Origin of the sequence: Protofrankia sp. Cj5 (assembly GCF_917627405.1) — a bacterium.
Lineage (GTDB): Bacteria > Actinomycetota > Actinomycetes > Frankiales > Frankiaceae > Protofrankia.
The window spans coordinates 1-46,223 of sequence record NZ_CAKJTO010000032.1 but is presented as its reverse complement, the minus strand read 5'-3'; the positions used below and the strand labels follow the sequence as shown (position 1 = coordinate 46,223).

The window sequence follows — 46,223 nt, the reverse complement described above, 5'->3', positions numbered from 1 at the left end:
GGCCGTTGGTGGACACGCACAGTTTGATGTCCGGGCAGTCGCGGGCCACCAGCTCCATCGTGGCGAAGGTGCGGCGCGCGTTCGCCAGCGGCTCGCCCGGCCCGGCGACGCCGAGCACGCTCATCTGCTTGATTTCGCTGGCGACCCGTTTGACCTTGGCGAGCGCCTCCTGCGGGGACAGCAGCCGGCTGGTGACGCCGGGCCGGCTCTCGTTCGCGCAGTCGAACTTGCGGTTGCAGTAGTTGCACTGGATGTTGCAGCCGGGCGCGACCGGCACGTGCATCCGGGCGTAGTACTGGTGGGCTTCCTGGCTGTAACAGGGATGGTTCGCGATCTTGTCGGCGATCTCCGGGTCAAGGCCGGTAGCGCCGCTGCCGCAGCCCCTGGTCGACGCGCACCCGCCGCCGGGTGGCGCCTGCTGGCCAGCCGCCTCCTTCCGCGCGGGCACCGGCCGCTCGCCGGCCCGCGGGGAGGGCAGCACCGTGAGCGGGATGGACCCCTCGGTCATGCCGGCTCACCTCCTTCGTGACGGGCCTCGTGGCTTGCCACGACGACGGCCGGTTGCAGTTCCTTCTCCAGGCATCCGACGACTCGGCCGTTGGTGAACGCGACCGCGTAGACGATGTGCTCCTGCAGGTAGAGCCCGACACCGCGGACATGTCCCACAGACCCTGCGTCCACCAGGACGTCACCGACAGCAATGCCGGGCTCCGGGTAGGTCCCGTCGTTACGCAGTACCTTGACGGTCACGACCTCGTCGCCGACATCGAACGCAGCCCTCATCGCGCACTCTCCTGTGATTCGACGGTGACGGCGTCCAGCGCGACGAACGCCCGCGGGGCACGGTCGGCCAGGACCTTGAACAGGCGGTGGTCCAGTGCGGTGCCGGTGGTGAACGCCTCATGGGCGTCGGCGAGCGCCGCCCGATATGCCGCCATGCGGGCATCCGGCGCTGCCACCGCGGCGTCGATCCGGGCAACCGCGGCGGAGAAGTGCCGAAGGATGTGCAGCCGGTTGACGGCGACCACCCGCGGATCGTAGGGGACATCGAGGACCTCGAAATACTCCTCGGCGGTCCCGGCACGGCCGAAGGCCGCCAGCAGGCCGCTCATCGAGCGTCCACCTTTGCCAGTTCTCGTTCCAACCGGTGGATCTCGACGTAGGCGTTGTAGGTCGCGGTGGCCGTCTCAATGATCTGCTCCCAGCCGACCGGCAGGTCCTCGGCCAGGTCATGCAGGTCGAGCTTCAACCTGGTAGCGAGGCTGTTGAGCTTCTTCAGCTTCGTCTGCAGCTGGGGGATCTCGTCAGAAGTCGTCACGAGCCACCTCCGGGTAGGTGCCGACGAGTGCGGCGGCGGCGTTTACCAGTGCCGCACCACGCTCGGCGAGATGATCGATGGAGTCGAAGCCGAACCGGTGGGCGTCGCGCAGCACGTCGCAGATGACCACAAGCCGGCCGACGAACACCACGACTCGGCCGAACCCCTCCTGGCTGAGGTCCAGCACATAGCTGGTGACCTGGCCGGTGGCCTTCTCGATGCCGGCGGCGACCGCCTGGTAATAGGTGCGCAGCCGGCCCTCGGTCGCCGGATCGACGTCACAGGTGATTCCGAGCTCGCGGCGGCGTGCCGCGGTGAGCACGAACGGACCGAGCAGCTTCTCGGCGCCGAGCCGGTCGAACTGCCCGTAGGTGTCGCCAGCCCGCAGCTGGTCGACCAGGTCACGCACGAAGCCGTTGCCGATGGCTGCGCTTACGTCATGCCCGGGGCCGGCCATGCCGCTCATCGGGGGTTCCAGGTGGGCGCGAGATCCGGCGAGTGCTGGCGCAGGACCTTGCGCAACCACGGCGGCGGGTTACCAGCGAGCACGCCTTGCAGCCGCTCGATCAGATCGGTCACCCGGGTGTCCTCAGCCGTCTTCACCGGATGGACCTTGGCCTTCACCACCCGGGCCGCGGCGGACCCGCCGATCGCGCAGACATGGAGGATCGAGCAGTCGGCCACCGCCGCCAGCCTGCTTTCAATCTTGTTGTCCTCGTCATCGCCGGCTGGAGCGAGCGTGCGCGTCTCCATCAGCTCGGCCGTGGTCGCCGAGACCTCGTACACGTCGAACCGGCAACACAGCCCAAAATGCTGGTCGACGGCGCTGCCGTCACTCGTGGCAAATGCGACTTTCAGCACGTCAACTCCTCATAACGCTTGTTCGACCGGGTCGGGGAATGCTCACGTCCCGATCCGGCACACCGGCCGGAGCGATAATCAAGAAGGCAGTTGGCCGCGTCGACAAGCAGGTGGAGGCTGCCGCGGTAACCCGCGGTGGCCCGCAGCTGCGCGCCGAGACGGTCATAAACCGGGAAGCCCACGGCCAGGTGGGCCGCGCCGATCCGGTTGGCCACCTCACGACCACGGCTGGACGCGACGACGAGCTCGGCCCCGGCGGCGGCGGCCCGTTCAGCGAGATCGACGAAGTCACCGACGACCACCTCGTCCCAGGGCGCCCGCTCCAGAACCGCGGCCTCGGTCGGAGACACCGCCGCGACGATCTCCGCGCCCGCGTCGTAGAGGAGCGAACCCACCGCGACGAGCTGTTCCGGCTCACCCGCCAGCGCGACCCGCGCGCCACCGAGGACGAAGTGGCTGTCCATCAGGCCGTCCGCGAGGCGACGCCGCCACCGGCGGACCTCCTCGGGTGCGGGCACACCGCCGAAATCCATCAACGCGTGCACCAGCCGGTCGACCGCCGCCAATCCACTCAAATGATCATGAGCCGTGAGAGGTGCGGCCGCGCGGGCGGCCAACACCGCTCCCGCGCCAGCGGCAGTCGCGCCGATCGCCGCCACCGCGCCCGAAGCTCCGAGACCGAGCAGGTCCGCCACGCTCGTGCCACCGGTGGTCAGCGGCGACCAGGCTTCGTCGAGATGACCGTCGAGTGATCCGGACAGGTCCGGGACGAGTACCGGGGCAAGCCCGAACGCCCGCACCAGCCCGGCCACCTCGTCGAGGTCGACAGCGGACAGCGACGGGCCTACCAGCACCGCCAGCTGCTCCGCACGTGTCGTACCGGCAGCTGGGACCGCTCCGACCAGGGCCTCCAACGCGGCCGCCCAGCCGTCCGACAAACCACCGCGGAAGTCCGGTGTGGACACCGGGACAACCAGCGGGTGCCCCTGCGCCGGAAAACAGGAGGTCCGCGGCGCGTATCGGGACGTCCGCAGGACACCGAGCAGGTCCTCACCGTTGACCTCCGTCATGCCGGTGGTGAGTACCCCGATCACATCCGGATTATTACGTTCAGTAATAGTATCCAGCGCGGCAATAACCGAATCGGAGGCGCCGAGTACCGCTGTGACCTCGGTGACCGCGGTGGTCTGCAAAGGAATCGGTTCGCGGAAGTGACGTGTCAGCAGGGCCTTGGCAAACGCCGTGCAGCCCTGAGCACCGTGCAGCAGCGGGATCGAGCGCGCCAGCCCCAAGAAGACCAGAGCACCGCCGAGAGGTTGGCTGTGCTTGAGCGGATCGAACGCCGCGCCGGTCGCGCCGGGCACCACACGCGCCATCAGCTCGCCCCGTCCGTTCCCGCGGCGGCTGGCCGCTCCCACGGGGCTGGCGCGCGGACCTGCTCCCAGACGGGGCTGGACAGCGCCAGGTCAAGACGGCGGGCGAACTCCACCATCCCGGCGTAGCCAGCGAAAGCGTGCTGCCGTTCCTGGTTGACGTCCAGGAACGGCAGCCTGCCCTTGAGCGCGGTGTACTGGTTACGCCCACCGGCGATGAGTATGTCGGCCTGGGTCTCGCGGACGAGCCGCAGCAGCTCCGCCGGATTCCCGTCCCTGATCACCCGGCCGTCCGGGCCGAGCAACGAAACAATCTTGTCGACGTCGTCGTCGGTGCTCTTCGTCGCTCCGGAGGCAACGACCTCCACCCCGAGGTCCTGCAGTGCCGAGACCAACGACCAGCTCTTGACGCCGCCGGTGTAGAGCACGGCACGGGCCCCGGCGAGCCGTTCCCGGTACGGGGCGAGCGCCGCCGCGACGTCGGCCTCCTCGGCGGTAATGAGCTCGTTCGCGCGCCAGGCGAGCTCGTCACCGCCGAGAAGACCCGCAAATCCACGCAGCGTCGCGGCCATCGCCCGCAGGCCGTAGAAGCTGCCCTCGAACCACGGGATGCCGTAGCGATCCTCCAGCCCGCGGGCGAGCGAGAGCAGCGCCCGCGAGCAGACGACCATCGTCGCCCGGGCACGGTGGGCGGCGGCGACGTCGGCGTACCTGGCGTCGCCGCTGATGCTCGCCAGCACTCGGATGCCGAGCTTGGCAAGCACCGGGGCGACGTCCCACAACTCGCCGGCGATGTTGTACTCGCCGACCAGATTCACGTCATACGGGGTGCTGAACGCCGGCTCGACCGTACCGATCACATGTTCCAGCAACGCCTGACCGGCGAGACGGTTGCCGAAGTTCTTACTGCCGGCGAAGCCCGGCGCGTGCACCGGGACGACCGGTATCCCGGTCACGGTCGCCGCCGCCGCGCACACCGCGTCGATATCGTCGCCGATCATCGCGGTGACGCAGGTGGAATAGACAAAGACGGCGGGTGGATGGTGGCGCCGGGCGGCCTCGACGATGGTGTCGTAGAGACGCTGCTCACCGCCGAAGACCACCTCCTGCTCGCCGATGTCGGTGGCGAATCCGCGCCGGTAGAGCGTCGGACCGGAGGAGAGGCTGCCCCGACCGTCCCACGAGTTGCCGGCACAGGCGATCGGGCCGTGCACCACATGGGCGACGTCGGTGATGGGCACCAACGTGATCATCGAACCGTCGAACGCGCAGCCACCGGCGGTGCCGCCCGGCTTGGGTTTCGGGCATCCCGCCTTCCGCGCCGCGGGCTCCTTGGTACGGTTGTGATCGCATGCCGGCTCGTCGAACAACTTGCCTGGTTCGACCGTGCCGCGGGTCAGGGCAGCCATGTTCACCTCAGCGAATGACGTCGAAGCTGTGGTCCGGGGCGTTGCGGTCGAGCTCGTCGAGCACGGTGTTCACGAACTGGGCGAGCAGGTTGATCCCGCCCTCGTAGCCGACGATGGGGAACCGGTGCAGATGGTGCCGGTCCGGGATGGGGAAGCCGACCCGGATCAGCGGCAGGTTCGCCTCCCGCGACAGGAACTTCAGGTACGAGTTCCCGACCAGCAGATCGACCGGCTCGGTGAACAGCAGTGACCGCAGGTGCCACTGGTCCTTGCCCGTCCAGACCGTGGCGTGGCCGCCGTAGGGGCTCGCGGCGAGGACGGCTTCGGCGCGCTGCTTGAATTCCTCGTCACCGTTGGTGGACACCACGTGTACCGGCACGATACCGAGCTCCAGCAGGAAGCCGAGCAGCGCCACGACAAGGTCGGGGTCACCCATGACCGCCGCGCGCTTACCGTGCAGGTAGGCGTGTGAGTCGGTCATCGCGTCGACCAGCCGGCCGCGCTCGGCGGTGACGGCGGCGGGGACCTTGACCCCGGTGAGGGCCGCCACCTCGGTGACGAACCGGTCGGTGTTGCCCACGCCGATCGGCAGCGGCACCGTGGCGGTCTGCTGCCCCCACTCGGTGCGCACCAGCTCAGCGGTCTTACGCGTGGCGCTCTCCTGCAGGAACAGGGTCGCCTTGGCGTTGATCGCATCGGCGGCCACCGGCAACGGCGTGCCGCCCGGGTACAGTTCGTAGTCTCCGGTGGCCGGCGAGTCCAGAGCGTCGGTGTGGTCGCCGAGCAGGACGTGCTTGACGCCCAGCAGGGTGAGCAGCCGCTTGATCTCGCGCAGGTTGCCGGTGTAGGTCTCGAAGCCCGGCACCACGTTCAGCGTGCCGTTGGACTTCTTCGCTTTCTTTCCCGCGTTCAGGTAGGAAAGAATACCCTTCATCATGTTGTCGTAGCCCGTGAGGTGCGAGCCGACAAAACTCGGGGTGTGCGCGTAGGGTACCGGGTAGTCCGCGGAGATGGCACCCTTCTCCCGGGCTATACCGATAAAGTTCTGCAGGTCGTCACCGATGACCTCGGCCATGCAGGTGGTGGAGACCGCGACCATGTCCGGCTTGTAGAGCGCGGTGGCGTTCTCCAGCGCCTCGATGAGGTTGTTGAGGCCACCGAAGACGGCGGCGTCCTCGGTCATCGACGACGACGCCGCCGGGAACGGCTCCTTGAAATGCCGGGCGAAGTAGCTGCGGAAGTACGCTACGCAGCCCTGGGAACCGTGAACGAGCGGGAGCGTGCCGGCGAACCCAATAGCCGCGAGCAGCGCGCCGAGTGGCTGGCAGGCCTTGCCCGGGTCGATGGTGAGTGCCTCCCGGGCGAAGTTCTTCTCCCGGTACTCCCAGGAACGGGTCCAGTCCGCGACCCGAGCGATCTCGGCGGGGTCGGCGGGGTCCTCGAACTCACGCTTGCGGTCGAACTGCTCCTGGAAGTGCGGAGCCTTGAACAGCTCGTTGTGGTCGAGCACGCGAAGAGGTACGGGATTGTCTGTCATGCGAACGCCCTCTTATGTAATCGATGGGGAGGAAGGAGCGGCTTCCCCCGGACAGCTGCTTGCGCCGCGATCCGGGAGAGACCGATTCGCTACGGCGGACTGGCGTACGGGGCCGCCCGGCCTGCTTCCGGCGATCGCGCTTCCAACGGAACGCGACCAGCCCTCGGCCGGCGCCTTTCACAACCTGGCGGGGCCACTCCCCCGGCGGCTCGGGAGCCGATCAGAAAACGGTTCCCGAGCCGCCGGATCACCAGGTCGGTCACCCCGGCCCGCCGTCGGCGCGCTCACTGCCGCGCTCGCGCCGACGGCTAGGGCGTGTTTCGAAAGCCAGCTGTCCGGCTCGCCACGCCCAGGCGGCCCCTGGCCGCGTTCTCGGCCACACCGATACCACTCATCCGGTAACGGTGTGGCCCGCGGCCTTGCCAGGAACCGCCTGAACGCGGCTCCCTGATCGAACGACAACTTTCGAAACACACCGTAGGGGCCTACGCGGCGGCCGTGGACCAGGGCGCCTGGAACAGGTTCCAGGTCGGGCTGTTGATCGCGATGTCCATGTCGCGGGCGAACACGGCGAAGCCGTCGACACCGTGGTATGGGCCGGAGTAATCCCAGGAGTGCATCTGGCGGAAGGGAAGCCCCATCTTGTGGAAGACGTACTTCTCCTTCACGCCGGCACCCATCAGGTCGGGCCGCAGCCGGCGGGCGAACTCCTCCAGCTCGTAGGCGCTCGGGTCGTCGTAGATCACGACGCCCTCGCCGAGCTCGGGGTTGGTGCGGCTGTAGTCATCCTTGTGGGCGAACTCGTAGCCGGTACCGATGATCTCCATGCCGAGATCCTCGTAGGCGCCGATGGTGTGCCGCGGGCGCAGGCCACCGACGAGCAGCATCACCCGCTTGCCCTCCAGCCGCGGCCGGTACTCGTTGCGCACCAGGTCGAACAGGGGCTGGTAGCTGGCGATCGCGGCCTCGGTCTTCTCCTTGATCGTGTCATCGAAGAACGACGCGATCTTCCGCATCGACTCAACAATCTTGGTCGGGCCGAAGAAGTTGAACTCGGTCCACGGGGTGCCGAAACGCTCCTCCATCGTGGTGCAGATGTAGTTCATGGAGCGGTAGCAGTGAATCAGGTTCAGCTTGGTCATGTGGCTGGTGGACAGCTCGTTGAGCGTGCCGTCGCCGGACCACTGGGCCACCACCCGCAGGCCCATGTCCTCCAGAATGCGCCGGGATGCCCACGCGTCGCCGCCGATGTTGTAGTCACCGATCAGGGCGACGTCATATGCGGTCTGCTTGGTGGTGTCCCGGGTGCCGAGCACGATGTCCCGGATGGCGTCGTTGGCGATGTGGTGGCCCAGCGACTGGCTGACGCCACGGAAACCCTCGCACTTCACCGGGACGACCGGCATGTCCAGCGCTTCGGACGTCTCGCGCGCGACCGCGTCGATGTCGTCACCGATCAGGCCGATCGGGCACTCGGACTGGATGGAGATACCTTTGGCCAGCGGGAACAGCTCGGAGATCTCCTTGCAGATCGCGGCGAGCTTCTTGTCACCACCGAACACGATGTCGCGTTCCTGGAAGTCGCTGGTGAACTGGAACGTGACGAAGTTGTCGACGCCGCGGGTACCGTGCGAGTAGTTGCGCCGGGAGGCCCAGGAGTACTGGCCGCAGCCCACCGGGCCATGGCTGATATGGACCATGTCCTTGATCGGGCCCCACACCACGCCCTTGGAACCGGCGTAGGCGCAGCCGCGGATCGTCATCACGCCAGGGCGCGACTTGATGTTGGACTTGACCTCGCACTCCTTCGACCCGTCAGGGTCGTTGGGCTTGATGTGCTTGGCCCGGAACTTCGCGGCCTTGGCCGGATACCCGGCGAGAACATCGTCGATCATTGCCTGGGTGTCGGCGACCGGCGTCACGGGAGGAGTCACGGGAGGAGTCACGACAGACCTTTCTGATGAGAAGTTCGCCTGGTCACGCGACCGCGGTGGCCTTCTGGCCGACGATTGACTCGTCCTCCTGCTCCATGATCCCGAAGTCGATCAGGAGCTCCTCGAGCTCGTCCATGGTGATCGGCGTGGGGATGGTCTTCATGTCGTTCTCTTCGATCTTGCGTGCCAGTTCCTTGTACTCATTCGCCTGGTTGGACTCGGGCGCGTACTCCAGAACCGTCATCCGGCGCAGCTCGGCGTGCTGAACGATGTTGTCGCGGGGCACGAAGTGGATCATCTGGGTGTTCAGCCGCCGCGCGAGCTCGGTGATGAGCTCGTCCTCACGGTCGGTCTTGCGGCTGTTGCAGATAAGCCCACCGAGGCGGACACCACCGGAATGCGCGTACTTCAGGATGCCTCGGGCGATGTTGTTCGCCGCGTACATGGCCATCATCTCACCGGAGGTGACGATGTAGATCTCCTGGGCCTTGCCCTGGCGGATCGGCATGGCGAAGCCGCCACACACGACGTCACCGAGGACGTCGTAGCAGACGAAGTCGAGGTCCTCGTAGGCGCCGTTCTCCTCGAGGAAGGTGATCGCGGTGATCACACCACGGCCCGCGCAGCCCACGCCCGGCTCGGGACCACCGGACTCGACGCAACGGATGTCGAACTCACCGGACAGCAGCACCTCCTCCAGCTCGAGATCCTCGACCGAGCCCTTCTCCGCGGCCAGGGCCAGAACCGAGGTCTGCGCCTTCGAGTGCAGGATCAGACGGGTCGAGTCCGCCTTCGGGTCGCAGCCAACGATCATGATACGGTTGCCGCGAGTAGCAAGCGCCGCCATCGTGTTCTGCTGAGTGGTGGACTTACCGATACCACCCTTGCCGTAAAAGGCGATCTGCCTCATCGCTGTGTGCTCCTCACCGCACGCCCGAGCGTGCGTCCATGTCGGAAAACCAGAGTTCGTTCAGGTAGCCGTGCTGGTACAGACAGCCGTGCTGGTACAGGTGACGGAAACCTGGAACCGCTCGTAGAGATCGCGGATCTCGTCCGAGCGCAACGGGCGCTTGAGCATGCAGACCTGCGAGCGCAGACCCTCCAGGACCGGTCCGAGAACGCGCTCGTCCGCATCGATCCCGTGCTTGCGCAGGGCGTGGCGCACCGACGCCCGCCCCGCGTGCTTGCCCACGACCAGGCGGCGCCGGGCGCCGACCTCAGCGGGGTCGAAGGGCTCGTAGAGGCTGGGCGCCTTGAGCACCCCGTCCACGTGGATACCGGACTCGTGCATGAACGCCGCCCCACCGACGATGGCCTTCCCGCACGGCATCGGACGGCGTGCCGCGCGCGAGACCAGGGCCGCGAGCGCCCGGAAGGACGTGGTGTCCAGGCCGGCCCTGAGGCCGAACAGGTGGCGCAGCGCCATCGCCACCTCCTCCATGGGCGCGTTGCCGGCCCGTTCACCCAGCCCCGCGACCGTGGTGCTGACGAACCCGAAGCCCGCCCGGACCGCCGCGAGCGTGTTGGCGGTGGCGAGACCGAAGTCGTCATGGGCGTGGATCTCCCAGTTGGCGGGCACCGCGCCCACCAGCTGGGACGCGCGGGCCCAGGCGCCGAAAGGCTCGAGGACCCCGACGGTGTCGGCCCAGCGCAGGCGGTCGACACCATCGCGGGACAGTTCGCCCGCGAGCTCGATGACGAAGCCGTCGTCCGCCCGCGAAGCATCCTCAAACCCGACCCCGACCAGCAGGCCCAGGTCGAGGGCGGCGGCGGCGCACTCGCGGATCCGGGTACGCGCCCACGCCCGGTCACGACCGAACTTGTGCGCAAGGTGCAGGTCGGAGACGGGGATACTGATGTGAACGCGACGGACGCCAGCGGTGACCGCCGCGTCGATGTCGGACCGCATCGCCCGGCACCAAGCGACGATCTCCGCCCGCAGCCCGGCGGACGCGATACGACGCAGTACTTCGCGCTCGGCCGAGCCCATGGCCGGCACGCCCGCCTCGATCTGCTGTACCCCCGCCTGGTCGAGCGCGACGGCGATGGCGAGCTTCTCCTCGGCCGTGAAGGCAACTCCCGGGGCCTGCTCACCATCACGCAGGGTGGTGTCACAGAACCCGATCACGCTGTCGTGCCTCACAGTTGCCCTCCGTCGGTCGAAAAGGAAGGTGGCGAGATGCGCGGGCCCGCGGTCAGCTGTCCGCGACCGGTGGCGACCTCCGCGGGCCTCGCCGTTGAAGCGCCGCGATTAGGAATGTCGTCCACCGTTGTTTCACGCTCTTTAAGCGCCGTATCTTCGCAGTAACGTTTCGGCCGCATCCGCGATTCTGGGACGAATAGCTGAGGAGCCCCGGGCCGGGTGTCGAAAAGCCCTGGGACCAACGGTGCGAGCGCCTGGCGCCACATGGTTCACCGCCGGTCGTCACCGGACCCGCCGGCACAATACGACAGCTTGTCTTCGCACTATTGTTTTACGCTCGGAAGCCGTGACCAAATATCGTGGACAGCCAACTTGGGACGAATGAACCAGCGTCCGCGGGCCAATGACCCGAACAGTTTTTCAAACGCCCCGGAGAAGTCTGCCCCGGGACCCGGGCATGACAAACAGTGGCGAGCACAACAAAGGCGTTCCCCGGTCGCGGGCGTTGTGACGACGCCGACGACCGGGGAACGCCAGGGATCAGTGCACCACGGGTCTGGGAAAGCGAAGAATCACGTCATACCGATGAATCGGTGGATCGGTGGATCGGTGGATCGGTGGATCAGGCGAGCGTCCAGGTGTTGCCCGCGTGCAGCAGCTCGGAAAGCAGCTCATCGGGCGTCGATGCCGCGCTGCCCGCCCGCGCGGAGGTGTTCTGCTCCGCCACCATGGCCTCGTACGAGGGCCGGTGCACCCGGCGGAACACCCCGATCGGGGTGTTGCTCAGATCGGAGTCGGACAGCCGAGACAGGGTGAAGGCGTAGGCCGGGCCCGCAACCGTCTCGTCGTGAACGATGATCTCGCTGCGGGGGACGTTGGCGGTGTCCGCGACCTCGAGCCCGAAACCACGCGGCTCGCGCACGACGCACTTCTCCCCCGACCCGCCGAACGTGATCGGCTTACCGTGCTCCAGACGGACCAGCACCGAGTCGCGGCTGGCCGGGTCCTTCAGCACGTCGAACGCACCGTCGTTGAAGATGGCACAGTTCTGGTAGATCTCGATGAAGGCGCTGCCCTCGTGCGCGGCGGCGGCACGCAGCACCGAGTGCAGGTGCTTGCGGTCGGAGTCGATGGTACGGGCCACGAACGACGCCTCCGCGCCGAGCGCGAGCGCGATCGGGTTGAACGGGGTGTCGCGGGAGCCGACCGGCGTCGACTTGGTGACCTTGCCAAACTCCGACGTGGGCGAGCACTGCCCCTTGGTCAACCCGTAGATCCGGTTGTTGAACATCAGGATCTTGAGGTTGACGTTACGGCGGAGTGCGTGGATGAGGTGGTTGCCGCCGATCGACAGCGCGTCACCGTCACCGCTGACGACCCATACCGACAGGTCTGGACGGCTGACCGCGAGACCCGTCGCGATCGCCGGTGCCCGGCCGTGGATCGAGTGCATGCCGTAGGTGTTGAGGTAGTACGGGAACCGGGACGAACAGCCGATCCCGGAGACGAACGTGATCCGCTCACGCGGGATGCCCAGCTCCGGCATGAACGACTGGATGGCCGACAGGATCGCGAAGTCACCGCATCCCGGGCACCAGCGGACCTCCTGATTCGACCTGAAGTCCTTGGCGGTGAGTTTGACGGGCACTTCAGTCATTACGCACGACCTCCTCGAGAACTGTCTCCAGCTCGGCCGAGGTGAACGGCTGGCCGTTGACCTTGTTGTAGGACACGCTGTCGATCAGGTAGCGCTCCCGGACCACATGGGCGAGCTGGCCGAGGTTCATCTCCGGGATGACTACACGGTCGTAGCTGGCGAGCACCGCACCGACGTTCTTCGGCATCGGCGCGATGTGACGCAGATGCGCCTGGGCGATGGAGACCCCGCGTTCCCGCAGCTTGCGGCAGGCGGCACCGATCGGCCCGTAGGTGGAGCCCCAGCCGAGCACCAGCACCCGGGCAGTACCCGAAGGATCCTCAACCTCAAGGTCAGGCACGTCGATCGCCTCGACCCGGGCCGCGCGCAGCCGCATCATCAGGTCGTGGTCGGCCGGCACATAGGACACCGCGCCGGTACGGTCCGCCTTCTCCAGCCCACCGATGCGGTGTTCCAGGCCGGGTGTGCCCGGCACCGCCCAGGGGCGGGCCAGCGTGTGCGGGTCGTGCAGGTAGGGCAGGAACGTGCCGTCGGGGCCGTTGGGCTCGGTCGCGAACTCCACCCGCAGGTCGGGCAGGTCCGCCGGATCCGGCAACAGCCACGGCTCGGAGCCATTGGCCAGGTAGCCGTCGGAGAGCAGGATGACCGGCATCCGGTAGGTCAGCGCGATGCGCGCCGCCTCCAGCGCCGCGTCGAAACAGTCCGCCGGTGAGCGGGCCGCGATCACCGCGAGCGGCGCCTCACCGTGCCGGCCGAACAGGGCGATGTTCAGGTCGGACTGCTCGGTCTTGGTCGGCAGGCCGGTCGACGGGCCGGCCCGCTGCACGTCGACGATGACCAGCGGAAGCTCCAGCATCACCGCGAGGCCGAGGGTCTCGGTCTTGAGCGCCAGCCCCGGGCCGGAGGTCGAGGTGACACCGAGCGCACCGCCGTAGGAGGCACCCAGCGCCGAGCCGACCGCAGCGATCTCGTCCTCGGCCTGGAAGGTGGTCACGCCGTAGCGCTTGTACCCGGACAGCTCGTGCAGGATCTCCGAAGCCGGGGTGATCGGATAGGCACCCAGGAAGAGCGGCAGGCGAGCCCGCAGGGCCGCGGCGGCCAGGCCGTAGGCGAGCGCCGAGTTGCCGTTGACGCTGCGGTAGGTGCCGGGCTCCAGCTTCGCGGGCTTGACCTCGTAGCGGACGGCGAAGTCCTCGGTGGTCTCACCATAGTTCCAGCCGGCCTGGAACGCGGCCACGTTCGCGGCGGCCAGCACCGGCTTCTTGGCGAACTTCTGCTTGAGAAACTCGACCGTGCCCTCGGTGGGCCGGCTGTACATCCACGACAGCAGACCGAGGGCGAACATGTTCTTCGCCCGCTCGGCGTCCTTCTTGGCGACGTCGAGATCGGCGAGCGCGGCGACCGTCGCGGTCGTCAGCGGCACCCGGTGCACCGTGTACCCGTCGAGCGAGTCGTTCTCCAGTGGATTACTCGTGTAACCGACCTTCTCAAGATTACGCGGGGTGAACTCATCTGTGTTGACAATGATCTCCGCATTCGGCGGCAGATCGGCAAGATTGGCCCGCAACGCCGCCGGGTTCATCGCCACCAGTACATCCGGCGAGTCACCGGGGGTGAGGACGTCATGGGCGGCGAAATGCACCTGGAAGCTGGACACGCCGTGCAGCGATCCTGATGGGGCGCGGATCTCGGCGGGGTAGTTGGGCAGGGTGGACAGGTCGTTTCCCAGGATGGCGGTCTCGGAGGCGAAACGGTCGCCGGTGAGCTGCATGCCGTCGCCGGAGTCACCGGCGAACCGGATTGCCACCCGGTCCAGATGCTGGATCTGCTTGGCCACGTACGTGGACCTCCTCAATGACCGACGGTCGGCGAGGGTGCATACCCACTGTTCTACAGCGAGTAGAGCGAACCATGCGGATCGCCCGTCCTTCTTATACGGAGACATTGCTTCAGCGGTGTTTCGCACTGTCAAATCGCCATCTCGCGAAGCGGGCGTTCCGGCTCACGTCAAATTCGACAACAGCAACGTCACATATATCTCCGGACGTGCGGAAAAAGCCTCGCTCATTGTGCGGACAACGCCTTCCGCGGGACCTTCGGGAGCCAATAGCGGAAAGACGTTTCCCGCCACGGGGGACCACCGCCCCCGCTCTCGCGGCGGCGAAGGTCGGGCGTCTGCCGGTAACCGGCCCACCAGGGTGTGGCTGGCACCACCTGCCCGGCGGATACGAAAAGTATCCAGCTCATCCGGACCCAGTCATCGGTCATCGGTTAACGGCCAGCGGCGGCAGGCGGTGCGCTCTCCCCTGTTCACCGGGCGAGGCTCGCGAAGATGTCGTCGAGGAGCGGCTGGCCGGGTGCCCGGCCATGTTCGACGTACCACTCAGTGCCCAGTGCCCATCTGAACACCGGGTAGGGAAGGCGCAGCAGCACTGTCAGCAGGCGGAGCCCCGACCCCGCGTCGGCGCTGGCCTGGCTGGCGTGAGCGGCCAGGGCCGCCCTCTTTGTACGCGCGTGGCGACGCACGTCGACCCGGTGGGTCAGCGCCTCACGTGGGGTGTACATGCCCGCGGCGCGCGCGGGGCCGAAGCCCGCCGGGACGCCGGGCAACCGGCTGACGATCCGCAGCGCCCGCCGCAGCACCCCGCGATCCAGCGTCGCCTCCAGGACGACCGCGGTACCGGCGAGCCGGGCGGCACGAACCCCGACCTGATGCACCCGCACATGGTCCGGGTGGCCGTAGCCACCGACCGGGTCGTAGATGGTGAGCGCGTCCGCCCGCTCCGCACGCAGGATCTCAGCCAGCCGCAGGGCCGCTTCACCGACGTCCGCCGCGGCGAATGTCGCCGGCGCGGCGGCGGACGGCGCGGCTGGCATCCCGGAATCCTGATAGCCCAGCCACACGACCCGCGCGCATCCGAGCAGCTGGGCGGAGCGCTCCAGCTCGGCCTGGCGCTGGTGGGCCAACGGGCCGCGGGCGAGCACCTCACGCGACGCTGAGCCAGCACCGCCGGTGGTAGCGACCACAAGGACCACCCGGTGCCCCTCAGCCGCCGCCCTCGCCAGGGTACCGCCGGTGAGCAGCGCCTCATCATCAGGATGAGCGTGGAAGGAGACAAGTGTGTACGGCATCGTCCCAGTCTGCGCATCGGGCTCGGGCGAGGATGATCCGCCAGCGACATTCCACCATGCTCCGCGATGGAAAATCCGCGCGCGCTTGTCTGGTAGCGTCCTGTTACGATAGGAGGTGTGAGCCCTGTCACTCGGAAGAGCCCCGGTCAGGCCCTGATAAGGGACCACAGCCGGAACACGCCGTGGCCGTACGGGCCAGTCCTCGAAGCCGCCGCGCCCCTCCATGATGAGCAGTCGGTGCTCGTCGCTGAAATGTGGGCGTCGCGGTTACTGGGGCAGATCTGGGTCACCGGTTGGGCCGATGACGCGGCCGGCGACACCCATGACCCGAATGACGTCATGGAAAACCAGGTCGAGACGTTTATCCACTATCTGGCGGGCCAGTCCAGCGCCGTTGCCCTGACGATCTTGCGCGCGCTGGCGCTGGTGGGTGAGGACTGGATGCGCGACCTGGCCACGGTGGCCGCGCGCGGCCTGGCCGGACGCGGTGTCCCGGAACCGGCCTGGGCCGCCCATAGCGGTACCACCGAACTGATCGACGCGCTGTCGACGACCGACATGTTCGGCGACGTTGAGGTGATCACGCTTGTCTTCCGGCGGGCCGCGATCGACCACGTTGTCGTCGTCTTCGTCGACCATGCCTCCCTCGCGGGCATCTTTAAGATCATGGTTGGCGAAATGGCGGCCAGCAACCTCACAACGCTGGTCACGACCTTCGGTCCGGCGGGATCGCTCAGCGATCCGATCTCACTGACTGCCGCGCAGGCCAGAGCCCGGCTCGATGACGCCCTCGACAGGATGCTCGATCACGGCCCGCCGGAGGCGGACTACCTCCCGGACGCGGCGGACCGCGACGGCGTTGCCCAGCACGGCGTCGACGACCGCGGCAGCGAGGACGACGAGGACGACGACCCAGCCGGGACCTGGGCACTGCTGCGGGCGAGACTCGATCTACTGCCCGACGACGCGCTCGCCGGGACCGGGGCCAGCGACGCCGATATGATCGTTATTGGCGGATCGGATGTCAACGGCTCAGACCTGGACCTGGACCTGGCCGATGACGGGGCCGACCGAGCGGAAGCCGAACGCGTCGTCACACGCTTCCTCGCGACAGATCGCGCCAAGGCGTTACCCGATCGCGACGTGGCCCGGATCTGGGCGCGGATGGCGGCTGATTGGGCCCTCGACCTGGGACGAGCGGCGCAGCACTACGGCCCGCTGTCGCTGGGATATTTCCTCATCACCGAAGTGAGTCAACACATTACGATCGGGGATGACGACCTGGCGCTGCTGCCAGCCGTCATCCGGGCCTGGGCGCACTTCACCGCCGACGCCCGCGGGCTGGGCGCCATCGCGCACCAGCAGTGGGACGAGCAGCTGGCGGACGTGCTGGACCAGTTCACCTCCGCGTACAAGGAACCTGGCGCGGTCGAGCACCGCGCCACCTGCGCGGATGTCATCGCCTTCCGGCTGTACGAGACCGAAACCAGCTCCGAGGCCCTCTTCGACAGGCTTTACGCATCGGCTCCCACCCTCATGCGCGGGCAACTCGACGCGGCCAGGCTGGCGCTGGACCCGCTCCCGCCACCCGCGGCCGCCGCGGCGGGAACCGTCTACCGGGTCAAGGTGCTGCTGCGCGGGTCGAAACCACCGATCTGGCGCCGGCTTGAGATCTCCTCGATGAGTACGCTGACAGACCTGCACACGGTGATCCAGGCCGCGTTCGACTGGAATGGCGATCACCTATGGGTGTTCACGACCGACTACGGACAGTTCGGATACTCCTCCGACCTGGGCGACCAAGATCCGGACTCGGTGGCCCTCGCCCAGATCGCCACGGAAGGCACCACGTTCCGCTACCTGTTCGACTTCGGCGACAACCTGGACCACAACGTCATTGTTGAGAGGACACTGCTCGCCGCGGCGGGAACCGCCTATCCCCGTTGCGTCGGCGGCCGCCAGCCCGATCCCGCCCTGTACTACTTCGACGATGATGACGAGGGCCGTACCGACGCGGTCTTTGACAAAGAACTGATCAATGCCCGTCTCGCGAGGCTACAGACATAACCCGTAGCCTCCCAGCAAGGGCACGTACAGCATCCACGCACGACTCCTTTCCGTATTCAGCGGTTACGGAGCGCGGTTTTTGCTGGATCCAGATCTCAAAGGTTTGCGATCCGCTGACTGTAGATCGACACGATGTGTCATGTGCGAAACGGATCGTCTGACCAAGCTGGTGTTTGAAGCAGGTCACGGCCAGTGCAACGGGGTTCATGGTCCGGCAGCTCAGGCGGTGAGGAGACGGCTGTCGAAGCCGGCGGCGACGAGAGCCTTGAAGGCGGCATACACGTCCTCCGGGACGTCCTGGGCGATGGCGAACCCGAGCTTCGGGTACTCGATCACCCGTTGCAGGTCACCGACGAGGGTGACGATCCAGGTCGTGCCGTTCACCGCGGGCGCCCACGCAGGCATGATCGCAAGCTTCACGATCCTGGGCTTTCCCGACACCGGCGGAGCCTCCGAGACGGTCTACATCGAAGCTCCCACGGGCAGCCTCTACCTGGAGAAACAGGCCGAGGTCCGACGCTACGAAGCCTGGATGAACCAGCTCCGCAGCTCCGCCCTCGCGCCCACCCCCAACACCCTCTCGATCATCAAAGCGGCACGTGAGGACCTACAGCGATGACCACCCACGGTGCGGACGTCCCGCTGACCTGGCGCAAGAGCAGCTACTCCGGCGGCACCGGCGGCAACTGCGTCGAGGTAGCCACCCTCCCCGACGGCGGCCGAGCCGTCCGCGACTCCAAGAACCCAGACGGACCGGCCCTGCACTTCACCGCCGCCGAATGGATCGCCTTCCTCGCAGGCGTACAGGACGGCGAGTTCAACCGATAGCCGGACGATCACCAATGGCAGCAGGACAGCCCAAGCCACACGACCTTCGTGCCGCGATCGCCGACTCCGTCGCCGAGCACGTGAAGGCTTACGACGTCGCAGAGTCCCACGAGGGTCTCGGCCTCGCTCCTGTGGTGGAGGGCGAGGACCCGTTCCACAGCAAGCGGATCTACGTCCAAAGCAAGCTCACGGGCAAGCCGATGGCGGAGCTGCGGCGGATCGCCGGCCGCCTCCCGGAGGAGTGGGACGATCCGTCCCTGCAGACGATGGTCGACGGTCTTGCGGCACGCGGCGTCCGCGGCGAGGTTCGCAATCTCATCTTCGCCTCAACGGGACCCAAACCCAAGATCGTGCTCCGAGACGCCATCGACAACGTGGTCGAAGTCGTCGAGAACGGGCAGTTCTGCCTTTACTACGATCGACCCGTCAGCGAAGGCGGGCTCATGTGGTCGGAGCTCGTGGACTGGTGGTCAGCAGCCTTGAAGACGGCCAACACCGATGTCGCCGCCCGACATCTGTGGACCCGTCTTCACACATCCCTCGACAGCGATCCCGAGAAGACGCTGTTCCGCAGCTACACGAAGCGGTACCAGGCCGGCTTCGACCAGCCCGCCCTGATCCCGCAGGTGTATCTGCACTACGACCCGTACAGCAGCACAGGTGGCCGACGCTCGGCGCTCGTGCGGCAGCGGATGGACTTCTTGCTTCTGCTGCCAGGTCGGCGACGGGTGGTCATCGAGATCGACGGCAAGCACCACTATGCCCGCCCCGACGGGACGGCCGATCCCGCAGCGTACGCGGCCATGATGGTCGAGGACCGGCGTCTACGGCTGCGGGGATACGAAGTGCACCGGTTCGGAGGCTGGGAGTTCGTCGACAACACTGCTGCCCACGTAACGCTGGATACGTTCTTCGACGAGCTGCTCGACGGCCCAACGTAGTCATCACACAACGTCAGTCGGCAGTCAGCCCGCGGAACGATCTTTTGCCCTTTACCAAGGAATGCCGCAGCGAGCACGCTCCGGAGCACGGCGTGCGCTAACGTGACAGATCCATACCGTAGGATCGCTTCCGGTGGTTGATCGCGGCGTGCGACGGCCTCATTTTCCCAGTCCAGAGGGTTGGGTGAGCCGGCAGTGGCCCGTGTCAGTCAACGCGCCGAGCAGCGGCAGCTTCGTGGTCGGATGCGCGAGTTCGGTATGAGCCATGACGAGATCGCCGGCGAGTTCGGACGGCGGTTCCGCTTCCGGCCGCGGGCCGCGTTTCGGCACGCGTTCGGGTGGACGCTCCAGGAGGCCGCCGACGCGATCAATGCTCAGGCGGCGGGCCTCGGGCTCGATCCGGTGGGCCGAGCAAGCATGACGGGGCCGCGACTGTCGGAGCTTGAGTCGTGGCCGGCTTCAGGCGCGCGGCGGCCCACCCCACAGATCCTCGCTCTGCTCGCGCACGTGTATGGCACGGACATCCACCATCTTCTCGACCTCGAAGATCGTGAACACCTAGCGCCTGCAGATCTTCTTCTCCTCGACAGCTGCGTGCGCGAGGTCAGCGCGGCGCGCGGCCGGCCGCCAGTCACGTCAGCCGGCGCCGTTCGTGGTCGCGACACTCCTCGGTGGCCCGGGGCTGCCGGCGGGCTACCGCAGCCTGCGCTTCTGCCGGCATTCGTGGACAATGAGCCAATATCCAAGCCTCCTGCCGTGCGTTCGCGGACGCCGGTGCCTGTCGGGGTCGAGGGAGAGGGGTCACCGACGAAGCGTCGCGAGGTTCTCGCCGCTGTGGGCGCGTCTGCCGTCGCGGCCCTGCTCGCCCAGTCGGCGGTGGAGTCGGCGATGTTCGGGCAGCGCTGGGAGGAATCCGATCTCGGCTCGACGATGCTGGAGCACCTTGATCTGGAGGTGCAACGGTTCGGCCTTTCCTACCTGCATACGCCGCCCGAGCAGCTGTTCATGCAGGTGCGGGAGTGCCGGCAGCGGGTCTCCATGATGGTGGCGGGACGCCAGACGCTGAGCCAGCGGCAGCACCTGTGCGTCGTCGGTGGATGGCTTTCGGGGCTAATGGGACATCTGGCGCTCGATCTCGGTGACAGCGCCGTGGCTCACGCGCACTGCCTGACGGCATGGCAGCTTGCCATGGAGTCCGGCGACGCCCGACTGGGCGGGTGGGTCCGAGGAACCCAGGCGATGATCGCTTTCTACACCGGCGACGCGGCGGACGCGTTGCGTTACGCGCTGGCTGGTCTTGACGTCGCTCCGCGGAACTCGTTCGTCCAGACTCGACTTCTTGCGCAGCTGGGACGAGCCCATGCGCGCCTGGGAGACGCCGACGGTGTGAGCGTCGCGTTCGCCCGTGCGGAGGACTCCTTCGAGTCGGTGACAGAGAAGGCGTCGCACAGCATTTTCTCCTTCGACTACCCCTACCTGCCGTTCTACGTCGGCACGGCCTACACCGCGCTCGCCAGGCCTGAGAAGGCGCGGACCTTCGCCCAGCAGGCGGTGACGTTGTGCGACGCGGCGGCGGAGAACTGGCCGGTCGCGCGGGCCTTGGCTCGGGTGGATCTCGCGCTCGCCGCAGTGCGGCGGAAGGAACCGGACAGAGCGTGCGCCGTGACCGTCGAGGCGCTGGAGATCTGCGCGACCGAACGCCCGGTGGATCTGATCGTTCGCCGCACCGGTGAGGTCGTGCGGGAGCTGCGCCCCTACCAGGAGCTGTCGGCCGTCCGCGACCTGTATGAGCGCCAGACGAACCTGTCCCGCACGGTCCGCGGCACGCAGCGGGCCCCTTCCAACCCCGGCGCCGGTTCAGCGGCACATGATCGACAGGCGGACATCCTCTAGTGGATCTTCATCTGAACGGTAAGGTCGCGCTCGTCACCGGTGGCTCTCGCGGCATCGGCCGGGCGATCGCGTCCCGCCTTGCGTCCGAGGGCTGCCGGGTCGGGATCTGCGGACGCGACTCCGACGCCCTCGCCCAGGCCGCAGCGAGCCTCGGCCTGGGCGACTCGGACGTGTTCAGCCTGATCGCCGACGTGACCCAGCCTGGCCAGGTCGAACGGTTCGTCGAGGAGGCGGCCAATCGCTTCGGAGGCGTCGACCTGTTGGTCGCGAACGTCGGTGGCACCGTCGGAGGGGACCTTCTCGACTCGACCCCTGAAGACTGGGCGCAGACGTTCGACCTCAACGCCGGCCACGCCGTCCGAGCCATCCGCACGGCCGTCCCGCACATGAGGGAGAACGGCGGCGGATCGGTCGTCATCGTCTCGTCGATCTCGGCCTCGAAGCCGTCGCCCCGGGCGCAGTACGGGGCGGCCAAGGTCGCAGAGATCTACCTGGCCTCAGCCTTCGCCCGGGAGCTGGGGCCGTTCAACGTGCGGGTCAACGCGGTCAGCCCAGGGTCCATCCTCTTCCCCGGGGGTGGCTGGGAGAACTACGCCCGCCAGCATCCGGAGGACTTCGAGACGTTCGTGCAGCGGGACTTCCCCGCGCACCGGCTGGGCACCGCCGAGGAAGTCGCGGACGTGGTGACCTTCCTTTTGTCCGACCGGGCTAGCTGGGTGAACGGAGCCGACGTCGCCGTCGACGGCGCTCAAGGCCGGCCGAGCGCCCGCGGGTACTGACCGAGATCACCGTCACTGAGGGTGTATCGACGTAACGATCGCAGCTTCGGCGGTGCGGGCGGAGCTGAGAACGGACTCCAGTAGCGGTTCAGGCAGGGTTCCCGCTCTCAGGCCGGAGGCGTTGAGTAGGTGTGTCCTCAGCACAGATCACTTCCAGACAGGCTGCCACCTGGAGCTCCCACGAGTATGTCGGCGTGCTCTCCGCCAAGGCTGTGCGGGCCTCGGCTGAGAGGTGGGCAGGCAAGGCGGGGACGGCCGATCAGGGGGAAGAAGCAGGCCACAGCCCGTGCCGCGGGGTTCATGGTCCGTCAGTCCCCAGGCAGGAGGGCTGTGGCAGCCGCGCGGGCGAGAACGGCCTGGCTGGTGGCGGAGAGGCCGAGCCGGTTCCAGTGGAAGATCAGGACGTGGGTGAGGATCGCCCGGAGTCCACGGCCGAGCTGGGCCTGCGAGGCTGCGTCGCCGAGTCGGCGGCCGGCGGCGTGGAAGGCCGTGAGCCAGGGGGCTGTGTGCGCGACCGGCCCGCCGGAGGCGAACAGGTCGCTGGTGGGCAGGTCGGGGATGGACAGAAGCAGCCGCACGTTCGCGGCGAGCTGAGCGATCTTCGGGTGGTCGGTGGCCGGTGGGACGGGGCGTAGGCCGGCGACCCGGGCGAAGACGTCGCCGCGTTCGAAGCTGTCGAGGCCGGCCGCCTGTAGGAGGCCGTTGATCAGCAGGATCGAGAGTTCGCGGCGGCCGAGGCCGGGGGTGTCGTGGCGCAGGTAGTCGAGGACGCCGCAGCTGTCGGCGCAGAACAGCTCATGGACGGCGTTCATCCCGGTTGGGCCGCCGAAGGCGAAAGTTTCCGGTTCGTAGACCGTCGACCACCAGCGAGTGAGTGCTCCGGTGGCGGTCAGCTCGTCGAGCACCTGGTCGACGGCCGTGGTGTCCGCGCGGTGCAGGCGGAGCCGCCAGCAGGGATGCTTGCGCAGGAACCACCAGCCGCCGACCGCACCGCTGGCCTGGAGCTGGTCCAGGCGTGGCCCGAGCTGTGTGGCGGCGGTGGCTTCGGCGGTGGACCAGTCGGGGAACTGGACCCGTACCTGGTAGCAGTTCTGGTCGGCGCGCTGTTCAAGCGCCGCGAGTCCAGCCGCCTGGTAGACCCGTACCGCGTCGGCCAGGTCGGCGGGGTCGAGCGCGTTGCTGGTGGCTGTGGCGTGCAGGTCGGCGCCGGCGAGCACCGCGATGACGCCGGCAGCGAGGTCTTGGGGGGCGGTGATGCTCAGGCTATGAGCAGGCATGTGTCCCATCCCGTGCGTGGCGGTCCGACATGTCGGGTGGATTCCGCTGCCAGGGCAATCCCCGCAGCGCCGGTCAGCAGCCCGCTGTCCTGCCCGCTGGAGGTGGAAGAGGCGGTGGCGTGCCGCGCGAGCCGGGTGGCGATCGTGGGAAGCCGGCGGCCGATGGCGGAGCTTCGCGCGTCACGGGCGGCTCGATAGGCGGTTTGGTAGATCCCGGCCAGGCCGTGGCACAGGCCGAGATCGCTGATCCGGTCGAGCTGGGAATCGGTCAGAGCGGCGGCGAGGATGGCCTCGGCGTCCTGTGCCCGTCGATGATCGTGGGTGGCGAGGGCGGCAAGCTGCTGAGCGCGGGCGATGCCGATCGTGCCGTAGCACCAGGAGACGCGGCCGGGGCTGGTCTGGGTGGGGCGGCCGGTGCGCAGATCCTCGCGGGTGATCCACTGTGGCCACCAGGGGCCGTCCGCGCCGTCTTGGCGCCACTGGTCGAACCAGTCGGTCAGGATGGCTATCGCTTCGTCCTGGCCGTCGACCAGGCTCCTTTCCGCGGCGGCGAGAGCGAGGAAGGCGAGCAGGCCGGCCGCGCCGTGCGCCATGCCGAGGTTCGCGTGCCCACCCGGGGTCGGCAGAGCGTCGTCCGGGTCATGTGCGACCCACCAGCCCGGCAGGTCGACACCGTTCTCGCGGTGCGGCCGGGTCAGACTGACCGTGTACCGCAGGAGGTCGGCGAGGATCTCACTGTCGGGGTGGCTGCGGAGCAGGAGGGCGCCGATGCCGGTCAGGCCGTAGAACAGGTCGTATTCGGCGAACGTGGTGGGCTCGCCGCGTTCGGCTCTGCTGGCAGCGAGGGTCAGCCGCTGGCGGGTCAGACGCTGTATGTGGGTGTCCAGCGTGTCGCGGGCGCTGCGGTAGCGGGGATTCCCGTCGGCGGCGGCGTGCAGGAGGAAGGCGAGGGCGGGCGCCCCGTAGTACAGGCCGGTGTGCTCGGCGGCGTCGACCGGCCCGGCGACGGCCCGCCGGATGTGGGCCTGTGCGGTGTCCCAGCTACCCGAGCCGGTCCGGGCCCGCTCGATCTGCAGGAGCGCCGTCCCGGCCGGGCCTCGGGCCAGGGACTGTCTGACCGCGTCGTCGGCGGAGAACGTCTCCACCGCGGCACCGGTGCCGGGGGTCACCGGGCACCGGCCAGAGCGAGGTGGCGCAGTGCGGCGGCGCGGGCGAGGCGCCCGGTTTCCCTCTCCAGGGTCGGATCGACACCGACGGCGCGCACATGGTGCTTGTGCAGGAGAGTCCGCAGCACTGTCCGCGGATCACGCTGCCGCGCGAGGGCCTGGTAGTACAGCGCCAGCGCGGTGGCTCGGGCGTTCCAGGCTCTGACGACTGCCTCACCGCCGGTCAGGGCACGAACCGCTTGGTGGTCACCGCCGGGATCGGCCAGGTCGAGGGCCTGGTCCCGCAGGGTGCGGTCCAGGGCACCGTGCTCCTGCCGAAGGCATCCGACGAGTGCCTGGTACCCGGCCGGCAGGTCGGGAGCGAAGGAGGCGGCCAGGTCCACCATCGATGCTGCGGCCAGGGCCTGGGTGGAGATCCCGGACGTCTGGGCCGTCGTGATCTGGGCGATGGCGCAGAGGGTGTCGGCAGCGAACACCGACTCGGCGGCGGCCAGCGCGTCACCGTCGCCGTAGCGGGCGGTGTGCTGCGGAGAGGTGGCCAGGGTGAGCTGGTTGGGAAGGCCGCGGCTCTCTAGGTCGGCTGCGAAGGCGGCCACAGCGGCGGAGACCGGCCCATAGTGGTCTGGGCTGTGCAGGCGCAGGAACACCGCAAGGTACTGATCACTCTCAGGAAGGATCATGTCGCGGTGTCGCCGGACCCACCACAGCCCGACCCGCCCTTCCAGGCTGGCGATGAGTCTCGGCAGGTGGCCGGTGAGGATGGCGTCGAACCGAGCCGGGTTTCCGACAAGCTGTGCATGCAGAAGGGCGGAGTCCCCCGGACGATGTACCGCTCCCGGCGCTGTGGTCACGGGGAGTGGCCGTGCCAGTGGGCTAATCGCGGTCAACGGGATCAGCAGCTCGGCCGGCCGGCCGATCCAGCCCTGTGCGTTGGGCGGCCCGTCCTCCTGCACCTCGATCCGGCCGGCCCGCTCCAGGTGGGTCAGCAGCAGCGCCCGGTCCAGATGACGATCCAGGTCAAGGGGTAGGCGAAGCTCGCCGTGGCAGAGCACGATACGTGCAGGCACGCGCCACCGCTGCCGCCAGGTACACAGTGCTTCCTGCCTTTCGTTGCCGGACTGCCCACGGGGCAGGTCGGTGGAGGTGAGCATCCAGCGGGCGACGGCCAGCACCGTGCGGCCGTAGCGGATGCGCGGCACGTAGGGCAGGACGCGGGCCGCGCCGAGGTCGAACCCGCCGAACACGGCGCTGCGGGCGTCGGCGACCTCGGCGAGGAAGCGGGCCAGCGGTGGGCTCTGCACGCTGGTGTCCAGCGCGTGCGGAATTCGAGGGATCACCCGCCGGCCGGTGGAGCGCTGCACCAGGTACATCTGCGCGCCGTCGGCGGTGACCGCCAGATCGTCAAGTCCGATCAGCTTGACCTCGGGGCGGCCGGGGTCAGGATGCTCCGAGAGGGAGACGACGTCCGGCAGCAGCGGTTCGACACGCGCCACGTTCTCGTTGTGCGGACGGCGCGGCGGGAAAGACAGCTGCGCCGCCAGCGGCTGGTCCCGCTCCCCCGCCTTCGCCCTGGCTGTGTACGTCGCGGCCAGCCGGTCGCGGTCGGCCGGATCGAGCAGGTGGGCGAACCGTCCGGCCATACTGGTGCAGGTCCGCGGGGCGGCGGTGACCCGCAGCCGGAAGTCCCCGCGGTCGAGCGCATGGGTCGAGACCGCCCACACCTCGACACCGAGCTCGACCCGCTGCGGCGGCACGATGTCCTGGTGCTCCCCGACAGCCAGTTCCTCGACGTCCGCGTCGGTCAGCGCGATCTCCTCGGCCCCGTCCACGGCGGCCTGCTGGATCAGGGTCAGGAGCGCGGTGTCGCGGTCGGTCAGCATCCGCCAGGCAGGCCTCGCTCGCGGTGCACCGAGATACCCGCCGGGATAGCCCAGCCCCGACTCGGCAACCAGCTCCCGAACCGGAACCAGAGCGCCGGGGCCGTAGCGGGCCCGGAACCGCGCGTGATAGTCCAGCCAGGCTGTCGAGCCGAACGGCTGGCGGGACAGCCGCAGCAGCACGCTGGCCGCGAGCGCCGCCTCGGTGAGAACCCGCTCGGGGACGGCGATCTGCGCGTCGAGCCGGGTGTCGACCGCGAGCATCTGGCCGGCTCGCGGTGCAAGCGAGGCCATCCTCGCGGCGATCGTCCGGCGCGTCTGCGCGGCCTGCTGCGGATCGGGGGTGCGGTTATGAGTGGCCAGCAGGGCGCGGAGCCTGTCGAGTTCGCGCAGCAGGTCGCTCACGTCGGTCAGGCCCTCCGGGCCAGCTGCGCGTAACGCGTCGGCCAGATGGGTCAGGGCATCGACGGCTGTCATCGGTGGTCGCAGGTTCGTGATCAGAAGGCCGCCGTCGACCAGACCGTGTACCAGCGCGCGGATCTTGTCCGGGGAGGCGGTGGGGAACCTGGTTGCCGTCCGTGCGACGAGCGCGTCCAGCTGGATCGGGTTGCCGGCCTCCGCCAAGGCGAAGCGGACCGGTCGGGTCAGCCGTACAGACGACTCTCGCAGCGGCCCCGGGCTCGAGGCACCCGCCTCGGCCCGCCGGTGCACGATGACCCGACCGTCGCGCACGATCCGCGCGCTGTCGGCCACCACCGTCAGCCGCCCACGCAGCTCCGGATGCCCTTCGAGCTGATCGACGAGCGCCGTGACCCACTCGGCGTCCGCGCGTGCCACGGCTTGATGTGCACGTCCCGCCTCGGCGGTAGCCGGCCCGACGGTCGCGGTGTTGATGCCGGCGAATATCCCGAACGGTGTCGCGCGCCGCTGCCACCGCAGTAGGTAGGACGCCACGGCGGTGAGGGCTCGCCGGACCTCCGTCCCGGACCGCTGCCCGGCGCCGTCGTCAAGAATCTGCTCGACGCGGGTATAGAGATCGGTACTCGCCAGTAGCAGCGCCTCCCGCACCTCCGGGTGCGCCCAGGTCTTGGCCAGCCATGCCCGGCCTTCCTGCTCGACCGCGGCGGAGTCGGACAGATCGAGATCAGTGGGCAGTTCGAGGCCGCCCGGGTCCGTCGAAGCGCGGACCTGGAGGAAGCCGGTGTGCTGGTAGCGCGGGGGCACAGCCATGGCGATCCCCTCTCCTCGCCGGTGCGGGATCCGCCGTCGGCACCCAAGTCGGGCAGGTACCGACGGCGGGACGGCTAGATCAGGACGGGTCGTTGGAGGAGGTGCTGCACGCGCTGGTGCTGCAGCTCTGGCCGCAGCCGTCGCTCGTGTCGCACATCATGATCGCGATCCGGGTGGTGGACTCCACCACCCGCATGTCCAGTTCCAGTTCCGCGTCGTCGAGCGCGAAGTCCACGGACTCCGCCTGGTCGGCCATCAGCACCGGCGACATCGAGATCACTCCTTGTTCTGGTGGGGGATTTCTCGGGTGGGTGGTGCGTCCTGGACCAGCCGTGTCAGCCCGCGACCGGCCAGGAGATCGTGACCAGGCCGTGGGTCTTCGCCAGCACGGCTGTGCCCTTGCCGGCCGGCGGACGGTCGGTGCCCGTCGGCCAGTAGGCGAAGGTCGGGGCCGGTCCGCCCCGTGCCTGGCGGTCCCACGCCTGGATCTGCTCGACGAGCGCGGTGGCAGCGGCCTCGCCGTGCGGGCCGTACGCTCGTCCGCCGAACTCGACCCCGGCGCCGTCCAACGCCGGGCGCACCGCCAGATAGGCGAACGAGTCGCCCTGCACAGCCCCGAAGGGGAACCAACTCTTGCGGTCGGCGGCGAGGTCGGTTCCCTCGTCCGCCGCCAGCCGGCAGAAGCCCGGCAGGAAGCAGGCGAACCACAGGTGCAGGTCGGCGAAGGACACGCCGTTACGGATCGTGATCCCGGAGCACACCTCGGTCCGAGGCGCCGCGAGGACGCCGTCCAGAAGATCCAGATCCTGGGGCGGGTCGGCGTCGAAACGCAGCCTGACGTGACGGCCGTGCCCGTCAGGCAGAAGGAAGACCCGCTCGTCGTGGGCACCGGCACCCTGCATGGGGACGAACCCGCACACCTCCGCCGAGGTGCTCACCAGATGATCGCCATCGCGACGGAACCCGATCGACCGGGTAATCCCGTTCATCCGCAGCGGTACGACGATCCGGCCGTCCTCGGCCAGCTGCGCGAGCCACGCCGGCGAGAGGTCCCAGGCACCGGCCGTCACCAGGATCGCGTCGACCCGGTCGCCGAGCTCGGCCACGCCGTCCTCAGCGTCCGCGCAGATGACCGCGACCCGGTCCGCGTACCCGGTCGTCTCCAGAAGCTCGCGGGCCCGGTCGGTCACCTCGGGATCGATGTCCACGCTGATCACCCGGCCCGAGGGGCCGACGACCTCAGCCAGGAGCGCGGCGTTGTAGCCGCTGGACCCGATCTCGACCACGCTCATCCCGGGGCCGAGTCCGGCCTGTTCGATCATCCGGGCCTGGATGAACGGAGCACTGATCGACGAGATGATCACGTCGTCCGCGGCCCGCTTGACCGCCACCGAGTCGTCGGCGTTGTAGGCAACCTCCAGCGAGGTGCCCGCGGGAACGAACAGGTGCCGCGGCACGGCACGAAACGCCCGCTCCACCTCCAGGGATGTGATCATGCCGGTCACGCAGAGCTTGTCCACCAGCGCGTTACGGACCTCAGCCGCCCGGTCCGGGGCGCTGGACGTGCCAGTCATCTGAGTCAACAAAGATCCTTCCGGGCCGTCTCGCCCCCAGCTCCGCGGTGCCACAGGCGGAAGATCGCCTGGGCTCCGGTGGGGTGCGTTGTAACGATGACCCATGCCGAGGCGCGACTCATTCCCCGGGCGGGGAAGATTTGCCCTCGGCTACCCGTGGGCACCTGAGCTGCGGAAACGATGATCGATGCCCTCTCCGATTCGGCGCATCGGCCCCGGATGCGGGTCGGAAAGTTCGCCAGCCGGGCCGTCTAACCACGCGGGCCGACAGATCTTGGCCGGGTGACGTTCAGGGTCGCTGCGGAAGCGCCGAGGCGAGGTCAGGGATGCCGGAGGTGAGGAGGCGGTGCAGGGCGGCGCCAGGGTGGCGGGGCAGCGGGTGCATGGGGACGGCGAAGTACTCGGGTTCGTCGAAGATGGGCTCCCCGTTGGGACGGCGGGCGAACTCGACCCGGCCGTAGTCGATGCCGTCACCGTCGTCGTAGCTCATCCAGCTGATCGTCTCGGTCTCGCCGGGTTGAAGAGGTGCGGTGAACAGGGGCCGGGCCTGGATGGTGTCGCCGTCGTCGCACCAGACGTGCGGGACGGCGAAGACCCACCGGTGAACGTGGATGGCCTGGGCCTGCGCCGCCGCGCGGACCTCGAACGCGAGGCTGGTCGCCCAGCTGGCCAGGTAGTCGTAGTCGCTGAGGATCAGCGTCCGAGCCAGAGACCAGACCCGCAAGCGCTGCGCGGGCCAGCCAGGAGTGCTCGCGACGTGTGGGATCATCGTGTGCCGTCTGCGTTCCTCCGTGTATCGCGTCCGGTACCGCGCGGCCGACCGGCCGACAGCGCCCCCCGGTCAGTGCGCGCGCCGCCGCCGGCTGGGATCCGTCACTGGACGTGATAAGTGTGCAGGTACGCGGGCCGACACGACCAGGCTCGCTTTGACCTGGTTCTGTGTGGATGCTGTCCGAGCCTCCCCAGGGGCGCTCGACCGTGTCCACGAACATCGGCACACGGCGTGACCTGCGGATGTGGACAGTGCGGTTGAGCCGGACGCTCGAGGAAGTCCAGGTAAGGGCGTCGCTGGGCTTCCTCAGACACTTCTCGGAAATTCCTCGGACACGCTCTCAGCGCCGTTCCCGGCGCATCCGCCGCATGATGACAACGAGGTCGGCCACCGCTGTCAAGGCGATCAGAGCGAGTACGGCGGCGGGCAACGGCCGATCGGAAACCGCGTAATAGGCGCAAGCGCCGACGCAGAACAGGAGCCCGAACAGGGCGAGCGCCACGCGCAGACCCAATGCGCTGCGGGCGGGCGGGAATCCACCTGGGCCACCGTCATCCACAGCTGCCCGCTACTCCGGGCTCAGAGCGACCGGCAACAGGAGACGCGGCGCGCGGGGCCGGGGTACACACCTCGCATCGTTGTCGTCGGTCGACACCCACAACCTCCGGTGCCTCCCTCCGCCGCCTCGCGATCTACGCACCCCGGCCCCGCTCCTTGAACCACACCCCTCTTGCCGGGCACTCTCAGAGCGCGTTTGAGATCATCATTCCGGCTCGCCGCGCCCAGGCTCCCTCTGGCTGCGTTGTCGGCCAAACCGATACAACTCATCCGGTATCGCTTCGGCCTTCCGCCTTGCCAGGGGGTGCCTGGACGCGGCTCACTGATTGAAAGCCCGATCTCAAACACGCTCTTAGATGATCTCGCGGTCGCCGAGATAAGGCCGCAGCACCTTGGGGACGCGGACATGATGATCAGCGGTCTGGAAGTTCTCCATGATTGCGGCCAGTAGCCGAGGTGTTGCCACCGCCGTGTTGTTCAGCGTGTGGGCGAACCGGACCCGCCCGTCAGCGTCCTTGTAACGGATGTTCGCCCGGCGGGCCTGCCAGTCGTGCAGGGTCGAGCAGCTGTGGGTCTCCCGGAAGCGCTCCAGCGACGGGAACCACGTATTGATGTCGTTCATCCGGAACTTGCCGAGGCCCATGTCGCCGGTGGCGCACTCCACCACCTCGTAGGCCAGGCCCAGGGACTGCAGGACGTGTTCAGCGGTGCCGAGCAGCTCGGCGTGCCAGCGGGCCGACTCCGCCTCGTCGGCCACGCAGATCACGAACTGTTCGACCTTCTCGAACTGGTGCACGCGCAGCAGCCCACGGACGTCACGCCCGGCGCTGCCGACCTCCCGACGGAAACACGGCGAGATCCCGGCATAGCGCAACGGCAGGTCACGCAGGGACAGCATCTCCCCGGAGTGCAGACCGACCAGCGCGACCTCGGCGGTACCAGCGAGATAGAGATCGTCCCCGGGCAGCTGGTAGATCTCCTCACCGTGCCCCGGCAGGAAACCGGTACCGACCAGCGCGTCACGCTTGACCAGCGACGGCACCGACAGCAGCCGGAAGTCCCGGCTTGCCAGCAGGTCCAGCGCGTAGGAGTGCACGGCCCGCTCCAACAGCACGAGGTCACCGGCGAGCGCGTACGCCCGCTCCCCCGAGGCGCTACGGGCCCGTTCGAACTCCGCCCAGCCACGCTTCTCGGCCAGCTCGACATGGTCGACGGGGGTGAAGTCGAACGCCGGGCGCTCGCCCCACACCCGGATGACGGTGTTCGCCGCCTCATCCGGTCCGACCGGCGCCCCGCTCCACGGGATGTTCGGTGTCCGCAGCAGCAGGTCCCGCAGGTGTGCGCTGGCCCGCTCCAGCTCCTCCCGGGTCTGGCGCAGCCGCTCGTCGAGAACGCCGGAACGTTCCCGCAGGCGCTCACGCTCTGCCTCGCCCGCGGCTTTGAACCCACCGGCGAGCTCCCTGCGCTCACGCTGGGCGGTGTCCAGCGTATGCTGCAGTGCCCGCACGGAGCGGTCGAGGAGCAGAATGCCATCGACGTCGAGGTCGACTCCCTTGACCCGAGCGGCTGCCCGCACGGTGTCGGGATTCTCCCGGATGAACCGTCTGTCCAGCATCTGGCCTCGTCGCCCTCCAGCGGGATCCCTGCGTATCGCTGAGAAGCCTACCGCCCGCGCCGCAGCCGCTGACGATCATCTCCGGGTCGGAACGACCGGTTCGGGCAGCTCGCTGCTGCCACGCAGATAACGGTCCACCGCCGCGGCGGCAGCCCGGCCCTCCGCGATCGCCCACACGATCAGGGACTGGCCCCGGCCGATGTCTCCGGCAACGAACACCTTCGCGACCGAACTCGCCCAGCCGGCGTCCCGGGCAACGTTGCCACGGCTGTCGAACGCGACGCCGAGCTGTTCCAGCAGGCCTGGCCGTTCCGGCCCGGTAAAACCCATCGCCAGCAGCACGAGGTCGCAGGCCAGCTCGACGTCGGTGTCCGGCACCCGCTCGAAGCGGCCGTCGACCATGGTGACCTCGTGCATGCGCAACGCGCGGACCTGGCCCAGGTCATCACCGAGAAAGCATTCGGTGGAGACGGCGAAGAGCCGTTCCCCGCCCTCCTCGTGCGCGCTCGACACCCGGTAGACGACCGGCCAGGTCGGCCACGGGTTGCTCACGGGACGCAGCCGTGGCGGCCGCGGCATGATCTCCAGTTGGTGCACGGACACCGCGCCCTGGCGGTGCGCGGTACCCAGGCAGTCCGCGCCGGTGTCACCACCACCGATGATGACAACCCGCTTGCCCGCCGCGTTGATCGGCGATTCGGTACAGTCGCCCTGCTGTACCCGGTTCGCGGGAACCAGGTACTCCATGGCGAGATGGATACCGGCCAGTTCCCGGCCGGGCACGCTCAGGTCACGCCCGATCGTCGAACCACCGGCAAGCACGATCGCGTCATAGGACGCGCGCAGTTCGTCCGCGGTGATGTCCACACCCACGTTGCACGAGGGTATGAACACGGTGCCCTCGGCTCGCATCTGCGCGAGGCGGCGGTCCAGCAGCCGCTTTTCCAGCTTGAACTCGGGAATGCCATAACGCAGCAGCCCACCGATACGGTCGGCTCGCTCATACACGACGACGTTGTGGCCAGCCCGGGTGAGCTGCTGAGCCGCGGCGAGCCCCGCCGGGCCGGACCCGACCACGGCGACCCGCTGATCGGTGCGGGCGGACGGCAGGACCGGCCGGACCGTACCATCAGCCCACGCCCGGTCAATGATCGATACCTCGACCTGCTTGATGGTCACCGGATCATCAGAGATGCCCAGCACGCACGCGGTCTCGCACGGCGCCGGGCACAGCCGTCCGGTGAACTCCGGGAAGTTGTTGGTCGCGTGCAGCCGCTCGATCGCCTCGCCCCAGCCGGAGCGCCGCACCAGGTCGTTCCATTCTGGGATGATGTTCCCGAGCGGGCAGCCGTTGTGACAGAAGGGAATGCCGCAATCCATGCACCGTGCCGCCTGCTGCCGCAGGGATTCGACCGGGAACGGTTCGTAGACCTCGTGCCAGTCCGCGATGCGCACATCGACGGGCCGGCGCGTCGGCAGCTCCCGGTGGTGCTTGAGGAAACCGGTCGGGTCAGCCATGCCACTCCTGTCGAATGATCTTATCGGGACCGCTGCCGCAACGCCGGTCAGACACGGGACGACGACATGATCAAGTCTTCGGCCGGCAGGCCGTCCTCCTCGGCTTTGCGCATCGCGGCGAGCACCCGCTTGTAGTCTCGAGGCATGATCTTGACGAAGGAGGACTGCTCGGAGTCCCAGTCCGCGAGCAGGCCCGCCGCCACGGTCGACCCGGTCTCCCGCCGGTGCCGGGCGATCAGGGTGAGCAGCAGCGCCCGGTCGCCGTCGTCCAGCAGGTCCACGTCGACCATCTCGGTGTTGATCCGGCGCAGGACCGGGTTGTGGAGAAAGGCCACGCCACCGCTCATCCCGGCCGCGAAGTTACGGCCCGTGGGCCCGAGCACGACCACGGTGCCGCCGGTCATGTACTCGCATCCATGATCGCCAAGGCCTTCGACGACGGCGGTCGCGCCGGAGTTACGGACGCAGAAGCGCTCCCCCACGATGCCCCGGAAGAACGCCTCGCCGGCCGTGGCGCCGTAGAGCAGCACGTTGCCGGCGACGATGTTCTCCTCGGCGCGCAACGGCGCCTCCTTGGGAGGGAAGACGATGATCCGTCCACCGGACAGGCCCTTGCCGGTGTAGTCGTTGGCGTCGCCCTCCAGGGTGAGGGTCACCCCGCGTGGCACGAACGCGCCGAAACTCTGCCCGGCCGAACCGGTGAACCGCAGCGAGATCGTGTCATCGGGAAGGCCCACAGCGCCGTAACGCCTGGTCACTTCGAAACCGAGCATGGTGCCGACCGTCCGGTTGACATTACGGATCGGCATCTCCAGCCACACGGGCCGGCCATCCTCCAGCGCCCCCTCGCAGAGCTGGATCAGGGAGTTGTCCAGGGCCTTGTCCAGACCATGGTCTTGAGCGGTCGTGCAGTGCAGGGAGCCCTCGAAGGGACGTTCCGGCGCGTGCAGCAACGGGGTGAGGTCAAGGCCGGCGGCCTTCCAGTGGTCGACCGCGGCGCGCGCGTCGAGTACCTCCACGCGGCCAACAGCCTCGTGCAGCGAGCGAAAGCCCAACGCCGCGAGGTACTCACGCACCTCCTCGGCGATGAAGGTGAAGAAGGTCTCCACGAACTCGGGCCTACCGGTGAAGCGGGCGCGCAGCTCCGGGTTCTGGGTCGCCACGCCCACCGGGCAGGTGTCGAGGTGACACACCCGCATCATCACGCACCCAGCGACCACCAGCGGCGCGGTCGCGAAGCCGAACTCCTCCGCGCCCAGCAGCGCGCTGACGATGACATCCCGACCGGTCTTGAGCTGGCCGTCCACCTGGACGACGATCCGGTCGCGCAGGCCGTTGAGCAGCAGCGTCTGCTGAGTCTCGGCCAGCCCCAGCTCCCAGGGGGCGCCGGCGTGCTTGAGCGAGGTCAGCGGGGATGCGCCGGTACCACCGTCATGCCCGGAGATCAGGACGACATCGGCGTGGGCCTTGGACACTCCGGCGGCCACCGTGCCCACACCGACCTCAGCGACGAGCTTGACGTGCACCCGAGCCCGCGGGTTGGCGTTCTTCAGGTCGTGGATGAGCTGGGCGAGATCCTCGATGGAATAGATGTCGTGGTGCGGCGGTGGTGAGATCAGGCCCACGCCCGCCGTCGAGTGCCTGGTGCGCGCGATCCACGGGTAGACCTTGTGCCCGGGCAGCTGGCCGCCCTCACCGGGCTTGGCGCCCTGTGCCATCTTGATCTGGATGTCGTCGGCGTTGGCGAGGTACTCGCTGGTCACGCCGAAGCGGCCGCTGGCGACCTGTTTGATCGAGGATCGGCGGAGGTCGCCGTTGGCGTCCGGGGTGAACCGTTCGGCGTCCTCGCCGCCCTCGCCGGTGTTGGACTTCGCCCCGATCCGGTTCATCGCGATCGCCAGCGTCTCGTGCGCCTCGGCGCTGATGGATCCGTAGGACATCGCACCGGTGGCGAACCGTTTGAGGATCTCCGACACGGGCTCGACCTGGTCGATCGGAACCGGCGGGCGCAGTCCCTCGCGCAGCGAGAACAAGCCGCGCAGGGTGGCGCTGCGCCGCGACAACTCGTCGACGGTGGCGGTGTACTGCCTGAACACCTCGTACTGACGGCTGCGCGTGGCGTGCTGGAGCAGGAAGACCGTCTCCGGGTTGAACAGGTGCACCTCACCCTCGCGGCGCCACTGGTATTCACCGCCGGTGTCCAGGTTGCGGTGGGCAAGCTCCGAGGAGACCACCGAGTACGCCTTGTGGTGACGGGCCGCCACCTCATCCGCGATGACGTCGATGCCCACACCGTCCAGCCGGGACGGCGTCCCGGTGAAGTAGGTGCCCACCAGCTGCTGGGACAGGCCGATCGCCTCGAACACCTGGGCTCCGGTGTAGCTGGCCACGGTGGAGATGCCCATCTTGCTCATCACCTTGAGCACGCCCTTGCCCAGCGCCTTGATGAGATTCTTCTGGGCCTGCTCACGGGTGATGCCGGCCAGCTCGCCGCCATCGAGGATGTTGTCGATCGACTCGAAGGCCAGGTAGGGGTTGACAGCGGCCGCACCGTATCCGAGAAGCAGGGCGACATGGTGGACCTCGCGGGCGTCACCACACTCCACGATGAGACCGACCTTGGTCCGGGTCTTCTCCCGGATGAGGTGGTGGTGGACGGCCGCGGTGAGCAGCAGAGAGGGAATCGGCGCCTTGTGCCGATCGGAATCGCGGTCGGACAGGACGACGACGCGGGCACCGTCCGCGATCGCCTCGCTGACGCCACGGCAGATCTCGTCGAGCCGCTCGGCGAGCGCCGTGCCGCCGCCGTCCACATCGTAGAGGCCACGGACAGTCACCGCCGCGAACCCAGGCATGTCACCGTCGTCGTTGATGCCAACGATCTTGGCAAGCTCCGTGTTGCTGATAACCGGGAACGGCAGGTGCACCAGCCGGCACGACGCCGGTGACGGCGCCAGCAGATTGCCCTCAGGGCCGAGCGTCCGGCCCAGGCTCGTGACCATCTCCTCCCGGATCGCGTCCAACGGAGGGTTGGTCACCTGCGCGAACAGTTGGCTGAAGTAGTCGAAGAGCAGGCGCGGGCGTCCGGAGAGCACCGCGACCGGCGTGTCGGTGCCCATCGAGCCGATGGGTTCGACACCGGCTCGGGCCATGGGCGCGATGATGACGCGCAGTTCCTCCTCGGTGTAACCGAAGACCTGCTGGCGCCGGCGGACCGAGGAGTGGCCGTAGACGACGTGCTCGCGTTCGGGTAGATCATCCAGGGCGATCAGGCCCGCGTGCAGCCATTCCCCGTACGGCGCGGCGGCGGCCAGGTCCGACTTGATCTCCTCGTCGTCGACGATCCGGCCCTGCGCGGTGTCGATCAGGAACATCTTCCCCGGCTGGAGCCGGCCCTTCTGCACCACTCTGTGCGCGGGAAGATCCAGGACGCCGACCTCGGAGGCCATGACAACCAGACCGTCATCGGTTACCCAGTAACGAGACGGACGCAATCCGTTACGATCGAGCACCGCGCCGATGACCGTTCCATCGGTGAACGCAATGGACGCCGGACCGTCCCACGGCTCCATCAGCGCCGAGTGGAACCGGTAGAACGCCCGGCGAGCCGGGTCGATCTCGTCGTGGTTCTCCCAAGCCTCCGGGATCATCATGAGAACGGCATGCGGGAGGCTGCGCCCGCCCAGGTGGAGCAGTTCCAGAACCTCGTCGAAACTGGCCGAGTCGCTCGCGCCGTCCGCGCAGATGGGGAAGATCCGGCGCAGGTCGCCGGGGATAAGATCGCTGGCTAGCAGTGCCTCGCGAGCCCGCATCCAGTTACGGTTGCCACGTACCGTATTGATCTCTCCATTATGAGCGACATAACGGTAGGGATGGGCAAGCGGCCAGCTCGGGAAGGTGTTGGTTGAGAACCTGCTGTGCACGAGAGCGATCGCGCTGGCAAAACGCGGATCATCGAGATCGGGGAAGTAGGCCGAAAGCTGGTGGGTGGTGAGCATGCCCTTGTAGACGGTGGTACGCGCCGACAGTGATGGGAAGTACACACCGGCTTCCCGGCGAGCCCGCTTGCGGACGCAGAACGCCCGCCGCTCAAGGTCCAGCAGATCGATGGGCCCATCGGCGGCGCCGGGAGCACCGGCCGCGGCGGGCAGGCCAAGGAAGATCTGCCGCATCCGCGGCTCAACCTCGGCCGCGGCCCGGCCGACGATGTGGCTGACCACCGGCACCTCACGCCAGCCCAGCACCCGCAGGCCCTCCCCACGGACGATACGGCTGATCGCGCGGACAGCGTTGTCGCGATCACCGGCGACCTGCGGCAGAAAGGCCGTGCCCACCGCGTACTGACCGGCTGGCGGCAGTGGGAAATCGACAACGTCACGCAGGAAGGCGTCTGGCACCTGCAACAGGATGCCGGCGCCGTCACCGGTGTCCGGGTCGCAACCGGAAGCGCCCCGATGGTCGAGGTTGCGCAGCACGGTGAGGCCCTGTTCGATCAGTTCATGACTGCGTCGACCACGGACATCCACGACGAAACCGACCCCGCAGGCGTCGTGCTCGAATGTGGGGTCGTACAAGCCTTGTGCGATCGGCATCCGGCGGGTCCTGTCCGTCTTCAGGGATTCTCCGTGAGGCGGACGACGTTGTCCGGACGCGCCACCGTGACGGGGCTGTCCCGGCCAGGCGCACTCCTGAGTGTGCCACGTGTGCCCGGGATTCGCCGTGATCGCTAAAAGCCCGGAGCCCGATGTGGCCAACCGGGCATGAAACCGTCTTTACGGGCCGCGCTGGGATACTTCGCCGGCCGATGATGCCGGGCGCGACCGCCGGCGGGGACGGGACGGGGACGCTGGGACGGGGAGGAGGCCCGACGTGGATCTTTTACCCTGTCGGGTGGCCGGCCGACGGCTGGCCCGCTTCGGCCTCCCGCGCCGCGCCCCCCTCGGCCTCCCGCGCCGGAGCGACGTTCGCCGCGGCCTGTACCACGGGTTCGGCCGCCGGCCGCGGGGCGGGGCCGGCATCCCCCCGCGCCGGGGCCGGGCCGGCGCTGGCCGGCGGATCGATGGGCCGGCGCACGAGGACGATGGCGGTCACCGCGATGGCAAGGACGACAATCGACACCCAGTCGTTGAGGCGCATCCCGAGGAACGTGTGGGCATCGTCGATGCGCAGCGCCTCGACCCAGGCGCGTCCAGCAGTGTACAGAATCACGTAGAGGATGAACAGCTTGCCGCGGCCAAGCCTGCGGTGAGCATCCACCCACAGCAGGACAGCGGCGACGCTGACATCCCACAGCGACTCGTACAGGAACGTCGGATGGTAGAGCGAGACGCCGGGGACGACCTGATGCGCGGGGTCGATCCGCACAGCCCAGGGCAGATCGGTCGCCCGGCCATAGAGCTCCTGGTTGAACCAGTTGCCCCAACGCCCGATGGCCTGGGCAAGCACGAGCCCGGGGGCCGCGGCGTCCGCGAAGAGACCGAACGGCGTCCCGTGGCGGCGGCAGACAAGCCACACGCCGAGCGCGCCCCCGGCGACCCCGCCCCAGATCCCCAGCCCGCCGTGCCAGATCTTGAGCGCGTCGGCCGGATGGCCACCGTCGCCGAAGTACGCGTCCGGACTGGTGATCACATGGTAGATCCGCGCACCGACGATCCCGAACGGGACGGCCCAGGCCGCAGCGTCCGCGGCGAGGCCGGCCGGCTGACCGCGGGCCCGCAGGCGCCGGTCGGTGAGCACAACCGCGACCAGGACACCAATTATGATCATAAAGGCATACGCCCGCAACGGGATGGGGCCCACGTGCAGGACGCCCGTCGATGGGCTGGGAATCGCGGCTAGAACCACGAGGCCCAACGTATACCGCCGCTCACGCGGCCCGTTCTCGCCGTCGTCATAAAAGAAGCTCCGGTAACAGGCCTGTCCGGCTCGCGCCGCCCAGGCGCCGCCCTGATTGAACGCCCTGTTCCCGGAGCCTCTTCAGCAGGCGCTACCAGGCGCTACCAGGCGCTACCGGAGGGCAGGGGCCGGGGGCCGGCCCGGCCCGAGCGCACGCCGGTGGCGAGGGCGGCCACGGTCCCCCGCACTGCCGCGGCGGCGGCACCCGGATCGTCGCCCGCGCGGTCGGCGTCCACCAGCGCGCTCACCAGCGCCGAGCCCACGATCACCCCGTCGGCGAAACCGGCCACCTCGGCCGCCTGCGCGGGCGTGCCCACGCCCACGCCCACCCCGACCGGCGTGTCGCTGATCGCTCGGACCCGGCTCACCAGCCCAGCCGCCTGCGCGCCCAGCGTCGACCGGGCACCGGTGACCCCCATGAGCGAAGCCGCGTAGATGAAGCCTCGGCTGACCTCGGCAACCCGCGCGATGCGTGCGTCGGACGAGCTTGGGGCGACCAGGAACACCGGGTCGAGACCGACCTCGGCGGTGGCCGCGAGCAAGGGCTCGGCCTCCTCGGGGGGCAGGTCCGGAGTGATCGTCCCAGCACCGCCAGCCGCCGCGAGATCCCGGGCGAACGCGGTGACCCCGTACCGCTCGACCGGATTCCAGTAGCTCATCACCAGAGTGGGCACACCGGTCGCGGCCACCGCCTCCACCGTGCGCAGGACATCGCGGGTGGTGACACCACGGCTCAACGCCGCACCGGCCGCAGCCTGGATCACCGGGCCGTCCATGGTCGGGTCGGAGTAGGGCAGGCCGATTTCGACGATCTCCACTCCTGCCTCGACCATGGCCAGCATGGCGCTGATACCACCGTCGACCGAGGGAAAGCCCGCCGGCAGGTAGCCGATCAGCGCCGCTCGCGCCGCCTCGCGTGCCAGCACGAACGTGTGGCTCAGCCGGTCCCGCTCACCTGGTCGGCACTGGTCGCCTGATCGGCCTCGGTCACCCGCGAAACTCTGCACCGCACGTCCGTTCCGTTGTCAGCCGGTGACACGATCCGGTGAAGCCACCGCGGCCCGGCCAGCTCATGAATGATCAAGAAGGTCAAACCAGCGGGCCGCGGTGTCAACGTCCTTGTCACCGCGACCGGAGCAGTTCACCACGACGACCGCGTCAGGACCCAGTTCCCGGGCAAGATCGAACGCCCCGGCGAACGCGTGCGCGCTCTCGATCGCGACCAGGATGCCCTCCAGCCGCGCGACCGTCCGCAGCGCGTCCATGGCTTCGCGGTCGTCGACGACCCGGTAGGTCGCCCGGCCGGTCTCATGGAGCCAGGCGTGTTCCGGGCCGATGCCCGGATAGTCGAGCCCGGCCGAGATCGAGTGTGACACCTGGGTCTGCCCGTCCGCGTCCTGGAGCAGGAAGGTCCGCATCCCGTGCAGCACACCGGGCGCCCCGCCCGCGATCGCGGCCGCGTGGCGCCCGGTGGACACCCCGTCACCACCAGCCTCGAGGCCCACCAGCCGGACGGACGGGTCGGCGATGAACGGGTGGAAGATGCCCATCGCGTTGGAGCCACCGCCGACGCAGGCCACCACCGCGTCCGGCAGCCGCCCGGTACGGTCGAGAACCTGGGCTCGGGCCTCCACACCGATGACCCGCTGGAAGTCGCGGACCAGCATCGGGAAGGGATGCGGTCCCATGACCGAGCCGATGCAGTAGTGCGTCGTGCCCACGGTGGCCACCCAGTCCCGCATGGCCTCGTTGATCGCGTCCTTGAGCGTCCGGCTGCCCGAGGCGACCGCCACGACCTCGGCCCCGAGCAGCCGCATCCGCGCGACGTTGAGCGCCTGGCGGCGGGTGTCCTGCTCGCCCATGTAGACCACACAGTCCAGGCCGAGCAGCGCACAGGCCGTCGCCGTGGCGACGCCGTGCTGACCGGCACCGGTCTCGGCGATCACCCGACTCTTGCCCATCCGGCGGGCGAGCAGGCACTGGCCAAGCACGTTGTTGATCTTATGCGAACCGGTGTGCGCCAGATCCTCACGCTTGAGCAGGATGCGGGCGCCACCGACATGGGCACTCAGCCGGGCCGCGTCGGTGAGCGGGGTGGGCCGGCCGGCATACGCCGTGAGCAGTCCGTCGAGTTCCGCGGCGAAGGCGGGATCGTCCCGGGCGGCCGCGTACGCCGCCGTCAGGCCGTCCAGAGCGGCGAACAGCGCCTCCGGGACGAAACGGCCACCGAAGCGACCGAAGTGACCGGCGCTGTCCGGCAGCGGGCCGCCCGGGAGGAGATCCTCAGGAGTTCGGCCGACGGTTCCAGCGGAAGTCATCGGCTGACTGTATCGGTCAACGCCCCACCCTGGTCGCCGGGTGAGCGCCCGCGGTGACGAGATCCGCGACCGCCTGCTGGGGATTGCTTCCCGTCACCGCGGCCTCCCCCACGAGAACCGCGTCCGCGCCGGCCGCCGCGTAGGCGAGCAGATCGTGCGGACCGCGCACCCCGGACTCGGCGACTTTGGTCACCTCCACGGGCAACAGCGGTGCCAGCTGGGCGAAGGTGTCGCGATCGACTTCGAGTGTCCGGAGGCTGCGTGCGTTGACGCCGATCAGGCGCGCACCCGCGTCGACCGCACGCGCGGCCTCGTCGCTGTCGTGCACCTCGACCAGGGCGGTCATGCCCAGCGACTCGACGCGGTCGAGCAAACCGATCAGGCGCGGCTGCTCCAGCGCCGCCACGATCAGGAGAACGATGTCCGCACCGTGCGCCCGTGCCTCGAAGACCTGGTACGGGGAAATGATGAAGTCCTTGCGCAGCACGGGCACGTCCACCGCCATCCGCACGGCGTCCAGGTCGGCGAGCGTCCCACCGAACCGGCGCCGCTCCGTCAGGACGCTCACCGCCGCCGCGCCCGCGGCCTCGAACTGCGCGGCGAGGGCCGCCGGATCCGCGATCGGCGCAAGATCGCCCTTTGACGGGGAGCGACGCTTCACCTCGGCAATCACCGAAACGGCCCGAGTGCGCAGTGCCGCGAGCGCGTCCCGTGGATCCGGGACACGCTCAACACGCCGTTTGAGCGTCGCCAGGGAGACCGTGGCCTCCCGTTCGGCGAGGTCGGCTCGCACCCCGTCAAGGATGTCGTCAAGGACACTCATCGGCCGGTGCCCAGGGCTGTCGCAGCCATGGCGCCGATGTTAGGCCAGCGGGCGGCCGGCGGCAGCAGGCCCCCGTCGAGGATCGCTGACTGTCACACTCGGCGGTTGCCCGTTGGTTGGCACAAGCCGGAAACACACCGACATGGGCGAGGCGAAAACCGTCCCACGCCAGGCATGCTCGCCCTCTCCCTACGCATCGTGATTGTCCCGCCGTTGTCAAACGATCTCTGTTGCCGCCGAGAGTGAGCCGCGCCGACCTCGCCCCAGCCCGGCCCCAGCCCGGCCTCGGCCCGGCCTCGGCCAGACCGGGCCCCCGCGTCGGGCAACCGGCGGAACTGTCGATGGCGGAGCTGCCCGCACCGAGCAACCGGCGGCGAACAACCGGCGGCGCAAAAACGGCGAAATCGGTATGCGGCACCCCTGGCCACATGAACACGCCATGACCTACCATCGAACGCGGGTTCGATTACATTCGATGAACCACATCCAGCCGGATCTCTACCGCGGAGGTAACGATGGAGGCGGGCATGTTCCGTGACCCACGGCCTGGCAGCCGAGCTCGATCGGTGCGCTCTACCGCCGCCGCGGCTGAGAGCGTGTGTGAGATCGGGCTTTCGATCAGTGAGCCGCGGCCAGGCGGCCCCTGGCAAGGCGGAAGGCCGAAGCGATACCGAATGAGTTGTATCGGTGTGGCCGACAACGCGGCCAAGGCGCGCCTGGGCGCGGCGAGCCGGAATGACGATCTCACACGCGCTCTGATACCGGCGCCATCCCAGCCGGCTGGGTGCTCCCCGGGGCCACGCGACCGGTGCCGCGGCGGCCATCCACGCCTGCTGGGCGCGACGCGGGCGCCCCGGTCAGGTCGGGTCGTCACCCCGGTCGATGGCCTCCCAGACATCGACCGGTCGGGCTGTCGGGCTCTCATACCGGACGGACAGCGTCGACCAGGTATGTCCACGGAGCGCGACGATCGCGCCGCCCAGAGCGAGAAGCGCTCCCCCGCAGGTGGCAAGCCACGGCGCGGCTGTGCCCCGGATGTCGCGCAGGTTGGTGGTGACGCTCGGGGTGATCTGGCGCACCTGGGTGGCGACACGCGCGGCCGGCAGCGGGTCCGCGGCGATGCGGCCGGCGACGATGGCGACTGCCGCGCCGGCCAGCAGAACCAGCAGACCGACGAGTACACGCCCCCTGCGTCTGGTGGCGGCGGTCGCAACCACTCCCGCGAGCCCGACCAAGCCCAGCCCGGTCACGGCCGGGGCAAGATCCGATCCGGACAGCCGTACCGCCAACGGTGCGGCCGTGACCGCATCCTGTGCCGCGGCCCCGGCCGCCACACTCAGCTGTACCCAGGTCGCCCCGACGGTGACAAGCACCAGCACAGCGCCCAGCAGGCAACAGAGCACCGCCGCAGCCATCGCCCGCCGCCGTCCACGGTGGTCTGGGGACATGTCGACGGGTCGCTGATGGGTGATCATATCGGCGAACGCAACGACTCTGCGATCTCGATCGCCCGCAGCACCGCCGCCGCCTTGGTACGGCTCTCGTTGTTCTCGGCCACCGGCACGGAATCAGCAACGATTCCGGCGCCGGCCTGCACGTAGGCCCGCCCGTCGCGAAGCACAGCGGTCCGGATGGCGATCGCGGTGTCCAGATCGCCGCCGAAATCCAGGTAGCCGACCACACCCCCGTACAGCCCCCGGCGGGTTGACTCAAGCCCCTCGATGATCTCCATCGCACGCACTTTCGGCGCGCCGGTGAGGGTGCCCGCGGGAAACGTCGCCGTGAGGACGTCGATGGCCGAGCGGTCCTCGGCAAGTTCACCGATCACCGTGGAGACAATGTGCATGATCTGCGAAAAACGCTCAACCGCGGCGAACTCGACCACGCGCACCGAACCCGGCACGCAGACTCGTCCCAGGTCGTTACGCACCAGATCGACGAGCATCACGTGCTCGGCCCGCTCCTTTGGGTCAGCCAGCAGCTGCGCGGCGAGCTCAGCATCCCGCTCGGCCGTGGCGCCACGGGGACGGCTACCGGCGATCGGGTGCAGCAACGCCTGCCGGCCCGTCACCTTCACGTGTGCCTCCGGCGACGACCCGACGACATCGTGATCATCAAACCGGAGAAGGTACATATAGGGGCTCGGATTCGACGCCCTCAGCACCCGGTAGATATCAAGAGGCGCGGCTGTCGTCTGCCGCTCGAAGCGCTGGGAGACCACGATCTGGAAACACTCACCGGCCAGGATCTGCTCGATGGCGGCCTCGACGGAGGCTTCGAAGCGCTCTGGCGAGGTCCGCGACGCGAACCCGGCGAGCGAGAGGTCTCGTGGCACCATGGTGGTCGCGACCGTCGGTTCGGTCCACTTGCCGAGGTCGGCGGTCATGACCTCGAGCCGATGCACGGCGTCGTCGTAGGCCGTGTCCAGATCGCCGTCCCCGGTGAACACGTTTGCGATCAGCAGACAGGACCCGTCGCTGTGATCAAATACCGCGAGATCGGCGGTCAGCATCATGCGCAGCTCGGGCATGCCCAGGTCGTCCACGCAACCGGACGGCAGCCGTTCGACCCGCCGGACGATGTCGTACGACAGATAGCCGACCAGACCACCGGTGAGCGGTGGCGCGTCCGGCACCGTGGGAGTACGCAACGCCAGCTGAACCGCGCGAAGTACCTCGAGCGGGTCACCACCGGTGGGAACGCCCGACGGCGCCTGGCCGCCCACCCAGACGGCCGACCCGTCCCGTTCGGTGAGGGTCGCCGCGGCCCGGACACCGATGAACGAGTACCGCGACCACACCCCGCCGTTCTCGGCGGACTCCAGCAGGAAGGTGCCAGGTCCCCCGGCGAGCTTGCGGTAGATCCCGACCGGGGTCTCGCCGTCGGCGAGCAGGCGGCGGGTGACCCCGACCACCGGGTACTCGGCGGCGAGCGCGTGGAAGCCGGCCCGGCCCGGAATGATCTCACCTGTCGTCACGACTCGGCGCTCCTCGGGGACTTCACGGTAACGGCGACGGCCGGCAGGCTCCGGTTGTCGAAACATGTCCGGCTGCCCGTGTGGCAGGCCGATCCCACCTGCTCCACCCGGACCAGGACGGTGTCCCCGTCGCAGTCAAGGGAGACCGACCGAACCAGCTGGCGGTGGCCGCTGCTGTCCCCCTTGACCCAGTACTCACGACGGCTGCGGCTCCAGTATGTGGCCCGCCCGGTGGTGAGCGTGCGGTGCAGCGCCTCGTCATCCATCCAGCCGACCATCAGCACCTCGCCGGTGTCGTACTGCTGCGCAACAGCGGGGAACAGGCCAGCCTCGTCGCGCTTGAGCAGACCGGCTATGGCGGGGTCCAGACGGGACGCGGGGACGCACACGTGCCCATTGTGCCGTGCTCGGTCATGGCAGGTCACCGGCCACGCCCGCCGTCCACGAAGCGTGCAGGCGCTGATACACACCGGGGACGGCAACGAGTTCGGCGTGGGCCCCCCGCTGGACGATCCGGCCCGCGTCAACCACCACCACCATGTCCGCGGCCTCCGCGGTGGACAGCCGGTGGGCGATCGTGACCGATGTCCGCCCTCGGGTCAACGCGGCCAGCGCACGGGCGAGCCGCACCTCCGTGGCCGGGTCGACCGACGATGTCGCCTCGTCCAGGACGAGCAGGTCCGGTACGGCGACATGAGCACGGGCGAGGGCGACCAGCTGACGTTCTCCGGCGGACAGCAAGCTCCCACGT

General features: G+C 68.7%; 39 protein-coding genes and 1 pseudogene. 6 read left to right on the top strand and 34 right to left on the bottom strand.

All coding sequences use genetic code 11. The features are described 5' to 3' along the window. The 15 genes from MJ777_RS09465 to MJ777_RS09395 all read right to left on the bottom strand — a co-directional run. A partial coding sequence (locus MJ777_RS09465; protein WP_239375286.1) for a radical SAM protein occupies positions 1 to 508 on the bottom strand: 508 nt, incomplete at its 3' end. Further along, positions 505 to 783 (bottom strand): nitrogen fixation protein NifZ, encoded by a 279-nt coding sequence (locus MJ777_RS09460; RefSeq protein ID WP_239308103.1) that lies wholly within the window; start codon positions 781 to 783, stop codon positions 505 to 507. The genes MJ777_RS09465 and MJ777_RS09460, both read right to left, overlap by 4 nt. Continuing rightward, positions 780 to 1,112, bottom strand: a complete 333-nt coding sequence (locus tag MJ777_RS09455; protein ID WP_239308102.1) for a nitrogenase-stabilizing/protective protein NifW — start codon at positions 1,110 to 1,112, stop codon at positions 780 to 782. Before MJ777_RS09455 ends, MJ777_RS09460 begins: the two co-directional genes overlap by 4 nt. Next, positions 1,109 to 1,318, bottom strand: a complete 210-nt coding sequence (locus MJ777_RS09450; RefSeq protein WP_239308101.1) for a CCE_0567 family metalloprotein — start codon at positions 1,316 to 1,318, stop codon at positions 1,109 to 1,111. The genes MJ777_RS09455 and MJ777_RS09450 overlap by 4 nt, the downstream gene beginning before the upstream one ends. Then, entirely contained in the window at positions 1,305 to 1,784 is a 480-nt protein-coding gene (locus MJ777_RS09445; RefSeq protein ID WP_239308100.1) for a NifX-associated nitrogen fixation protein, read from the bottom strand. The genes MJ777_RS09450 and MJ777_RS09445 overlap by 14 nt, the downstream gene beginning before the upstream one ends. Continuing rightward, positions 1,781 to 2,179, bottom strand: a complete 399-nt coding sequence (nifX, locus tag MJ777_RS09440) for a nitrogen fixation protein NifX (protein ID WP_239308099.1) — start codon at positions 2,177 to 2,179, stop codon at positions 1,781 to 1,783. The genes MJ777_RS09445 and nifX overlap by 4 nt, the downstream gene beginning before the upstream one ends. Then, a complete protein-coding gene (gene nifN, locus MJ777_RS09435) occupies positions 2,173 to 3,555 on the bottom strand; it encodes a nitrogenase iron-molybdenum cofactor biosynthesis protein NifN (RefSeq protein WP_239346902.1) in 1,383 nt (460 codons plus the stop codon). The genes nifX and nifN overlap by 7 nt, the downstream gene beginning before the upstream one ends. Continuing rightward, the gene (gene nifE, locus MJ777_RS09430; protein ID WP_239308097.1) at positions 3,555 to 4,961 is read right to left on the bottom strand and encodes a nitrogenase iron-molybdenum cofactor biosynthesis protein NifE; all 1,407 of its coding nucleotides are present in this window, start codon (positions 4,959 to 4,961) and stop codon (positions 3,555 to 3,557) included. Before nifE ends, nifN begins: the two co-directional genes overlap by 1 nt. A 7-nt stretch (positions 4,962 to 4,968) precedes the next feature. Then, positions 4,969 to 6,498, bottom strand: a complete 1,530-nt coding sequence (gene nifK, locus MJ777_RS09425; protein WP_239308096.1) for a nitrogenase molybdenum-iron protein subunit beta — start codon at positions 6,496 to 6,498, stop codon at positions 4,969 to 4,971. Positions 6,499 to 6,983: 485 nt separating this feature from the next. Then, positions 6,984 to 8,393 (bottom strand): nitrogenase molybdenum-iron protein alpha chain, encoded by a 1,410-nt coding sequence (gene nifD, locus MJ777_RS09420; protein ID WP_308127747.1) that lies wholly within the window; start codon positions 8,391 to 8,393, stop codon positions 6,984 to 6,986. An 82-nt stretch (positions 8,394 to 8,475) separates the two neighbouring features. Then, positions 8,476 to 9,342 (bottom strand): nitrogenase iron protein, encoded by an 867-nt coding sequence (gene nifH / locus MJ777_RS09415; RefSeq protein WP_239308094.1) that lies wholly within the window; start codon positions 9,340 to 9,342, stop codon positions 8,476 to 8,478. A 60-nt stretch (positions 9,343 to 9,402) separates the two neighbouring features. After that, positions 9,403 to 10,575: a homocitrate synthase gene (gene nifV / locus MJ777_RS09410; protein WP_239375282.1), complete on the bottom strand. Its 1,173-nt coding sequence runs from the start codon at positions 10,573 to 10,575 to the stop codon at positions 9,403 to 9,405. 622 nt (positions 10,576 to 11,197) lie between these two features. After that, positions 11,198 to 12,232, bottom strand: coding sequence for a 2-oxoacid:ferredoxin oxidoreductase subunit beta (locus tag MJ777_RS09405; RefSeq protein WP_239308092.1), 1,035 nt, complete (start codon positions 12,230 to 12,232; stop codon positions 11,198 to 11,200). After that, on the bottom strand, positions 12,225 to 14,003 hold the full coding sequence (locus MJ777_RS09400) for a 2-oxoacid:acceptor oxidoreductase subunit alpha (RefSeq protein WP_370651405.1): 1,779 nt from the start codon (positions 14,001 to 14,003) through the stop codon (positions 12,225 to 12,227). Before MJ777_RS09400 ends, MJ777_RS09405 begins: the two co-directional genes overlap by 8 nt. A 539-nt stretch (positions 14,004 to 14,542) precedes the next feature. Continuing rightward, the gene (locus MJ777_RS09395; protein ID WP_239375279.1) at positions 14,543 to 15,364 is read right to left on the bottom strand and encodes a PIG-L deacetylase family protein; all 822 of its coding nucleotides are present in this window, start codon (positions 15,362 to 15,364) and stop codon (positions 14,543 to 14,545) included. A gap of 237 nt (positions 15,365 to 15,601) precedes the next feature. Between MJ777_RS09395 and MJ777_RS09390 the strand changes: the two genes are divergently transcribed. Next, a complete protein-coding gene (locus tag MJ777_RS09390) occupies positions 15,602 to 17,431 on the top strand; it encodes a plasmid pRiA4b ORF-3 family protein (RefSeq protein ID WP_239375276.1) in 1,830 nt (609 codons plus the stop codon). Positions 17,432 to 17,650: 219 nt separating this feature from the next. On the opposite strand, the pseudogene MJ777_RS09385 reads toward MJ777_RS09390, so the two are convergent. Continuing rightward, a pseudogene (locus MJ777_RS09385) lies at positions 17,651 to 17,788 on the bottom strand (YdcF family protein); the annotation flags it as partial. A 16-nt stretch (positions 17,789 to 17,804) separates the two neighbouring features. On the opposite strand from MJ777_RS09385, the gene MJ777_RS09380 reads away from it, so the two are divergent. From MJ777_RS09380 to MJ777_RS09360, 5 genes are all read left to right on the top strand, one after another. Next, on the top strand, positions 17,805 to 18,050 hold the full coding sequence (locus MJ777_RS09380) for a Scr1 family TA system antitoxin-like transcriptional regulator (RefSeq protein ID WP_239375273.1): 246 nt from the start codon (positions 17,805 to 17,807) through the stop codon (positions 18,048 to 18,050). After that, positions 18,047 to 18,259 (top strand): DUF397 domain-containing protein, encoded by a 213-nt coding sequence (locus MJ777_RS09375; RefSeq protein ID WP_239375270.1) that lies wholly within the window; start codon positions 18,047 to 18,049, stop codon positions 18,257 to 18,259. The genes MJ777_RS09380 and MJ777_RS09375 overlap by 4 nt, the downstream gene beginning before the upstream one ends. 14 nt (positions 18,260 to 18,273) lie before the next feature. Continuing rightward, positions 18,274 to 19,200 (top strand): hypothetical protein, encoded by a 927-nt coding sequence (locus MJ777_RS09370; protein ID WP_239375267.1) that lies wholly within the window; start codon positions 18,274 to 18,276, stop codon positions 19,198 to 19,200. 195 nt (positions 19,201 to 19,395) lie between these two features. Beyond that, positions 19,396 to 21,093 (top strand): M48 family metallopeptidase, encoded by a 1,698-nt coding sequence (locus MJ777_RS09365; protein WP_239375264.1) that lies wholly within the window; start codon positions 19,396 to 19,398, stop codon positions 21,091 to 21,093. Then, positions 21,093 to 21,872: an SDR family NAD(P)-dependent oxidoreductase gene (locus MJ777_RS09360; RefSeq protein ID WP_239311120.1), complete on the top strand. Its 780-nt coding sequence runs from the start codon at positions 21,093 to 21,095 to the stop codon at positions 21,870 to 21,872. The genes MJ777_RS09365 and MJ777_RS09360 overlap by 1 nt, the downstream gene beginning before the upstream one ends. 308 nt (positions 21,873 to 22,180) lie before the next feature. Here the strand turns inward: MJ777_RS09360 and MJ777_RS09355 are convergent, their stop codons facing one another. The 18 genes from MJ777_RS09355 to MJ777_RS09270 all read right to left on the bottom strand — a co-directional run. After that, positions 22,181 to 23,149 (bottom strand): thiopeptide-type bacteriocin biosynthesis protein, encoded by a 969-nt coding sequence (locus MJ777_RS09355; protein ID WP_239375261.1) that lies wholly within the window; start codon positions 23,147 to 23,149, stop codon positions 22,181 to 22,183. Then, entirely contained in the window at positions 23,131 to 24,318 is a 1,188-nt protein-coding gene (locus tag MJ777_RS09350) for a lanthionine synthetase C family protein (protein ID WP_239375258.1), read from the bottom strand. Before MJ777_RS09350 ends, MJ777_RS09355 begins: the two co-directional genes overlap by 19 nt. Continuing rightward, on the bottom strand, positions 24,315 to 27,422 hold the full coding sequence (locus MJ777_RS09345) for a lantibiotic dehydratase (protein WP_239375255.1): 3,108 nt from the start codon (positions 27,420 to 27,422) through the stop codon (positions 24,315 to 24,317). The genes MJ777_RS09350 and MJ777_RS09345 overlap by 4 nt, the downstream gene beginning before the upstream one ends. 79 nt (positions 27,423 to 27,501) lie before the next feature. After that, positions 27,502 to 27,693: an FxLD family lanthipeptide gene (locus tag MJ777_RS09340; RefSeq protein WP_239375252.1), complete on the bottom strand. Its 192-nt coding sequence runs from the start codon at positions 27,691 to 27,693 to the stop codon at positions 27,502 to 27,504. A gap of 64 nt (positions 27,694 to 27,757) precedes the next feature. Beyond that, complete coding sequence (gene fxlM, locus MJ777_RS09335) at positions 27,758 to 29,005, bottom strand: methyltransferase, FxLD system (protein ID WP_239375250.1); 1,248 nt, start codon at positions 29,003 to 29,005, stop codon at positions 27,758 to 27,760. 280 nt (positions 29,006 to 29,285) lie between these two features. After that, positions 29,286 to 29,765: a hypothetical protein gene (locus MJ777_RS09330; protein ID WP_239375247.1), complete on the bottom strand. Its 480-nt coding sequence runs from the start codon at positions 29,763 to 29,765 to the stop codon at positions 29,286 to 29,288. Between the two features lie 343 nt (positions 29,766 to 30,108). Beyond that, positions 30,109 to 30,327 (bottom strand): DUF6343 family protein, encoded by a 219-nt coding sequence (locus tag MJ777_RS09325; RefSeq protein ID WP_239346922.1) that lies wholly within the window; start codon positions 30,325 to 30,327, stop codon positions 30,109 to 30,111. Positions 30,328 to 30,678: 351 nt separating this feature from the next. Then, positions 30,679 to 31,941, bottom strand: a complete 1,263-nt coding sequence (serS, locus tag MJ777_RS09320; protein ID WP_239311113.1) for a serine--tRNA ligase — start codon at positions 31,939 to 31,941, stop codon at positions 30,679 to 30,681. Positions 31,942 to 32,016: 75 nt separating this feature from the next. After that, complete coding sequence (locus MJ777_RS09315; RefSeq protein ID WP_239375244.1) at positions 32,017 to 33,459, bottom strand: glutamate synthase subunit beta; 1,443 nt, start codon at positions 33,457 to 33,459, stop codon at positions 32,017 to 32,019. 47 nt (positions 33,460 to 33,506) lie between these two features. Next, complete coding sequence (gene gltB, locus MJ777_RS09310) at positions 33,507 to 38,051, bottom strand: glutamate synthase large subunit (RefSeq protein WP_239311111.1); 4,545 nt, start codon at positions 38,049 to 38,051, stop codon at positions 33,507 to 33,509. Between the two features lie 286 nt (positions 38,052 to 38,337). Next, entirely contained in the window at positions 38,338 to 39,303 is a 966-nt protein-coding gene (gene lgt, locus MJ777_RS09305; RefSeq protein ID WP_239346925.1) for a prolipoprotein diacylglyceryl transferase, read from the bottom strand. Positions 39,304 to 39,455: 152 nt separating this feature from the next. Beyond that, the gene (gene trpA, locus MJ777_RS09300) at positions 39,456 to 40,361 is read right to left on the bottom strand and encodes a tryptophan synthase subunit alpha (protein WP_370651471.1); all 906 of its coding nucleotides are present in this window, start codon (positions 40,359 to 40,361) and stop codon (positions 39,456 to 39,458) included. Positions 40,362 to 40,424: 63 nt separating this feature from the next. Then, a complete protein-coding gene (trpB, locus tag MJ777_RS09295) occupies positions 40,425 to 41,672 on the bottom strand; it encodes a tryptophan synthase subunit beta (protein ID WP_239375241.1) in 1,248 nt (415 codons plus the stop codon). Between the two features lie 16 nt (positions 41,673 to 41,688). Next, the gene (trpC, locus tag MJ777_RS09290; protein ID WP_239309332.1) at positions 41,689 to 42,495 is read right to left on the bottom strand and encodes an indole-3-glycerol phosphate synthase TrpC; all 807 of its coding nucleotides are present in this window, start codon (positions 42,493 to 42,495) and stop codon (positions 41,689 to 41,691) included. An 857-nt stretch (positions 42,496 to 43,352) separates the two neighbouring features. After that, the gene (locus MJ777_RS09285) at positions 43,353 to 43,910 is read right to left on the bottom strand and encodes a Trp biosynthesis-associated membrane protein (RefSeq protein WP_239309333.1); all 558 of its coding nucleotides are present in this window, start codon (positions 43,908 to 43,910) and stop codon (positions 43,353 to 43,355) included. 56 nt (positions 43,911 to 43,966) lie between these two features. Continuing rightward, a complete protein-coding gene (locus tag MJ777_RS09280) occupies positions 43,967 to 45,472 on the bottom strand; it encodes an anthranilate synthase component I (protein ID WP_239375238.1) in 1,506 nt (501 codons plus the stop codon). Continuing rightward, positions 45,469 to 45,861: a phosphoribosyl-AMP cyclohydrolase gene (hisI, locus tag MJ777_RS09275; RefSeq protein ID WP_239309335.1), complete on the bottom strand. Its 393-nt coding sequence runs from the start codon at positions 45,859 to 45,861 to the stop codon at positions 45,469 to 45,471. The genes MJ777_RS09280 and hisI overlap by 4 nt, the downstream gene beginning before the upstream one ends. 22 nt (positions 45,862 to 45,883) lie before the next feature. After that, positions 45,884 to 46,223: ATP-binding cassette domain-containing protein (locus MJ777_RS09270; protein ID WP_239375235.1), on the bottom strand; the 340-nt coding region annotated here is incomplete at its 5' end.

Coding starts and splice junctions, on each gene's coding strand:
- MJ777_RS09460 (WP_239308103.1), bottom strand. CDS start 783: ATGAGGGCTGCGTTCGATGTCGGCGACGAGGTCGTGACCGTCAAGGTA.
- MJ777_RS09455 (WP_239308102.1), bottom strand. CDS start 1,112: ATGAGCGGCCTGCTGGCGGCCTTCGGCCGTGCCGGGACCGCCGAGGAG.
- MJ777_RS09445 (WP_239308100.1), bottom strand. CDS start 1,784: ATGAGCGGCATGGCCGGCCCCGGGCATGACGTAAGCGCAGCCATCGGC.
- nifN (WP_239346902.1), bottom strand. CDS start 3,555: ATGGCGCGTGTGGTGCCCGGCGCGACCGGCGCGGCGTTCGATCCGCTC.
- nifE (WP_239308097.1), bottom strand. CDS start 4,961: ATGGCTGCCCTGACCCGCGGCACGGTCGAACCAGGCAAGTTGTTCGAC.
- nifK (WP_239308096.1), bottom strand. CDS start 6,498: ATGACAGACAATCCCGTACCTCTTCGCGTGCTCGACCACAACGAGCTG.
- nifD (WP_308127747.1), bottom strand. CDS start 8,393: ATGATCGACGATGTTCTCGCCGGGTATCCGGCCAAGGCCGCGAAGTTC.
- nifH (WP_239308094.1), bottom strand. CDS start 9,342: ATGAGGCAGATCGCCTTTTACGGCAAGGGTGGTATCGGTAAGTCCACC.
- MJ777_RS09405 (WP_239308092.1), bottom strand. CDS start 12,232: ATGACTGAAGTGCCCGTCAAACTCACCGCCAAGGACTTCAGGTCGAAT.
- MJ777_RS09400 (WP_370651405.1), bottom strand. CDS start 14,003: ATGCAGCTCACCGGCGACCGTTTCGCCTCCGAGACCGCCATCCTGGGA.
- MJ777_RS09395 (WP_239375279.1), bottom strand. CDS start 15,364: ATGCCGTACACACTTGTCTCCTTCCACGCTCATCCTGATGATGAGGCG.
- MJ777_RS09375 (WP_239375270.1), top strand. CDS start 18,047: ATGACCACCCACGGTGCGGACGTCCCGCTGACCTGGCGCAAGAGCAGC.
- MJ777_RS09370 (WP_239375267.1), top strand. CDS start 18,274: ATGGCAGCAGGACAGCCCAAGCCACACGACCTTCGTGCCGCGATCGCC.
- MJ777_RS09355 (WP_239375261.1), bottom strand. CDS start 23,149: ATGCCTGCTCATAGCCTGAGCATCACCGCCCCCCAAGACCTCGCTGCC.
- MJ777_RS09345 (WP_239375255.1), bottom strand. CDS start 27,422: ATGGCTGTGCCCCCGCGCTACCAGCACACCGGCTTCCTCCAGGTCCGC.
- MJ777_RS09340 (WP_239375252.1), bottom strand. CDS start 27,693: ATGTCGCCGGTGCTGATGGCCGACCAGGCGGAGTCCGTGGACTTCGCG.
- MJ777_RS09330 (WP_239375247.1), bottom strand. CDS start 29,765: ATGATCCCACACGTCGCGAGCACTCCTGGCTGGCCCGCGCAGCGCTTG.
- serS (WP_239311113.1), bottom strand. CDS start 31,941: ATGCTGGACAGACGGTTCATCCGGGAGAATCCCGACACCGTGCGGGCA.
- MJ777_RS09315 (WP_239375244.1), bottom strand. CDS start 33,459: ATGGCTGACCCGACCGGTTTCCTCAAGCACCACCGGGAGCTGCCGACG.
- gltB (WP_239311111.1), bottom strand. CDS start 38,051: ATGCCGATCGCACAAGGCTTGTACGACCCCACATTCGAGCACGACGCC.
- trpB (WP_239375241.1), bottom strand. CDS start 41,672: ATGACTTCCGCTGGAACCGTCGGCCGAACTCCTGAGGATCTCCTCCCG.
- trpC (WP_239309332.1), bottom strand. CDS start 42,495: ATGAGTGTCCTTGACGACATCCTTGACGGGGTGCGAGCCGACCTCGCC.
- MJ777_RS09285 (WP_239309333.1), bottom strand. CDS start 43,910: ATGGCTGCGGCGGTGCTCTGTTGCCTGCTGGGCGCTGTGCTGGTGCTT.